The sequence below is a fragment of the Gracilibacillus orientalis genome (genome assembly GCF_900114645.1).
In the GTDB taxonomy this organism is placed as follows: Bacteria; Bacillota; Bacilli; order Bacillales; family Amphibacillaceae; genus Gracilibacillus; species Gracilibacillus orientalis.
In genome coordinates, this window is sequence record NZ_FOTR01000007.1 from 1 (window position 1) to 57671 (window position 57671).

At 36.9% G+C, this 57671-nt stretch carries 60 protein-coding genes, 1 riboswitch and 2 other annotated features (1 of these 63 running past the window's edge); of the genes, 9 read left to right on the forward strand and 51 right to left on the reverse strand.

The genetic code is table 11. The features are described 5' to 3' along the window. Window positions 1-618: 618 nt before the first annotated feature. On the reverse strand, window positions 619-2874 hold the full coding sequence (gene secDF, locus BM121_RS13040) for a protein translocase subunit SecDF (protein ID WP_091484092.1): 2256 nt from the start codon (window positions 2872-2874) through the stop codon (window positions 619-621). Between the two features lie 79 nt (window positions 2875-2953). Then, a complete protein-coding gene (locus BM121_RS13045; protein WP_091484093.1) occupies window positions 2954-3250 on the reverse strand; it encodes a post-transcriptional regulator in 297 nt (98 codons plus the stop codon). A 209-nt stretch (window positions 3251-3459) separates the two neighbouring features. Here BM121_RS13045 and spoVB point away from each other — a divergent pair, with 209 nt between their 5' ends. After that, a complete protein-coding gene (gene spoVB / locus BM121_RS13050; RefSeq protein WP_091484094.1) occupies window positions 3460-4998 on the forward strand; it encodes a stage V sporulation protein B in 1539 nt (512 codons plus the stop codon). A gap of 19 nt (window positions 4999-5017) precedes the next feature. On the opposite strand, the gene BM121_RS13055 is transcribed toward spoVB, so the two are convergent. Both BM121_RS13055 and BM121_RS13060 read right to left on the reverse strand, forming a co-directional pair. Beyond that, the gene (locus BM121_RS13055; RefSeq protein WP_091484335.1) at window positions 5018-5686 is read right to left on the reverse strand and encodes a DUF421 domain-containing protein; all 669 of its coding nucleotides are present in this window, start codon (window positions 5684-5686) and stop codon (window positions 5018-5020) included. 66 nt (window positions 5687-5752) lie between these two features. Further along, a complete protein-coding gene (locus BM121_RS13060; protein ID WP_091484095.1) occupies window positions 5753-7054 on the reverse strand; it encodes an ArsB/NhaD family transporter in 1302 nt (433 codons plus the stop codon). 154 nt (window positions 7055-7208) lie between these two features. Here BM121_RS13060 and BM121_RS13065 point away from each other — a divergent pair, with 154 nt between their 5' ends. After that, window positions 7209-7586: a TIGR04086 family membrane protein gene (locus BM121_RS13065; RefSeq protein ID WP_091484096.1), complete on the forward strand. Its 378-nt coding sequence runs from the start codon at window positions 7209-7211 to the stop codon at window positions 7584-7586. Between the two features lie 75 nt (window positions 7587-7661). Here the strand turns inward: BM121_RS13065 and yajC are convergent, their stop codons facing one another. From yajC to ruvA, 6 genes are read right to left on the reverse strand one after another with little or no spacing between them, the layout of a single operon-like run. Then, on the reverse strand, window positions 7662-7925 hold the full coding sequence (gene yajC, locus BM121_RS13070; RefSeq protein ID WP_091484097.1) for a preprotein translocase subunit YajC: 264 nt from the start codon (window positions 7923-7925) through the stop codon (window positions 7662-7664). A 17-nt stretch (window positions 7926-7942) separates the two neighbouring features. Beyond that, window positions 7943-9082 (reverse strand): tRNA guanosine(34) transglycosylase Tgt, encoded by a 1140-nt coding sequence (gene tgt / locus BM121_RS13075; RefSeq protein ID WP_091484098.1) that lies wholly within the window; start codon window positions 9080-9082, stop codon window positions 7943-7945. Window positions 9083-9097: 15 nt separating this feature from the next. Then, a complete protein-coding gene (gene queA, locus BM121_RS13080) occupies window positions 9098-10126 on the reverse strand; it encodes a tRNA preQ1(34) S-adenosylmethionine ribosyltransferase-isomerase QueA (RefSeq protein WP_091484099.1) in 1029 nt (342 codons plus the stop codon). Window positions 10127-10139: 13 nt separating this feature from the next. Next, window positions 10140-10340: a DUF2905 family protein gene (locus tag BM121_RS13085; RefSeq protein ID WP_091484100.1), complete on the reverse strand. Its 201-nt coding sequence runs from the start codon at window positions 10338-10340 to the stop codon at window positions 10140-10142. Further along, window positions 10337-11338, reverse strand: coding sequence for a Holliday junction branch migration DNA helicase RuvB (ruvB, locus tag BM121_RS13090; RefSeq protein WP_091484101.1), 1002 nt, complete (start codon window positions 11336-11338; stop codon window positions 10337-10339). The genes BM121_RS13085 and ruvB overlap by 4 nt, the downstream gene beginning before the upstream one ends. 18 nt (window positions 11339-11356) lie before the next feature. Next, window positions 11357-11956: a Holliday junction branch migration protein RuvA gene (gene ruvA / locus BM121_RS13095; protein WP_091484102.1), complete on the reverse strand. Its 600-nt coding sequence runs from the start codon at window positions 11954-11956 to the stop codon at window positions 11357-11359. Window positions 11957-12128: 172 nt separating this feature from the next. On the opposite strand from ruvA, the gene BM121_RS13100 reads away from it, so the two are divergent. Then, a complete protein-coding gene (locus tag BM121_RS13100) occupies window positions 12129-13277 on the forward strand; it encodes an MFS transporter (protein WP_091484103.1) in 1149 nt (382 codons plus the stop codon). Between the two features lie 55 nt (window positions 13278-13332). On the opposite strand, the gene BM121_RS13105 is transcribed toward BM121_RS13100, so the two are convergent. From BM121_RS13105 to nadB, 6 genes are all read right to left on the reverse strand, one after another. Continuing rightward, window positions 13333-13881, reverse strand: a complete 549-nt coding sequence (locus BM121_RS13105; RefSeq protein ID WP_091484104.1) for a BofC C-terminal domain-containing protein — start codon at window positions 13879-13881, stop codon at window positions 13333-13335. Window positions 13882-14350: 469 nt separating this feature from the next. Beyond that, on the reverse strand, window positions 14351-15100 hold the full coding sequence (locus BM121_RS13110; RefSeq protein ID WP_091484105.1) for a YebC/PmpR family DNA-binding transcriptional regulator: 750 nt from the start codon (window positions 15098-15100) through the stop codon (window positions 14351-14353). 143 nt (window positions 15101-15243) lie between these two features. Continuing rightward, window positions 15244-16371, reverse strand: coding sequence for a SafA/ExsA family spore coat assembly protein (gene safA / locus BM121_RS13115; RefSeq protein WP_091484106.1), 1128 nt, complete (start codon window positions 16369-16371; stop codon window positions 15244-15246). Between the two features lie 174 nt (window positions 16372-16545). Continuing rightward, the gene (gene nadA, locus BM121_RS13120) at window positions 16546-17652 is read right to left on the reverse strand and encodes a quinolinate synthase NadA (protein WP_091484107.1); all 1107 of its coding nucleotides are present in this window, start codon (window positions 17650-17652) and stop codon (window positions 16546-16548) included. Then, entirely contained in the window at window positions 17649-18494 is an 846-nt protein-coding gene (gene nadC / locus BM121_RS13125) for a carboxylating nicotinate-nucleotide diphosphorylase (protein WP_091484108.1), read from the reverse strand. Before nadC ends, nadA begins: the two co-directional genes overlap by 4 nt. Further along, window positions 18491-20029, reverse strand: a complete 1539-nt coding sequence (gene nadB / locus BM121_RS13130; RefSeq protein WP_175495429.1) for an L-aspartate oxidase — start codon at window positions 20027-20029, stop codon at window positions 18491-18493. The genes nadC and nadB overlap by 4 nt, the downstream gene beginning before the upstream one ends. A 92-nt stretch (window positions 20030-20121) precedes the next feature. On the opposite strand from nadB, the gene BM121_RS13135 reads away from it, so the two are divergent. Both BM121_RS13135 and BM121_RS13140 read left to right on the forward strand, forming a co-directional pair. Next, entirely contained in the window at window positions 20122-21291 is a 1170-nt protein-coding gene (locus BM121_RS13135; protein WP_091484110.1) for an IscS subfamily cysteine desulfurase, read from the forward strand. After that, window positions 21269-21802, forward strand: coding sequence for a transcription repressor NadR (locus tag BM121_RS13140; RefSeq protein WP_091484111.1), 534 nt, complete (start codon window positions 21269-21271; stop codon window positions 21800-21802). The genes BM121_RS13135 and BM121_RS13140 overlap by 23 nt, the downstream gene beginning before the upstream one ends. A gap of 126 nt (window positions 21803-21928) precedes the next feature. Here the strand turns inward: BM121_RS13140 and pheA are convergent, their stop codons facing one another. The 27 genes from pheA to BM121_RS21820 all read right to left on the reverse strand — a co-directional run bounded on the left by pheA (window position 21929) and on the right by BM121_RS21820 (window position 46610). Beyond that, window positions 21929-22810: a prephenate dehydratase gene (gene pheA / locus BM121_RS13145; protein ID WP_091484112.1), complete on the reverse strand. Its 882-nt coding sequence runs from the start codon at window positions 22808-22810 to the stop codon at window positions 21929-21931. Window positions 22811-22829: 19 nt separating this feature from the next. Then, the gene (locus tag BM121_RS13150) at window positions 22830-23282 is read right to left on the reverse strand and encodes an ACT domain-containing protein (protein WP_091484113.1); all 453 of its coding nucleotides are present in this window, start codon (window positions 23280-23282) and stop codon (window positions 22830-22832) included. 52 nt (window positions 23283-23334) lie between these two features. Beyond that, window positions 23335-24615 (reverse strand): GTPase ObgE, encoded by a 1281-nt coding sequence (gene obgE / locus BM121_RS13155; RefSeq protein WP_091484114.1) that lies wholly within the window; start codon window positions 24613-24615, stop codon window positions 23335-23337. A gap of 19 nt (window positions 24616-24634) precedes the next feature. Continuing rightward, window positions 24635-25147, reverse strand: a complete 513-nt coding sequence (locus BM121_RS13160; RefSeq protein ID WP_139220268.1) for a Spo0B domain-containing protein — start codon at window positions 25145-25147, stop codon at window positions 24635-24637. A gap of 237 nt (window positions 25148-25384) precedes the next feature. Then, window positions 25385-25663: a 50S ribosomal protein L27 gene (rpmA, locus tag BM121_RS13165; RefSeq protein ID WP_091484115.1), complete on the reverse strand. Its 279-nt coding sequence runs from the start codon at window positions 25661-25663 to the stop codon at window positions 25385-25387. 14 nt (window positions 25664-25677) lie between these two features. Then, window positions 25678-26010 carry a ribosomal-processing cysteine protease Prp gene (locus BM121_RS13170; RefSeq protein ID WP_091484116.1) on the reverse strand — a complete coding sequence of 111 codons (333 nt, stop codon included), beginning with the start codon at window positions 26008-26010 and terminating at the stop codon, window positions 25678-25680. Between the two features lie 12 nt (window positions 26011-26022). Then, on the reverse strand, window positions 26023-26331 hold the full coding sequence (rplU, locus tag BM121_RS13175; protein ID WP_091484117.1) for a 50S ribosomal protein L21: 309 nt from the start codon (window positions 26329-26331) through the stop codon (window positions 26023-26025). A gap of 14 nt (window positions 26332-26345) precedes the next feature. Further along, window positions 26346-26419: a sequence feature (ribosomal protein L21 leader region), on the reverse strand. Between the two features lie 36 nt (window positions 26420-26455). Then, the gene (locus BM121_RS13180; RefSeq protein ID WP_091484118.1) at window positions 26456-27904 is read right to left on the reverse strand and encodes a ribonuclease E/G; all 1449 of its coding nucleotides are present in this window, start codon (window positions 27902-27904) and stop codon (window positions 26456-26458) included. Between the two features lie 13 nt (window positions 27905-27917). Beyond that, entirely contained in the window at window positions 27918-28772 is an 855-nt protein-coding gene (locus BM121_RS13185; protein ID WP_091484119.1) for a site-2 protease family protein, read from the reverse strand. Then, the gene (locus BM121_RS13190) at window positions 28759-29535 is read right to left on the reverse strand and encodes a M23 family metallopeptidase (RefSeq protein WP_091484120.1); all 777 of its coding nucleotides are present in this window, start codon (window positions 29533-29535) and stop codon (window positions 28759-28761) included. The genes BM121_RS13185 and BM121_RS13190 overlap by 14 nt, the downstream gene beginning before the upstream one ends. Window positions 29536-29850: 315 nt before the next feature. Then, window positions 29851-30648, reverse strand: coding sequence for a septum site-determining protein MinD (gene minD / locus BM121_RS13195; protein ID WP_091484121.1), 798 nt, complete (start codon window positions 30646-30648; stop codon window positions 29851-29853). After that, window positions 30641-31324 carry a septum site-determining protein MinC gene (gene minC, locus BM121_RS13200; RefSeq protein ID WP_091484122.1) on the reverse strand — a complete coding sequence of 228 codons (684 nt, stop codon included), beginning with the start codon at window positions 31322-31324 and terminating at the stop codon, window positions 30641-30643. The genes minD and minC overlap by 8 nt, the downstream gene beginning before the upstream one ends. A gap of 36 nt (window positions 31325-31360) precedes the next feature. Continuing rightward, complete coding sequence (mreD, locus tag BM121_RS13205; protein WP_091484123.1) at window positions 31361-31900, reverse strand: rod shape-determining protein MreD; 540 nt, start codon at window positions 31898-31900, stop codon at window positions 31361-31363. Continuing rightward, window positions 31897-32775 (reverse strand): rod shape-determining protein MreC, encoded by an 879-nt coding sequence (gene mreC / locus BM121_RS13210; protein ID WP_091484124.1) that lies wholly within the window; start codon window positions 32773-32775, stop codon window positions 31897-31899. The genes mreD and mreC overlap by 4 nt, the downstream gene beginning before the upstream one ends. A gap of 12 nt (window positions 32776-32787) precedes the next feature. Next, on the reverse strand, window positions 32788-33828 hold the full coding sequence (locus BM121_RS13215; protein WP_091484125.1) for a rod shape-determining protein: 1041 nt from the start codon (window positions 33826-33828) through the stop codon (window positions 32788-32790). Window positions 33829-34016: 188 nt separating this feature from the next. Further along, a complete protein-coding gene (gene radC / locus BM121_RS13220) occupies window positions 34017-34700 on the reverse strand; it encodes a RadC family protein (RefSeq protein ID WP_091484337.1) in 684 nt (227 codons plus the stop codon). A gap of 168 nt (window positions 34701-34868) precedes the next feature. Continuing rightward, window positions 34869-35780 (reverse strand): SPOR domain-containing protein, encoded by a 912-nt coding sequence (locus BM121_RS13225; RefSeq protein ID WP_139220269.1) that lies wholly within the window; start codon window positions 35778-35780, stop codon window positions 34869-34871. A gap of 604 nt (window positions 35781-36384) precedes the next feature. Beyond that, window positions 36385-36762, reverse strand: coding sequence for an SET domain-containing protein (locus tag BM121_RS13230; protein WP_091484127.1), 378 nt, complete (start codon window positions 36760-36762; stop codon window positions 36385-36387). 358 nt (window positions 36763-37120) lie between these two features. Next, complete coding sequence (locus BM121_RS13235; RefSeq protein WP_091484128.1) at window positions 37121-37336, reverse strand: DUF6366 family protein; 216 nt, start codon at window positions 37334-37336, stop codon at window positions 37121-37123. A 306-nt stretch (window positions 37337-37642) separates the two neighbouring features. Next, the gene (locus BM121_RS13240; RefSeq protein WP_091484129.1) at window positions 37643-38404 is read right to left on the reverse strand and encodes a prepilin peptidase; all 762 of its coding nucleotides are present in this window, start codon (window positions 38402-38404) and stop codon (window positions 37643-37645) included. 124 nt (window positions 38405-38528) lie between these two features. Then, a complete protein-coding gene (locus tag BM121_RS22695) occupies window positions 38529-38615 on the reverse strand; it encodes a prepilin-type N-terminal cleavage/methylation domain-containing protein (RefSeq protein ID WP_091484338.1) in 87 nt (28 codons plus the stop codon). Between the two features lie 102 nt (window positions 38616-38717). Then, on the reverse strand, window positions 38718-39977 hold the full coding sequence (locus BM121_RS13250) for a bifunctional folylpolyglutamate synthase/dihydrofolate synthase (protein ID WP_091484130.1): 1260 nt from the start codon (window positions 39975-39977) through the stop codon (window positions 38718-38720). Between the two features lie 233 nt (window positions 39978-40210). Next, window positions 40211-42859, reverse strand: a complete 2649-nt coding sequence (locus BM121_RS13255; protein WP_091484131.1) for a valine--tRNA ligase — start codon at window positions 42857-42859, stop codon at window positions 40211-40213. 142 nt (window positions 42860-43001) lie between these two features. Further along, window positions 43002-43233 (reverse strand) — a binding site (T-box leader). Between the two features lie 60 nt (window positions 43234-43293). Beyond that, complete coding sequence (locus tag BM121_RS13260) at window positions 43294-44073, reverse strand: ABC transporter permease (protein WP_091484132.1); 780 nt, start codon at window positions 44071-44073, stop codon at window positions 43294-43296. Next, window positions 44070-44708 carry an ABC transporter ATP-binding protein gene (locus tag BM121_RS13265; protein WP_091484133.1) on the reverse strand — a complete coding sequence of 213 codons (639 nt, stop codon included), beginning with the start codon at window positions 44706-44708 and terminating at the stop codon, window positions 44070-44072. The genes BM121_RS13260 and BM121_RS13265 overlap by 4 nt, the downstream gene beginning before the upstream one ends. A 222-nt stretch (window positions 44709-44930) precedes the next feature. After that, a complete protein-coding gene (locus tag BM121_RS13270) occupies window positions 44931-46145 on the reverse strand; it encodes an NAD(P)/FAD-dependent oxidoreductase (protein ID WP_091484134.1) in 1215 nt (404 codons plus the stop codon). Between the two features lie 330 nt (window positions 46146-46475). Beyond that, a complete protein-coding gene (locus BM121_RS21820) occupies window positions 46476-46610 on the reverse strand; it encodes an anti-repressor SinI family protein (RefSeq protein ID WP_139220270.1) in 135 nt (44 codons plus the stop codon). 37 nt (window positions 46611-46647) lie between these two features. Beyond that, window positions 46648-46736: riboswitch (cyclic di-GMP riboswitch) on the reverse strand. A gap of 459 nt (window positions 46737-47195) precedes the next feature. On the opposite strand from BM121_RS21820, the gene BM121_RS13275 reads away from it, so the two are divergent. Next, a complete protein-coding gene (locus BM121_RS13275; RefSeq protein ID WP_091484135.1) occupies window positions 47196-47384 on the forward strand; it encodes a hypothetical protein in 189 nt (62 codons plus the stop codon). A 4-nt stretch (window positions 47385-47388) separates the two neighbouring features. Here the strand turns inward: BM121_RS13275 and BM121_RS13280 are convergent, their stop codons facing one another. Together BM121_RS13280 and spoVID are read right to left on the reverse strand one after the other, a co-directional pair. Further along, the gene (locus BM121_RS13280; RefSeq protein WP_091484136.1) at window positions 47389-48405 is read right to left on the reverse strand and encodes a phosphotransferase; all 1017 of its coding nucleotides are present in this window, start codon (window positions 48403-48405) and stop codon (window positions 47389-47391) included. A gap of 63 nt (window positions 48406-48468) precedes the next feature. After that, window positions 48469-49443 (reverse strand): stage VI sporulation protein D, encoded by a 975-nt coding sequence (gene spoVID / locus BM121_RS13285; RefSeq protein ID WP_091484137.1) that lies wholly within the window; start codon window positions 49441-49443, stop codon window positions 48469-48471. Between the two features lie 288 nt (window positions 49444-49731). On the opposite strand from spoVID, the gene BM121_RS13290 reads away from it, so the two are divergent. Continuing rightward, entirely contained in the window at window positions 49732-50040 is a 309-nt protein-coding gene (locus BM121_RS13290) for a DUF3221 domain-containing protein (protein WP_091484138.1), read from the forward strand. Window positions 50041-50532: 492 nt separating this feature from the next. Here BM121_RS13290 and hemL read toward each other — a convergent pair whose 3' ends face one another. Genes hemL through hemA form a run of 6 tightly spaced genes read right to left on the reverse strand, consistent with a single transcriptional unit; the run spans window position 50533 to window position 56737 of the window. Next, window positions 50533-51819 carry a glutamate-1-semialdehyde 2,1-aminomutase gene (hemL, locus tag BM121_RS13300; RefSeq protein ID WP_091484140.1) on the reverse strand — a complete coding sequence of 429 codons (1287 nt, stop codon included), beginning with the start codon at window positions 51817-51819 and terminating at the stop codon, window positions 50533-50535. A gap of 18 nt (window positions 51820-51837) precedes the next feature. After that, complete coding sequence (gene hemB / locus BM121_RS13305; RefSeq protein WP_091484141.1) at window positions 51838-52815, reverse strand: porphobilinogen synthase; 978 nt, start codon at window positions 52813-52815, stop codon at window positions 51838-51840. After that, entirely contained in the window at window positions 52815-53579 is a 765-nt protein-coding gene (locus BM121_RS13310; protein WP_091484142.1) for a uroporphyrinogen-III synthase, read from the reverse strand. The genes hemB and BM121_RS13310 overlap by 1 nt, the downstream gene beginning before the upstream one ends. After that, window positions 53576-54508: a hydroxymethylbilane synthase gene (gene hemC, locus BM121_RS13315; protein ID WP_091484143.1), complete on the reverse strand. Its 933-nt coding sequence runs from the start codon at window positions 54506-54508 to the stop codon at window positions 53576-53578. Before hemC ends, BM121_RS13310 begins: the two co-directional genes overlap by 4 nt. 24 nt (window positions 54509-54532) lie before the next feature. Then, window positions 54533-55351 carry a cytochrome C assembly family protein gene (locus BM121_RS13320; protein WP_091484144.1) on the reverse strand — a complete coding sequence of 273 codons (819 nt, stop codon included), beginning with the start codon at window positions 55349-55351 and terminating at the stop codon, window positions 54533-54535. An 18-nt stretch (window positions 55352-55369) separates the two neighbouring features. Then, window positions 55370-56737 (reverse strand): glutamyl-tRNA reductase, encoded by a 1368-nt coding sequence (hemA, locus tag BM121_RS13325; RefSeq protein ID WP_091484145.1) that lies wholly within the window; start codon window positions 56735-56737, stop codon window positions 55370-55372. Between the two features lie 227 nt (window positions 56738-56964). On the opposite strand from hemA, the gene BM121_RS13330 reads away from it, so the two are divergent. Beyond that, complete coding sequence (locus tag BM121_RS13330) at window positions 56965-57444, forward strand: LiaI-LiaF-like domain-containing protein (RefSeq protein WP_091484146.1); 480 nt, start codon at window positions 56965-56967, stop codon at window positions 57442-57444. A gap of 72 nt (window positions 57445-57516) precedes the next feature. Further along, on the forward strand, window positions 57517-57671 hold the beginning of the coding sequence (locus BM121_RS13335) for a DMT family transporter (protein WP_091484147.1). Its footprint extends 754 nt past the window's final position; 155 of the gene's 909 nt are visible here — the first part of the coding sequence; the start codon lies at window positions 57517-57519; its stop codon lies off the right edge, out of view.

Here is a 57671-nt window from a genome sequence, read left to right on the forward strand (position 1 = left end):
TCGGCTCGCGCTGTTCCCGTAGGAGTCTGCGTATTCTGCCTCCGCTTTGCGTAGTGTTCTGTTTATCGAAAGAAGAGAACTTATGGAATGATATTCTATGAATTTCTTCCTGCATGATAAGAAATACATACTAAGCTGCGGAAAAACACTCGCTTTCACCCAAGGGAACAAGTGCAACATCTACTCAAGCAAAGATCGCTCACTGCGGGATCTTCATCGCGTAAGTTCCCACAGGAGTGTCGCATTTTTCCGCAGCTTCGTATGGTTTTCTGAACAAGTGAGCAGAAGTCCGAGAAGGTATATTCTAAGGGGATCAGCCTTCCATCAGCTGAAAATCACTACTAGCGGAGGCAACATACGTAGACTCCTGCGGGAACAGTGGCCAAAGTGAGACCCCACAGCGAACGGTCTTGGTGAGTGAGGAGGCTCACGGGTCACCCGCGGAAAGCGAAGTATGTTGCCGCAGCGTATACTTAACATTCATTTCTAAGAAGAGGGAAAGAAGCAAATCTAAGCGAAAGTTTTACTGCGCAGTTTATGTTTTATCTGCACTATTATATATATTCTTTATTTTCACATAAAAAGCTGAGCATCATGATTTAGATGCTCAGCTTTATCTTATACTTGTGGGCCGTCGTTATGTTTTTTCTCTGTGTATGTGATAGGTTTATCGTTAATTGATTTACCACGCCATACCAACCATATCTGTGCTGCGATGAATAAAGATGAGTAGGTACCTGCAATTAAGCCTACAACTAATGCGAAAGAGAAGTTAGTAATGGCATTGGCACCGAAAATGAGTAACATCAAAGCAGCGAAGATAACCGTTAAAACGGTGTTGATACTTCTTGCTAATGTCTGCATCAAACTGTGATTAACAATTTTAGCAAGCTCGGCAATAGATTTGATTTTTTTCTTTTTCTTCAGATTCTCTCTAATCCTGTCAAAGGTTACGATCGTATCATTAATTGAATAACCAACAATGGTTAAAATCGCAGCAATGATGGTAATATCAAACTCCAACCTTGTAATACTAAACAATGCGACAATAAAGAATGCATCGTGCAATAACGCAAGTATTGCCGTTAAAGCTGAAAAGAATTCAAATCGGATCGTTACGTAAATGATGATTCCGATCGAAGCATATAAAACAGCAAGCACCGCATTCTTGGCTAATTCTTTCCCAACAACATTCGAAACAGTGTTAACTGTCGGTTGACTTCCGTACTTTTCTTCAAAATGACTTCTTACTTCGGAAACTTTATCTTGCGATAGTTCGTCTGAGAAACGTGCTACGGCAATATTTTGATTATCACCTGATAACACAATTGGTGCACTTACTTCCAAGTCAAGTGCTTCAAAGCCTTCTTCAATTTCTTCAGCAGTAAGTGTCTGGTCCGCTAATACTTCCACTCGGGAACCGGCTGTAAAATCGATACCGAGATTTAATCGGAATAATGCCAAGCAAGCAATACCAATTACAATTAAGCCAATAGAAATACGGAAAAATTTCTTACGGTGTTTAACAAAATCAAATTGTTTACCGAAGAAAGTTGGTTTCACCTCTTCACTACTGTTAATATCAAGAATTTGGTTTTGTTTTACTCCAAACCAGCCAGGACGTTTGTTTAATATGTTGCTGTATACCCAGAAACCAAGGAATAATCTCGAACCAAATACTGCTGTAATAAAGCTTAATACAATGCTGATAATTAACAATGTCGCGAACCCTTTTACAGAACTTGTACCGAATATAAATAGTACTGATGCTGCAATCAGCGTTGTAATGTTGGCATCAAATATGGTCGACAGTGAATGTTGATTACCTGCTTTAAAAGCTGCTTTGATTGATTTTCCTTCTTTGATTTCTTCCTTAATCCGTTCGTACGTGATGATGTTGGCGTCAACTGCCATCCCAACCCCTAGTACCAGAGCAGCAATACCCGGTAACGTTAGAACACCATTCATTAATTGGAAGACCAGTAATACTAAATATACATATATACTAAGTGTAATAGCTGCAATCACACCAGGGAAACGGTAATAGAAAATCATATAAATAAAAACTAAGAGAACACCTAATATACTGGCGAAAACAGTTTTATCCAATGCTTGCTGACCAAACTGTGCACCTACTGAATTGGAATACTCCTCTTCTAAATCAACAGGTAAAGAACCTGCATTTAATAAATCTGCAAGTCGATCTGCAGATTCTATCGTGAAATCACCTCTAATCATAATATCTGTCGTTCTTAATACTTGTTCAAAGGTCGGAGCAGAAATTACTTTCGAGTCTTCTTTCAGATTTTCTTCTTCGTATGTATCTCCTTCTTCATAGTCCATCCAGATAACCACTTGATCTGTAAGCTCTGGATTTTCCCTGATTTCTTTTGTGGTATCACCAAAACGATCTGGATCTTTAAATTGAACCGTTACGATTGGTTGATTAGTTTCTGGATCAAAATCCTGTTCGGCACTACCTTCTTTTATATCTGAACCATCTAAATATTTTTTATCGTTAACATCACGGAATGATAATTCTGCTGTTGTAGCTAACATTTCTCGTGCTTCATCTTGATCTTCTACGCCAGCTAGTTGGACACGAATGCGGTTTGGTTCTTCGATATTAAAGCTCGGTTCGCTGATACCAATCGCATTTACACGTCTTTCAAGAGTAGAAACGGTAGATTCTAACACACTTCTAGTTACTTCTTCGTCACCAATAGGCTCCACATCATACAAGACTTCAAAACCACCTTGTAAGTCCAGCCCTAATTTAATTTTATTTGCTATATCAGAATATGTTGTTCCAATCGTTGCTCCTAATACTAAAACAATTAGGAAAAATGCAACGAGTCTTCCTCTTTTCACCATATGTAAAGCCTCCCTAAGTTTTCACAACAATACCATATTACTATAAAAACCAATCATGAGACAAGCAACAATAGGAATGCTAGTCTGTTTTTTTATTTCCTAATAGTGCATCAAGTGATTCCTGTAAATTATTATCTTTCAATGATTGCTGTGTTAAAAATGTCATAAATAAGTTCGGATTCAAATGAAAAATATCCTGTACCACTTCATGCAACGATTTTTCCGGATCACCCTTCCACACCTTTTCTAATAAACAGTTCCAAATATCCTCTGCTGTTGCTTTCGAATAATCCAGCAGTTTAAATTCATTGACCTTACTATCGAGCACATCCTCTAATTCATGCTTCCAAATCGAGACTTGCTTTTTTACTGTCATGAATTTTCCTCCATCCGTCATCAGAAAAACTTGGCATCTCACCGATTCTATCTAGCGATGGCCTTAGTTTCCCTTATACTATAATTCATCATCATTTCATACATTTATAGTACAAAAAATCTATCCGAAATAGTCATGCTTGTCCTCACTTCATGCATATACTTCATTGTATATGAAAATTTTCCATTTGAGAAGGTAGGTCGAGCAAAGTGACCAAACAAAATTTTTTACAAGGGACCATTATTTTAATCATAGCTGGAATGATTACACGATTTATGGGATTTATTAATAGAATTCTGGTCGCAAGATTAATGGGCGAGGAAGGCATCGGTTTATACAATATGGCGTTGCCCACCCTATTCTTAATGTATACTATCTCGCAAATTGGACTACCTATTGCAATCGCAAAGCGGGTGGCCGAAGCAGATGCCAAAAAGGATCATGCCAAAATCAAGCAGATCTTAATCATCTCCTTATCAATTACTATTTCACTAAGTATGCTATCATCTGTTTTGATGTTCTTGCTGATTCCTTATATTTCGAATTATCTATTAACGGATGAACGTGTTTTTTACCCAATGATGGCAATTATTCCAATTATTCCAATTAGTGCTGTAGGTTCGGTGATTCGTGGTTATTTTCAGGGACGCCAGAACATGAAACCGCAGAGTTACGCCCAAGTACTGGAGCAAATAGTCCGGATTGGTTTTGTACTAGTCCTGGTAAGCTGGTTGGTTCCATACGGAGTTGAATTCGCTGCATCTGGTGCCATGATAGCTGTTATTATTGGAGAAGCTGTTTCCTTACTATTTATGCTAAAAATGTTCCAGATAAAGAAACGGATTAAATTACGTAGAAATATCTATAAATACATGAAAGCAGGAAAAGAAACGCTACAGCAATTGTTTTCGATAGCGATACCAAGCACAGCAAGCAGGTTGGTTAATTCGATTGCTAACTTTCTGGAACCTATATTAGTTGCGCAAAGTTTAGCCTTAGCAGGTTTTCAAGCAACTGTAGCAACCAAGCAATATGGAGCACTTACTGGTTATGCCCTGCCACTGCTATTTCTACCTACCTTTATCACACACTCACTTGCAGTCGCACTAGTACCAAACATTAGTGAAGCGGAAGCTAATCATCACACAAAACTAATTCATTACAGAATACACCAGTCCATTCGGCTTTCATTCGCATCAGGAGCTATCGCCACCGTCTTATTAACACTTTTTGCCGATGCAATTTTGCAATATATGTATGGTTCAAATAATGCCAGCCTCTTTCTGAAGATTATGGCACCCTGTTTTTTATTTATGTATATACAATTCCCGTTAAATGCTTCTTTACAAGCTTTAGACTTAGCTAAACAAGCGATGTGGAATAATATCGCAGCAACGGTGATAAAATTTATTATTTTAATCAGCCTAGCAACTAATCCACAAATTGGTATATACGGGGCAGCCATTGCAATGTGTGTTGGTGTAATGATTGGTACGATATTTCATTTGATTACATTATTCCGAGCCATTCGCTTTTATATACCTGTTAAAATGATAGTGAAAATGATCGCTTTAATTAGTTTAACCTTTTGGATGGGAGAGTTATTAATTAGTATTTTTTCCTTTCAACCATCAGATATGTATAGCTTTTTAATTATATTATTCCTATTACTAGTTAGCTATCTAATCTTTCTATTCAGCTTACAATTTATTAGTAAAGATGAGTTGCAACAATTACGAAAAAAATAACACATCACCAATCGATGTGTTATTTTTTTTCGTTTTTTTTATCGATATACCATTCATCATTCACATCAATTGAACAGAAAGAAACTTGTTTAATGTCGTTAAACTCTCTTTTTTCTAGTTGTTTATGTAGCCAGTTCTCACTCTCACCCAATTGTTCCAAGGCTTTCTCTTGTATTCTACCATCTACGACTAATGGTAAAACAAGTCCATTTATCTTGTTCCGTACATTAGCGAAATCTTGTTTTTCAATAATCGAGAGCTTACCCGACGGCTCCAGAATAGCATATGATACATCCTTAATACTTTCAGTGCCATTCTCCCGAAGTTGTTGCAGGAGATCATCAAAATTGAAGCGATTTTTCTTCATGGCATACTCATCAATTTTTCCTTTTGAAATAATAATAGTTGGTTTACCTTCAAACCATTTCCGAAATAGTGGGCTTTTTAAAGAGATCCATGCTGTTAAACGCTGTATAATTAGTAAAAGAACCATCGGAATTAACCCATAGCCAAAAAATAATTCCAGATCTTCTATCGTCAGAACGGCGATTTCAGCAATCATAATAAAGACAACAATATCTAAAAGACTCAATTCTCCTACTTCTCGCTTCCCCATCAAACGAAAGATGAGAATTATACTTAAATAGTATAATAACGTACGAAAAATTAGTGTATAAATTTCCTCCATTGACAAACTAGCCACACCCTTTACAAGCGATATAACTAGTTTTTCCCACTACACTTTGTAATATACTTATAACGGCTGTTGAAAGGGTAACAAATAGCGAAAATAAATATATATCGTCGCAATAATTAACGAAAAGATTACAACCGGAATCCCGTATAACATGAATTTGACAAATGCAATAGGCTTATTCTGCGCATCAGCAAGTCCAGCAACCACGACATTGGCGGATGCACCAATTAATGTACCATTGCCACCGAGACATGCCCCAAGTGCTAATGACCACCATAATGGATCTAGATTTGCCATTCCATATGTTTCAAACTCTTTAATTACCGGAATCATTGCAGCAACGAAAGGAATATTATCAACAATCCCCGAAAAAATTCCCGAAATCCATAAAAGTAACAATGCTGTATAAGTCATATCACCCTCTGTTAACCACATTATCGATCTTGCTAATTCATCAATGATCCCCACTTCTTCCAATCCTCCTACAAGCATAAACAGACCAATAAAGAAAAAAAGTGTGACCCACTCGACTTGTTGAAATACGGTTTCAGCCTCCACCTCTTTTTCACTGATTATTAACAAAAGAATGGCACCACATAGTGCAATGATCGTTAAATCAATATGAAAAACAGGATGTAACATAAAACCTGTAATAGTCAGAGTTAACACTGATAATGACTGATATAGTAATGGTGATTTAACTAAATAACTCGATTCTTTCATTTTCATTAGTTCTTGAATTCTAGTGTCATCTATTTGTTTCAATTGTTTTCGAAATAGAAAACTGAGCAAGATCATGACTAAAATAAATAACAAGGCAGCAATAGGTGCAGTGTGCTGAATAAAGGATATAAAAGTTAAATGAGGAACTGCCTGACCAATCATAATGTTTGGCGGATCACCGATTAACGTAGCTGTCCCGCCAATATTTGCAGTTAATATAATCGTGATTAAATAAGGTAATGCCGGTAACTGCAGTAAATTTGTCAGGGTTAATATTACAGGTACAAATAATAACACAGTTGTCACATTATCGAGTAATGCCGAACCTAAAGCAGTTAAAAATCCTATTCCTACTAACAAAGGAACAGGCTTGCCTTTCACTACTTTCGCCAACCAGATTGCAATGTAACTAAATACACCTGTTTTTTTCGTTATCGCTACTAATACCATCATTGCAAAAAGTAATGCTACAGTGTGCCAATCTATATAAGACGTAACAGCATCTTCCCAACCATAAACACCGGTTAATAATAACAGCACACCACCAGCCAACGCGACTAACGCTCGATTTATTTTTTCAGACATTATAAATATATAGCTAATAATAAATACGGCAACTGCGATGATTACTGACATGGAATGTCTCCTCTCTAATCTTCATAGTAAGACAAGTTATATTACCATCTATATTCTTATTTTGTGAAACTATTCAAAAAAGGAGGTCTTCTATTTTCAAAGGACATGCATACATAATTAGAGAGGACTTTTTATACAATTGGGGGGGTTATGGATGAAAACAGCTGTCAGTGTGTTGTATGGTTGGATGGGGATTTTTGTGGTGATGCTTGTTGCCAGTATTATTCTCACACTTTTGTTGCGTTTTACTTCTTTAGGGGAGTCTACGCTTGAGATGGCTACGTTGTTTATCAGTTTTATTGCGCTGTTTACTGGAGGACTAATTGCAGGATTAAAAGCAAAGCATAAGGGGATTCTTGTCGGAGCAATTACTAGTTTATTATTTACGTTTGTAGTCTTTTGCTATCGTTTCCTTGGATTACATTTAAGTTTTTCGGTAGTCGAACTGGTCAACCATGGTGCGTATATACTTTTAGCAATGTTCGGGGCGATTATTGGCGTGAATTTATCATCCGGAGAGGAGTCTGCTTGAGAATTAATAAAGAGAGATTAAATATTAAATACCATGACAGCAAATGCTGTCATGGTATTTTTTGTGCATTATAAATTAACTTTGTTCTACTACTTCTCGTACTGACGAACGATCGTATGTAATTTTCGTTCCATCTCCAACTAGAAGTACGATCTGGTCTTCATCCAATGCATGTACACTTGCGTGCATTCCGCCAATAGTAATGATTTTGTCTCCCTTTTTCAGTTCCTGTTGCATTTGACGGACTTGCTTTTGTTTTTTCTGCTGTGGTCTGATTAATAAGAAGTAAAAAATCACAACCATCAAAATCAGTGGTCCAAAAGTTGCTAAAATCTCCACTCATTTCGCCCCCTTTCTTAGAAGTTCTTTGCATTCGGTTTGTTAAAACCATATTGTTCAAAGAATTCCTCTTTAAAATCACCAAGTCGGTCTTGCTTAATCGCATCACGAACTTGCTCCATTAATTTTAACAGAAAATATAGATTATGATAAGTAGTAAGTCTAAAACCGAATGTTTCACTCGATTTGACAAGGTGTCGGATGTATGCCCTAGTGTAATTTTTGCATACATGACAATCACAATTTGGATCTAATGGCGAAAAGTCTCGAGCAAATTTTGCATTTCGAACGACCAACCGTCCTTCAGATGTCATACATGTCCCATTACGCGCAATTCTCGTCGGCAACACACAATCAAACATATCCACACCGCGAATGGCACCATCAATTAACGAATCCGGAGAACCTACCCCCATTAAATAACGAGGCTTGTCCGATGGTAAAAGTGGTGTTGTGAATTCAAGCACACGATTCATCACATCTTTGGGCTCACCTACCGATAAACCACCGATCGCATATCCTGGGAAATCTAATGATGTTAAATCCTGAGCACTTAGTCGACGTAAATCTTCATATTCACCACCCTGGACAATACCGAATAACCCTTGGACATCCTTTCTTTCATGTGCTTCGAGACAACGCTCTGCCCAACGGCTAGTTCGTTCTACAGACTTTTTCATATAGTCATGCTCTGCTGGATATGGCGGACATTCATCAAAAGCCATCATAATATCCGAACCTAAGTCATTTTGAATTCTCATTGCTTTTTCCGGGGATAAGAACAGTTTATCACCGCTTATATGATTTCTGAAATGAACCCCTTCTTCTTCAATATTACGTAAATCACTCAAACTGAAGACTTGAAAACCGCCAGAATCAGTTAGAATTGCACCATCCCAGTTCATAAATTGATGCAAACCACCCGCTTCTTTGACAATATCTTCTCCAGGTCGTAACCATAAATGATAGGTGTTGGAAAGTATCATATTGGCACCCATCTCTTTTAGTTCCTCTGGACTCATCGTTTTAACAGTCGCCAATGTTCCGACAGGCATAAAGGCAGGCGTATCAAATGAGCCATGTGGTGTATGAACTTTCCCAAGTCTTGCACCTGTTTGTTTACATGTTTTAATATGTTCATATCTTATAGCAGTCATAGTCGATTCCTTTCCTTACATAATTAACATGGCGTCACCAAAACTGAAGAAACGATAACGTTCGGTTACTGCTTTGTTGTAAGCTTCTAAAATAAAATCTCGATCAGCTAAAGCACTAACTAACATAATCAAAGTTGATTTTGGTAAATGGAAGTTCGTGATTAAACCATCAATCGCTTTAAACTGGTATGGAGGATATATAAAAATATCTGTCCAACCGTTTCTCTCTTCAAACTTACCACCTGTATCTCGTGCTATCGTTTCTACCGTTCTTGTTGAGGTAGTTCCAACAGAGATAATCCGATCTCCTCTTATTTTTACCTGGTTTAATTGATCAGCAGTCTCTTTCGTCATTTGGTAAAATTCGGCATGCATTTCGTGTTCCGCGATATTATCCACACTTACCGGTCGAAATGTTCCTAAACCGACATGTAAGGTAATAAATGCTATTTCAACACCCTTTTCCCTGATTTGTTGCAATAATGCTTCAGTAAAATGGAGCCCTGCCGTTGGAGCAGCTGCAGACCCCTTTTCTTTAGCATACACGGTCTGGTAACGATTACGCTCATCCAATTGCTCTTTAATATATGGTGGGAGTGGCATTTCCCCTAATTGATCCAATACTTCATAAAAGATACCATCATAGTGAAAACGAAGCACCCGACCGCCGTGTTCTTTAGTATCAACACATGTTGCCGTAAGCTTTCCTTCGCCAAAGCTGATTTTAGTACCTTCTGTTATTTTTTTCGCTGGCTTGACCAGCACTTCCCAATCATCATCTTCCAGCTGGGTTAGTAATAAGACTTCTACTTTTGCACCCGTTTCTTCTTTTACACCATATAGTCTTGCTGGTAACACTTCGGTATTATTTAGTACTAGGCAATCTCCCGACTTTAAAAAATCCAATATATCATAAAAATGATGATGGGTAATCGAGCGATTCTCTCGGTTTAATACCATCAATCGGGAGCTTGCTCTCTCCTCTAATGGCGTCTGTGCAATTAATTCTTCTGGTAGATCAAAATCAAAATCTTCAATTTCCATCTTTCTTCTCCTTTTATTTGAAACGTCCGATGATAGCAAAAATCAATGTCAAAATAATACTTATCACAATCGAGGTCACAATCGGGAAATGGAAGGAAAAGTTTCCTTTTTTAAAACTGATATCTCCTGGTAATTTTCCAATAAAACCCCATAACAGACCAACGATAATAAAGACAACCCCTATTACAATAAAGATTTTGCCAAACTCCGTCAAGCTTCAGGCACCTCCCGCTCAAAATGAGCATATGCTTTAGGTGTAACCAACCTTCCCCTTGGTGTACGCTGAATAAAGCCTTGTTGTAATAAGTATGGTTCATAGACGTCCTCAATTGTTTGTGACTCTTCACCAATGGATGCTGCGATCGTATCTAATCCAACCGGTCCTCCTTTAAAACCATCCATCATTGCTAACAGTAGCTTATGATCAATGTGGTCAAGACCCTCTTGATCGACCTGTAACATTTGCAGTGCTTTTTGCGTTGTCTCAATTGATATACTAGTTTCCCCTTTCACCTGAGAAATATCGCGAACTCTTTTTAATAAACGATTAGCAATACGTGGTGTACCACGCGACCTTCTAGCCATTTCCAATGCTGCTGCTTTATCAATTTCTACTTGAAAAATTTCAGCAGTTCGTTCCACAATAGCACAAAGATCTACGACTTCATAAAATTCAAGACGTGATAAAACACCAAATCGGTCACGTAATGGTGCTGATAATAATCCGGCGCGAGTTGTTGCCCCTATTAATGTGAAAGGTGGTAAATCTAATTGCACAGAACGAGCACTCGGACCCTGTCCAATCACTATATCTAAACAAAAATCTTCCATTCCTGGATATAATATTTCTTCCACTGCTCTTGGTAAGCGATGAATTTCATCAATAAAAAGAACATCCCCTACTTCCAGTGAAGATAAAATTGCCGCTAAATCCCCTGAACGTTCAATGGCTGGTCCTGATGTCTGTTTAAATTGGACACCCATTTCATTCGCGATGATCTGAGCCATTGTTGTTTTACCAAGTCCAGGCGGCCCATATAATAAGACATGATCCAAGGCTTCATTACGCATTTTAGCTGCTTCGATAAATATCGATAAGTTTTCTTTTGCATTATGTTGTCCAATATATTGCTTTAATAATTGTGGACGGAGACTGAGCTCTTCCGCTACATCATCTTCTTGTATTTCACCTGAAATGATTCGGTCTTCCATGTTGAAGCTCCTTTCTCCTTATTTCATTAATAACGCTAACCCTTTACGTATATATGTATCCGCCGTATCACTTTTTTCTTTCGTTAATACCGGTTTTATGTGATTAATTTCTTTTTCGGAATAACCAAGGGCTTTTAATGCTTCAATCGCTTCTGTTAAAGCCTGATTACTTCCCGGTATGCCTTCTTCTTGTTGCACTATGTTTTCAGCTTGATATTCAAAAGGCAGCTTCCCTTTTAGATCGAGTATCATCTGCCTAGCTGTTTTCTTACCGACCCCTGGAAAGCTTGTTAAAAACTTTTCATCCTCTTGTTCGATTGCAACAACAAAATCTTGTACGGTGGTTGTAGCAAGAACGGCTAGCGCTCCTTTAGGTCCAATACCAGAAACATTAAGAATTTGTGCAAACAGTGCTTTTTCATCCTGATTTTGAAAGCCATATAAAATTTGTGCATCTTCTCTTACATGATGATACGTATAGATTTTTTGTTTGTTTCCCACTTGTGCTTGGAAGCGATAAGGATTCGGACAAATCACTTCATATCCAAGACCATTCGTTTCCAAAATAATAGCTTGTTCTGTTATTTCTGCTACTTCCCCATTTATATATGCAATCATATCATGAACTCCTCTTTGATCCAATTTCTATTTATTATTCACAATCATACGTTCGTATTTATCTTAGCTTATCATAGATTGTTTATCAAGGTAAGCGAGAGCAAAATAAATGAAAGCGGTTATTTATTTATGATAAGGTAATAGAATGACTTTATCATAAAGGATGACTTCTATGTCAAACAAACGTCAAATGCGATTTTTGAAAGCGTTAACTTTATTAAACGCCAGTCACAAAGGACTTATATTACCTTTTTTACCATTATTTTTGAGTTTTAGAGGTTTTTCTTCAGTTGAGATTGGAACTATCTTGGGGATTGCCCCAATGGTGAGTATTGTGGCACAACCTTTTTTCGGGTATATAAGTGATAAATATAAAACAATTAAAGGATTACTTTTATTCTTATATTTTGCCGTCATTGCTGTTAGTTTCAGTATCTTTTTCAACACTTCATTTTTTATTGTTTTTATTTCTTTTATCGCCTTTCACTTTGTTATGTCACCTGCAGGCCCGTTACTTGATAGTATGGCCATAAAGAGCCTAGGAGCGAAGAAACGCGATCAGTACGGTAAAATTCGACTGTGGGGTTCTGTCGGGTTTGCGCTCACTGCAGTAGTTTCTGGTCCTATTCTAGGATGGATCGGGATTCATAACATTTATATTTTATTTTGGATTCTGATTCTGCTTTTAGTATCTTTAACATTATTTTTAAAAGATAATAATCATTCGGCAGATCCAGTCTCCTTACAAGGAGTGAAAGAAGTATTAACAAATAAAGGGTTTATGCTATTTCTCTTTTTGTGTTTTCTCGTTATGATTCCGCACCGGATGAATGATACGATGCTTGTTCTTCACTTAGAAGATTTAGGAGCTACTACTTTTTTAGTCGGGGCTGCCTGGGCTCTTGCGGCTTTTAGTGAAGTACCTGTCTTTTATTTCTTAACACAAAAGATTCTAAAATTTCATCATTTATTTTTACTTGGTATTGTTGCCATGTTTTTTACGATTCGTTGGTTATTGTACGGTTTTATTGAATCCGCTGAATGGATTGTTTTTTTCCAAATTTCTCAAGGACTCACGTTTGGTTTGTTCTGGCTCGTTGCATTACAAACTGCCGTTAGCTTTGTACCAAACCATTTACGCAGTACAGGACAAGCGTTGTTAATGTCGACATGTTTTGGGTTAGGTGGAGCAGTTGGAGGTACAACCGGCGGGGCTATCCTGGATAATTTTGGTTCCCAAACGATGTATCAATTGATGGCAGCGATGACATTTTTGGCAATGATCGGAATTTTCACTACGTATAAATTAAGAAAAACGTAAAGGGGGATTATTAGCACCATGATAAAAAAGTTGAACGATGAGTGGTCATCATCGTTCAACTATTAACTGCTTCTACATCTTGATAGGATCGATACGTTTCTATAACTTTTAAGTAGTCTTGCTTCGAATCAATTTTTATACCCTCTTTTAATTGTTTATGCAAGTGCGATTCTAATTCCTCGGTATCAATTTGATAAAAAGATTGTACAGCTGCTTCATGAACGGGGACACCTTCAAAGATTGTCAGTTGCCCTTCTTTAATACCAAAGTATCCATTTGCTTTCAAGTATGGTGAAATATCATCCACTTCTTTTCGGAAACGAATAAAACCTTCCTTTTGCTCCATCACTTGCCATTCTTGATATTCTGACCAGAAATCCTCCATGGAAGCAATCGTTTCTTCAACATACTCTGTCTCGATATTACCATCTATATATTGTTTCTCTAGAGATAGTTCAATTGTTAGTGGGTCTTGCGACATGACCATTACTTCTTCTTGTTGCTCTCTTTCTTTTGTCTCATCTTGTTGAAAGAATGATTGAAAACTAATTACCCCAATAATTAAGACGACAACACAATTTAATAGTAACCATATCTTGCCCATAATGACCCTCCAATCGAGCTTTGTTACTATTAGGGTGCCCAATTCTAGAAAATATAACCACAAATATATGAGAAAAGGACAGAGTGCTTATACTATTGCCATCGTCTTATATAAAGTCCTATTAGATGAAATTGGAATTTTACATATTTTTAGTTACCACGCATAATAAAGGATTTATAAAGTTGATATACAACAAACCTTTTTAACACGATTAAAGTTTTGATGTAAAAATGAAAGTAATTGACAAATCTTCCTTGCTCGAGTGGCGTTTTGTCTTATATATCAAGATAATTAACAAATCTCTCTTGCTCAAACAGAGTTTTGTCTCATAAATTGAGATAACTGACAACTCTCTCTTGCTCGAGCGGTGTTTTGTCTTATAAATTTCAAAAAAAGCACCCTATAGGTAGACTTTTTTAAGTGTCTACTCTATAGGGTGCTTTTTAGCAGGGCAACCTTTTCGTTTCATTTATAATTGTTCCATAATTTCTTCGTTTGCGTCCATGTTGTGATGAACTTCTTGGATATCTTCCATGTCCTCGAGCATTTGGACCAGCTTGACCATTTTATTTCCTGCACTTTCATCCACTTCTGAAAGTGTTTGGGGTATCATGGTAATTTCCGCTGCTTCAAATGCAAATCCGCTTTTTTCCATAGTTGATTTTACATCTTGGAAATCCTCTGGATCTGTGTAGATTTCATAAGCACCTTCCACTGTTTCCATTTCTTCTGCACCAGCTTCGATTGCTTCTAACATTACACTATCTTCATCTACATCCGTTTGACTTTGATCAATTACCAGGTAACCTTTACGATCAAACATGAAAGCTACACAGCCGTTCTCACCAAGGTTTCCACCATTTTTGTTAAACGCATGCCTTACTTCAGAAGCTGTCCGGTTTTTATTATCAGTTAATACCTCAACCATTACAGCAGTTCCACCAGGACCGTATCCTTCATATGTTAGCTCTTCAAAATTTGCTCCGTCTAAGTCACCTGTTGCTTTTTTAATAGCCCGATCTATGTTTTCATTCGGCATGTTGTCAGACTTTGCTTTTTCTACAGTAAGACGTAATCCCGCATTCATTTCCGGGTCACCGCCACCTTGTTTAGCTGCAATATAAATATCCTTAGCGTGTTTCATAAAAATTTTACCACGTTTTGCATCTTGTGCATTTTTTCTTTTTTGGATATTCTTCCACTTAGAATGTCCTGCCATGCTTTCTCACCCCTCATAATCATCTCAGTCTCCAATACTTACTTTATCACAACTATCGGAAATTGAAAATATAGACGCTAAACAGAGTGTTCTAGTCAAACAGAAAAAGACGATTCTATTTTCGAATCGCCTTTTTTCTATTATTATTCTCGGTTTCCACCGCAACCGCAGTCATTTTTATTGGCTTGACCGTAAGGCACTCCTTGTTGACCATATGGCTGATATGGCATTTGTTGCGGACTCTGCATTCCATATGGCATTGGCATTAATGGATAATTTGGTGCACCTGGTTGTGGGATCATTGGTTCCCCAGGCATCGGTGCTGGCATATTTGGTTGATGATGCATCGGCATTTGTTGTGGCATCATTTGTTGCATTGGTTGTTGTTGATTTGGCATCATTTGATTTTGTGGCATTTGTGGTGGTCCCCATGGCATTTGCTGTCCTTGATGTTCATTCACAGGTGGCATTTGTGCTTGATACCATCCTTGATGTGGCTCGGTAGATGGACCTGTTTGTTGTGGTTCCGATTGTTCACCCATAACCTGTGGTTGAAAACCTTCTGGAAACGGATATTGAGGCATATGTCCTGGATTTCCTGGATGACCCGGATGTCCTTGATATCCTTGATGCCCCGGATGTCCTGGATGACCTGGATGACCTGGATGACCTGGATGACCCATTTGGCCATATCCATAAGGTATACCATCTTGTGAACAACATGGTGCTTGCATTGGTAATGGTTGTGGATGATGGTGATGTGGTGCCATTGGTTTGTGTTCTGGTTTCATGTGATCCTCTACTCCAGCAACATGGTCGTCATCTTGCGTCGGATGAATATGTGTTTCGAAATTATTGGTCAGCTGTGTCCATTTTAAGTCTTGTGATGATTGAGATGGTGCTGGTTGTACAGGTTGTGGTGGTTGCTTATTAAAATGAATTGGTAAAGACGGCATTTCTTTTTTTAATGGCTCCCACTTTTTACCTTCATCTTCTTCAATGGAAGGTAAAATTTGATTGGGTGCTTGTGGTGTTACCTCCTGTTTGTCTTTTTTATCCGTTGTTCCAGGTTGAACTTGTTGTTTTTTGTTAGATGGTGCTGGTTGTTGTTTATTGTCAGACATAGCTGGAATCTTTATCTTCATTCCTGGCATAATCATCTCAGGATTTGAAATTTGTGGGTTCGCTGCAATCACGTCATCTAGGTTAACACCATATTTTTGCGCAATTTTCCAAAGTGTTTCGTCTTTTTGCACAACATGAATTTTCAAAGCAATTTCTCCTTTCTTCATGATAAGTATGGAAGGGCATTTGTCTCGGTCTAATCCATCTTCTTTATCAACATATGCAAAATGCCTAAAATGTTGAATAAAAAAAGAAGGATATCTTTTTTATTCTAGATATCCTTTACACAAATCAAATATATGATGGTACGTTTTTTGTCCTTATATCATTCCATGAAGCATGCGGTTGAGAGCCTGGTTAGCATTTTGGGTTATTTCATTAGGAACGGTTATCTGGTTGGTGTTTTTTCCTTCGCTCACTTCTTCTAATGCCCATGTTAAATGAGGTAAATCGATACGATTCATCGTTAAGCACGGACACATAAATGGGTTTAGTGAAATGATTGTCTTATCTTGATGGTTGTTAATTAAGCGATTGACTAAGTTCATTTCCGTGCCGATTGCCCACTTACTTCCGGCTGGTGCTTGCTCTATTTTTTCGATGATATATTTGGTAGATCCAGCAAGATCCGCTTGTTGAACAACTTCATACCTACATTCCGGATGGACAATAATAGTCATATCAGAATGATCTTTACGAACTTGCTCGATATTTTTGGTAGTGAAATTCTCATGTACAGAACAATGCCCCTTCCATAAAATAACACGTATTTGTTCTTCCGAATCACCTTCAAATTCTAATTTTCTCGCAATTGGGTCCCAAACAGCCATTTCCTCTAATGGAACACCTAATTCTACAGCCGTATTCCGACCTAAATGTTGATCAGGTAAAAATAACAGCCGTTGTTTTTGCTTGAATGCCCATTGCACCATTTGTTTAGCATTAGATGAGGTAACCGTGGCTCCACCATGCTGTCCTACGAATGCTTTGATTGCAGCGGTAGAATTGACGTATGTTAAAGGCAGAATAGTTTCCCCGAACAAGTCAGTTAGTTCCTCCCATGCCTCTTCGGTCTGCTTATCATTTGCCATATCTGCCATCGAACAGCCTGCACGCATATCAGGTAAGATCACCTTTTGATCATCATTCGTTAAAATATCAGCTGTTTCGGCCATAAAGTGAACACCACAAAACACAATATATTTCGCTTTTTGTTTTGCAGAAACTTGAGCGAGTTGTAAAGAATCTCCACTAGCATCGGCGAATTGGATGACTTCATCCTTTTGATAATGATGTCCTGGTATAAATAAGTCATCCCCCATCTGTCCTTTAATAGTTCTTATTCGTGCTATCATCTCTTCATTGCCCATTTGTTGATACTTTTCCGGTAATTGGTGATGCGTGGTAAATAGTGTTGCTAAATTCATTTTGTTCCCCCCTTAATGTTAAAACTGATATCTAATGCCTGCGCTGAATGGGTAATAAACCCAAGTGAAATCATGTTCACCTTGGTATCCTTGTATAAGTGAATATTATCAACTGTAATATTACCGGAAGCTTCCGTCATAATATGGTTTGGCACTAGGTTGATCAGCTCTCTTATTTCTTCCGGTGACATGTTATCAAACATAATGACATCCACACCTGCTGCAATCGCTTCCTGTAATTGTTGTTTGCTTTCGATTTCTACTTCGACTTTTATCATATGCCCTGTCGAAGCTCGTACTTTTTTGACCGCTTCCGTGATCGAGCCCACCGCTGCAATGTGATTGTCCTTTAACATCACCGCATCATCAAGTCCGAAACGGTGATTCACTCCACCACCACAGCGAACGGCATATTTTTCTAACATACGTAATCCTGGTGTCGTTTTACGAGTATCGGTAATTTCTATTTGATCATTAGCTAAGTTATGGACTGCTTGAGACGTAATGGAAGCAATACCGCTTAGTCGTTGCAAAAGGTTTAAAATAACCCGCTCTGTGGTTAACAACAACGGATATGGGCCAGTTACTTGTGCAATGACATCTCCTGTTTTTACTTGTTGACCATCTGTTTTGAATAGTTCCAGTTTTATCTTTCCAGCAAAAAGCGGATATGCTTCTCCTAATATAACTTCACCAGCAAAAACACCATCCACTTTTGCCATAAATTCACCTGTTCCTTCGGTATATGGTTGGTCGAAAATACAATCACTTGTGATATCTCCACTTCCGATATCTTCCTGAAAAAAATGGCTTAATTGTTTTTTTAGCTGTAATTGATTCATACTTTTACTCCTTGTTTGATTAATTGAAAGGTAATACTTTTATTTTTCCATTGTTCGCTTTGATTCGGATAGTCCACTCGGTAGTGAGCACCTTTACTCTCTGTTCGTTTCCTCGCAGCTTTCGTGACGAGCAGTGCAACAAGTAAATGATGCTGTATTTGAATTTGCTCCCGTGATAAAGCATAGGACAGTAAATCATTTTCATGGATTATCGTAAATTCGTTTAACCATTCCAACATTTTTTTCAAACCAGTTTCATGTCGATTAATGCCCACATAAGCTGTCATTCGTTTCCGTAATTGTTCAAAATCAGGTTGCTGTCTTGATAACTGTTTTGGTTGATTTTCTGATATGTTGTCAAAGGACAAGCTTGGTTGCATTTGTAAGTACTCTGCTAATCTCGTGGCAAACACTATTCCCTCTAACAATGAATTACTTGCCAGACGATTTGCACCGTGTACATGAGTACAAGCTACCTCGCCAATCGCATATAATCTTGGGATATTAGTCCTGCCAAGCAAGTCGGTTTCTACTCCGCCCATTGTAAAATGAGCACCTGGTTTTACCGGAATCAATCCTTGCTGCAAATCTATGTTATTCTTTTCACATACTGAATTAATAAAAGGAAATTTAGTTTGAAAGTTTTTGATTTTCCGAATATCTAAAAATATTTGATTACCTTTTGTTATTTCCGTCATAATCGCCCGGGCTACAATGTCCCGAGGTGCAAGATTTTCCAGTGGGTGAATATCTATCATAATCTCTCGCTGGTCCTGATCCACCAGAATTGCTCCTTCTCCTCGAACCGCTTCTGAAATCAAGTCATTGTATCGAGCTTGTGTTGCCAGCATAGTCGGGTGAAATTGGACAAATTCCAAATCAGATACTATTGCACCAGCACGATAAGCTATCGCTATCCCGTCACCCGTAATACTGGGATCATTGGATGTTGTATCATATAGTGCACCAAAGCCTCCTGTAGCCAATACAATATGATCTGCAGAATAAGTATGATATTGATTCTGTTGATCAATAGTAATGATTCCTTTACACTCTCCCGCTTTGGTAACACAATCTACGGCAAGTTGACCTTCGATCATCGTTATTCTTCCTTGCAATAACTTCTGATAAAAGTTAATCAGATATTTGCCGGTTTGATCTCCACCTGCATGAATAATTCTTCGCTGACTATGCGCCCCTTCACGTCCAAATAAAAGTTCACCTTGTTGATTACGATCAGCTAAAAATCCTTTTCTTAGCAGTCTTTTTACTACCTGCTGACCCTCTTTCACCAATGTTTCTACAGCAACTCGATGATTGTGGAATAAACCTGCTTTTAAGGTGTCTTCTACATGTAATTGCCATTGATCCTTTACGGAAATAGCAGCAGCTATCCCTCCCTGAGCACGGATAGAGTTACTATTTTGGATTGCATTTTTCGTGAGAATAGTGACATCCGCATGCTGCCATAATTTACTTGCCAATACATATGCGGCAAGACCTGAGCCAACAATAACAATTTTTTGTCTTTGCAAAATAACACACCTAACTTTACAGTTGTCTTTACAGTTATCTTTACATATAATGAATGATATGACAAGTATTTTTTATAGGAAAGGAAGATTGGATGATCTATTCTGATTATGCCGCTACATCTCCCATGTCAGAAATTGCATTAGATGTATATCAGGAAGTGGCTCGAGATTATTTCGGAAATGCCAGCAGCTTGCATGATGCAGGTGGGAAAGCAAAAGATATATTAGAGCGTTCAAGAAGTATGATTGCGAAACTTTTATATACAGAAGCAAGACAAATCGTATTTACGAGCGGAGGTACGGAAAGTAATCTGCTGGCTGTCGATACATTATTAAGAGCTAGCAGGTTAAAAGGAAGAAAGCACGTCATTACAACGGAGGTAGAACATAACTCACTATATTACTTCATGAAAGATTTAGCACACCAATCTAATATAGAGGTAACTTTTTTACCAGTAGATCAAAATGGACAAATTCACCTTTCCGATCTTGAAAAAGCCATTCAGACTAACACATGTCTTGTCTCTATTCAACATGTTAATGGTGAAACGGGTGTGATTCAGCCAATAAAGGATATAGGAGAATTCTTACAAGATCGGGATATACCTTTTCATAGCGATATGGTTCAATCATTTGGTAAAATAAAGGTAGCAGACTTGATACCTCTTGTTGACAGTATGACGATATCAAGTCATAAAATTTTTGGACCTAAAGGGGTCGGTGCGATATATTTTTCTAAGAAGCTATCGTTAACATCTCACCCTGTTTCAACTAATCATGAGCATGGTTTAAGACCAGGAACAGTTAATGTGCCTGGTATAGCTGCATTTGCTGCAGCAGCCTCGGAAACCCTAGCTGATCTTGCTGTGAACCAAGTTCACTTACAAAATATACGAAATCTATTTATTCGGAAAGTGAAATCTGCGGGGATTCCGCTACAGCCTATCATAACCGAAAATCAGTGTCCGAGTATTATTGGTTGTGTTAGTGATTTTGTACAAGGTGATTATGTCATGCTAGAATATAATCGGCACGGCATTGCTATTTCGACAGGTAGTGCATGTAGTATTGGAGCAACTGAATTGCCAAAATCAATTCAACCGTTTATCACTAATCTCGAAGAAGGAAAACGGTTTGTACGATTTTCTTTTAGCCATCATACAACGGAAAAAGACATTCAAGATATCATTGAAACATCAGATACAATATTCAAACGAATAATGGAGGAGAGACAAGGCTATGACAAAAAAGTTAACGGGTAAAACTCGACGCGATAGTCTTCTGACCTGGTTACAGAATAGTAAAACACCGCTCACAGGAACAGAGCTGGCTGACAAAGCTAATGTAAGCAGACAAGCGATTGTGCAGGATATTTCCTTACTAAAAGCTCACAATCATCCTATTATCGCTACAAGTAATGGTTATTTATATATGAGAGCAGAAAACGAAAAGACTGATTTCCGCCGTGTCATTGCTTGTAATCATGAAAGTAAAGACACGAAGGAAGAGTTGTATACGATAGTAGACTTTGGTGCGACTGTAGAAGATGTCATCATCGAACACCCTATTTATGGTGATTTAAAAGCCTCTTTGATGATAAGTAGTCGTGCTGATGTTGATCAATTTGTTCGTAAAATCAAAGAAAAAAATGCTCCATATTTATTGGAGCTAACGGATGGTATTCATAATCATACAATGGTTGCTAATGAAGAATGGAAATTGGATCAAGCATATAAAGCGTTAAAAGATAAAGGATTTATTGTGGAACAATAGGAGTAAGCATTGGAGATTTTGCGGGCCGTTCGCGTAAGCTTTCAGCTTGGATTGTTTTTTCTTTTTATCGAAGGATCCATTAGATTTTTTGCCTGTTCCAATAAAATCATAGCAAAACGCTTGCGATTATACCGCAAGCGTTACGCCATTTCCACTGTGTAGATAGTACGGGTAGCTTCCTAATATCGATATTTTACAGCCTAACGTTTCCATTTCTGTTATAGCATTTGGAATCAGAACATCATCCATTTTTTGTTCAATGTCGATTAAGAAGTAATAATTTCCGAGACCTGTTTTCATCGGACGTGATTCAATTTTTGATAAGTTCAAGTTACGCCATGCAAAAGCCGATAATACTTGATGTAATGAACCAGGTTGATCAGATGGTAATGTAACTGTTACCGTTGTTTTGCATCCCTTTTCCTCCATTTTATTGGAAGTTAACTCTATCTGGTCCTTATGCAAGACAACGAATCTCGTATGATTATTATCAAAATCATGGATGTCCTTTTTTACAATCGATAAACCATATTCTTTCGCTGCTAGGTGGTTGGCAATTGCAGCAATATTTTGATCAGGATGTTGACTGACAAATTCTGCAGCTGCTCCTGTTGAAGTCATCGAATGGGTCGGTACCTTTACTAACTCCTTGTGTAAATAGCTGTGACATTGTGCAATCGCATGAGCATGAGAATAAATTGCATCGCTTTCTGACCATTTATCAACATTATCCGGGTGGACCATCAAGTGCTGACGAATCGGTATAATTACTTCACTTACAATTTTCACTTGTTGCACTTGAATTAAATAATCCAATGTTATATTAACCGTACCTTCAATCGCATTTTCCAATGGCAAAACAGCATAGGTTACTTCATTGTTAACAACAGCATCAATACATTCCGGAATCGTACTATATCCTTTTTTTACTTCACCATTAAACATCGAATCTACTGCTATTTTAGTGAAAGTTCCTTTTGGACCTAAATAGCCTATTGTTTCCTTCATATAGCTTGCTCCCCCTATGTTATGAAACACCTGAACTTAATATTTCTACCTGATTGACATAATCAATCTGTTTTAAATTTTTTAAAAGCTGATCGATTTCGACAGTCATTCCATTTGTATTTAGTGATAACGTGACATTTGCTTTTCCTTGAATAGGAATCGTTTGGTGAATCGTTAAAATATTGCATCCCGCCTGTGCGACAACTGATAAAAGAAAAGATAATACCCCTGTTTGATCGTCCAAATGAAAAAACAGCGTAATCATTTGCTCTTTTGCCATATGTTGAAATGGAAAGACAGCATCACGATATTTATAAAAGACACTACGCGACAAACCGACCTGGCGCGTAGCCTCATGAATCGAATCCACTTTGTGACTTTCCAATAATTTTTTCGCTTCCAGCGTTTTTTTCATACCATCCGGTAAGAAATCCTCACTTACCAGATAAAACTTTTCATTTTTCGCAGACATCCTCATTCCCCTTTTTATCAACGGATGGTCTTGCTACTAAGCATCATATCTATTATTCCATAAATTCAAATTCATAATCAAGCAGTCGAACCGTATCACCGTCTTTTGCTCCACGTTCTCTTAATGCATCATCTACACCCATTCCGCGCAGTTGTCTGGAGAAGCGTTGAACGGATTCATCACGACTGAATTCAGTCATCTTAAATAACTTCTCAATTTTTTCTCCATATAATACATAGGCACCATCAGGGTCACGAGTAATCGAGAAGGCCTTTTCTTCTTTTTCAAATCGATAAACGACTCGATCCTCAACATCTTCAACTGGTTTATAATTTTTCGGAATTTCATCTAGTTTATTCGCTACAGCAAATAATACATCCCGAATTCCATCTTTGGTAACCGTTGAGATCGGGTAGATTGGATAGTCTTCTTCTAACTGTTCTTTAAAAAAGGCAAGCTGTTCTTCTGCTTCCGGTAAATCCATTTTATTAGCGACGATGATCATCGGGCGCTCTAACAATGTTGGATCGTATTGTTCTAGTTCTTTGTTAATAGTAACGAAATCTTCATAGGGATCCCGGCCTTCGGTTGCTGCCATATCTAACACATGTAAGATGACACGTGTACGTTCAACATGTCGTAAAAATTGATGACCAAGCCCGACACCTTCATGTGCCCCTTCAATTAACCCAGGTAGGTCTGCCAGAACAAAACTGCGTTGATCGGCAGTATCGACTACACCTAAATTAGGTTGTAAGGTCGTGAAATGATAATCGGCTGTCTTTGGTCTTGCAGCACTTACCGTTGATAATAGGGTAGATTTACCAACGCTTGGGAAACCTACTAAACCGACATCGGCAATTAATTTTAATTCAATTTGGATATCACGTTCCACACCAGGTTCACCATTTTCTGAAATTTCTGGAGCAGGATTTCTTGGTGATGCGAAGCGAATATTTCCTCGCCCACCTCGTCCACCTTTTGCAATGACTCCCTGTTGTTTATGTTCAATCAAATCGGCGAGTACTTCCCCTGTGTTGACATCTCTAACAGTGGTACCCGGCGGTACTGACAAAACTAATGGTTCTGAATTCTTACCATGCATCCCTTTACCCATTCCGTTCTCGCCACGTTTAGCTTTAAAGTGTTTTTGGTAGCGGAAGTCCATTAGCGTGTTCAAACCTTCATCAACTTCAAAGACAATATCACCACCATTACCACCGTCGCCACCAGCAGGACCTCCCATTGGGACATATATTTCACGTCTGAAAGCAACAATACCGTTACCTCCGTCACCTGCTTTTACATATACTTTGACCTGATCGACAAACATGCTGTCACACCTTCTTTCGTTATTCTTGCCACTCTATCCCTAGTTTTCCTTCTGTTGTTACATCTTGAATAAAGGATAAAGATTCTAATTTCTGTTTCAATACATCTATATCGGTCCAATTAAGATCAAACGTTAAGTGAATATGTATAGTATGGTTCACTTTTTTAAAAATAAGCGTACCGATATATTCTTCATATTCCTTTTGATAGGAAGGTAATATTTGAAATATCTTTTGTACTTTAGCTAGTAATGCTTCATCGTCTATGATAGCCGGTTGTTCCTCGACTAATGATTGAAAATGCAACTGAAACGTTTCAGAACGCCAATTCAATTGATACAGCCAGACCATAGTTTTCGGTATATTTAATCGGTCCAAACCTCGTTCCTTGTTCGACCTTTCTATCACGTCTGTTATTTTACTTTGTATTTTATCTAATTTCCCCATTTGAGCATAGCCCAAAATTAATTGCAAATCATTAAGCCAGTCGTGACGATAATGACGCAACATTTCGACTACATCTTGTTCTTTCAACGTCTTCACCCCTCACACAATAAGCAAATTATAGCATAGAAAGACGTAAGATTCATCTATATGTATAGAATTACAATAGTAGTATCTAATAATTCCTGCTTTATAGATACTCGGTTTCACTCAGGAGCTTCGCACTTCCCGCAACTGATAAATTCAGAACGTCTTGTACACCAACAAATATATACATCCAAAATAAAAGGCTCTAACCTTGATAGATTAGAGCCTTTTTTTATTCCCTTATGCAGGATATACACTAACTTTTTTGCGATCGCGTCCTAGGCGTTCGAATCTAACCACACCTTCTGCTTTAGCATATAGTGTGTCATCTCCACCACGGCCTACGTTTACACCTGGGTAAACTTTTGTACCGCGTTGACGATAAAGGATTGAACCACCTGAAACGGCTTGACCGTCTGCACGTTTACAACCTAAACGTTTAGACTCAGAGTCACGACCGTTTTTCGTACTACTTACACCTTTTTTTGATGCGAAAAACTGTAAATCTAGACGTAGCATGTCGTTGCACCTCCTTATTTTTCAGAAATAGATATATATTGACCATAATCCCGCTCAACGGTTTGTAAAGAAACCACCATAGCTTCAAAGAGTAACGATACTTTTTCTAAAAGTAAATCATCCAATAAAGCAGGAATAGTGACCTTCATATAACCACCTTCATCACCGGCTTGGTCGATATCCAAGTCAATCTCACATAGCGAAAACACTGCGTTGACAGAACCAAAAGAGATCGCAGATACAGCTGCACAAACTAAGTCGTGCCCCTCTGGTCCACTTCCAGCATGCCCTGTCAGTGTAAATGATTTTATATACGTTTGCTCACGCTCAATTGTCACGTTAATCATACAAACAAAACCTTATGCATTGATTTTCTCAACTGTAACTTTTGTGTATGGCTGACGGTGACCTTGTTTACGTGAATAGTTTTTCTTTGGCTTGTACTTAAATACAGTGATTTTCTTTTGACGGCCTTGTTTTTCTACTTTAGCCGTTACAGAAGCTCCATCAACGTATGGAGTACCAAATTTTGAATTGTCTCCACCTACTGCAAGTACTTTGTCAAATGTTACTGATTCACCAGCCTCAGCAACTAGTTTCTCTACAAAAATCTCTTGGCCTTCTTCTACTTTTACTTGTTTTCCACCAGTTTCAATAATAGCGTACATTCTCTGCACCTCCTCATATGACTCAGACTCGCCATACAGGTAGCTTATCAAAGCTTTAAAGACCTGTTCTGCGCGGTTGTTAGCAACGGGTGCTACTTAAACAACATGACGATCTTACCATATATTAAAGCAACTTGTCAATGACTATTTCCTGATTGTCTGCCATATACAGATTTATTAGTTCCTTACTGCCGGAACGGATAACCTGATAATGTTGAACGTATTCATCTGTGTAATAATACAGTTCTATTTGAATGTTAGATAAGACATCATTAGTCAGTTTTTCTTTCAAAACGCTATACAAGTCTGGGTGAAGTGCAAGCAATAAACACTCCGTATTTCGATTCCACTCTAACAGTTCGCGCTCCAATTGATAACCGACCGTATCCACTGATAATACAGGTTCCTTACTTGAAGCACTATTGGTAAGAATTTCTAAGAGCCCTGTTCTTTCTCTTTTTCTTGTCATTTCCAATAAACCTAGCTGTGTAAAGCCGAATACTTCTGTTCGCAACGGATCTTCTCGTAGAGCCTTTTTCATTTCTTTTACGATGATATTTTCTTCTTTTTTTCCCATTTTCAGAAAGTCAATCATGATGATTCCTGAGATATTACGCTTGCGAATTTCCTCTACGCAATATCTAACAGAACGTTGATTAATGCGATAGATAGTTTCTTGTTTATTTTGGCGACTCGTAAATCTGCTGCTGTCAATATCTATCACTGTTAATGCCTCTGTTTGTTCCACTGTTAATGTTATACCGTCCTGTTTATGAACGACAGGATGAATCGCTTCTGTCAACCATTGATTCACATCATAGCCTGCTATCTGATTAGCTTCTTTCCTAATCCTCATCTTATCTGCTAAATCAGGAAAAATTGTCTTCATTTTTTGAAGAGCACGACGCTCATCGAAAGTAATATCATGAAAAGCTTCGTTTTGGTATTGATTTAACATTTGATCAGGTACCATTGGATATTGAAAAAGGAAGTACGGGGCTTTATGTTGTGTTGCATCCCGTTCCATTTGCTGCCACCGTTGTCTGCTTGTGGCTAATTCACTTAATACCTGGTCTGTTTTAGCATTCGCAATTTCTGTTCGTAATATAGCTCCTTCATTAGAAGATAGTTGTTCAGTTAGAAAACTTTTCCATTGGTCCGTTAATGATTGCGATAATTTTTTAGAACTGGCAACGTAACTTCCTTTTGGTAAATAAACAATCCGCTGCCCAGTAAGCGTTATATTAGCAGTAAGTCTTGGACCTTTATCCTGATACGCTTCTTTTATAACCTGAACTATAATACTTGCTCCATCTGTTAAATCAGAAGAGAGTCGGTCATTTACCCCTAAAAAAGGCACTTCACTTTTTGGCAGAAAACCAACTTTCTTCTCTCCAATATCGATAAAAGCTGCTTCCATACTTTCATCAACATTTCGTATTTTCCCTTTATAAATCGAGCCCAAACGAGCGTCTGTTGACTGTCGGTCTATAAAAATATCGGTACATTGCTTTTCTTCAAATAACAGTCCGATTTTTTCCGAGCAGCTTGTATAAAAGTGTATTTTCTTCATTTTAATCCTCTTTCTATCCTGTAAGTAATTGGCCTACACTCGCATGAATATTTTTCTGATCGAAATAAGTGCGCAGACAATCTCGTTCTGTTAACCAATAAACCTTCCCGTGTTGATCATATACTTTGATACAATGAAAGGTATCTCTTTTAAATAAACGAAACAATTGCAATAAACTAATCGATGCAGGGACTTCAATTTCCCTTTGTTTCCGGTATTTAGTGGTCTCACTATATCGACTCCATAAAAAGCGCCACCATTTAAAATATCTTCTTTTCCATTCTAATCGATTTTCCCAAATTAAAAAAATCATAAGTAAAGTAAAACTTAGTGAGAGCCACGCCTGACTATATACATAAACACTTACACATACAATCGTAACAACGGATATCATAATCATCCATCTATGAGAAACTGGAAAGGAAAAAAAATAATCCAAACTAAGCTGGACAAGCTTTCCACCATCAAGTGGCCATATAGGTAATAAATTTCCTATTAATATAAATGAATTATATTGATAGGCAATCATTAATGTTGATTCTGGTAAGAAGCCACTGATATCTAACATATAGATAACGGCATAGATAGCAATATGTTGTAATGGCCCTGCAATCGTAACTAGAAATTCTTCACGTAATGGTCTTGTCCCATACTCATCTGTTTCCATCACTCCACCAAAAACCCACAAAAAAATGCGCCGAATTCGCCACTTGAAAACGCGCGCGCAAGTATAATGCCCTAATTCATGAATAAAAACAATCAAAAAAATAATGAGAAATTCCACAAACATACCGGTAAGTATAGCGACAAATAAGAAAAAAAATAAAACCGGGTGAATATGAATAGGTGGTAATTTAAGATTGTTCATCAACATGCATCACCCGAATCGGATCTAAAAATTCACGATTTTTTTCAATTGCAAAATACATTGCTGCTTTTGTCTCAGAAGGTTCATAGTTACCTATTTTCTGATTTGCTTTAATCGATTGATAGGAATGAACATCTATATTAGTTAAATTTCCATAAATCGATTTACTGCGATCTTCATGTTGGACAATCACCGTTTTTCCTGTTTCACGATCATTACCAGCGAATAGAACAGTTCCTCCATCAACAGCAATTACTTCTGTTTCTTCAGTTGATGAGATTAATATACCTTCTCCATTTTCTTGAAACGTCTGATTAACCTGACCTGAAACTGGTAAAGCAGTAGGTTCTGCAGTTTCTGCACTGTCAAGATCTGCTTCTATTGCAAATGGAGCACCAAACCTTGCTTGATACCATGCATTCACACTTGCAAAGGGAAATTCCTCAGTCATCGTATAATTTACCCAGTTCCGTGGTTGTTCAAGCCATTGCTGATTGGAAGCCGTTGAGAATACTGTAACAAAAAATATGATGGCAGCAACAATGCTTTTTACAAGAAACGATTTTAAATATGGTTGATCATGATTGTTGTGATAGCCTCCAAGACTCGGAGAGTACCCATGTCTTTCTTCGTCTTCCATGTAAGACTGGTTTACATAACTGTGATGCTTTACGCTTGATACTCGTGGTGATGTGATTTTCTTTTTGGACTGTTTTCTTTTCGTAATATTTTGGCGTATTTGTGATAGGTTATCTTTTTTCATCAGCATCCATTCCTTTTTTCCAACGTTTGTACAATATATGTGGACAACCATAAGAATATGAAAAAGAGCTAAAAAAACTTAGAAAAGCATTATTCATAAGATTAAGTTGAGTACCTCAAGCCTAGGAACTGGGACAACATCCGCTACTTATCTATTATTTCTTCTAACCGGTCCTCTTTTAAAAGATTGTTGCAGAAAGTAAATTCACAATAAGTTTACATCATAGTTTGGGTTAACAATTTTAGTTAATCAGTAACAAAGAATATGTAATTCATAAAAAAAGAGTTTGCTTGATAGTAAGCAAACTCTTTCATCTTATTTTTTTATTCCGAATGCTTTTTTTACTTTGTCTAAGAAGGTTACTTTTTCCTCCAACGAGAGAAGTGGTACGGATTCGCCTAGTATTCGCCTTGCAATATTACGATAAGCAATAGATGCTCTTGTATTTGGTTGAAAAGCAACGGGCTCACCATGATTAGATGCTTTAATAACATCATCATCGTCTGCAACTATTCCTAATAAATCTATCGACAATACTTGTATTATTTCATCTACATCCATCATATCGCCACTTTTCACCATATGGTTACGAATACGATTTATAATTAGATGAGGAGGTTCCATATCTTCTTGTTCCAATAAACCAATAATTCGATCAGCATCCCTTACACTTGATTTCTCAGGAGTTGTCACGACAATCGATTTATCAGCCCCTGCCACTGCATTGCGATAACCTTGCTCAATACCTGCCGGGCAATCAATTAATATATAATCATAATCTGGCTTCAATTCTTCAATGATGTGCACCATACCCTCAGGAGTTAATGCCGATTTATCACTTGTTTGTGCTGCAGGTAATAAATATAAACAATCAAAGCGTTTATCTTTAATTAATGCCTGAGAAATTTTACATCTTTTTTCCAGCACATCCACAATATCATAAATGATACGATTTTCCAGACCTATAATAACATCTAAATTTCGCAGTCCGATATCCGTATCTATTAAACATACTTTTTTCTCTAGTAATGCTAATGAAGTTCCTAGATTTGCCGTAGTAGTCGTTTTACCGACACCACCTTTACCAGAAGTAATAACTATAGCTTCACCCATTCATAACTCTCCTTTCAAAAGCATTTAAATCTGGACGCGATCTTGCAACTGTACTAATACGGTCCATAACAATTTGTTCACCCTTTGAGTCAATAAAGCCACATTCCATAGGAGCACCTTCTGAGTCAGCATCTGGCGACCTGCTAATTACTTCTGCTATACGTAATTGGCTAGGTGCCATATGTGCAGCGGCTACTACAGCACCTTTATTACCTTCTGCACCAGCATGTGCAATCCCTCTCAAATTACCCATCACAAATATATTACCAGATGCTACTACTTTACCACCGGGGTTCACATCACCAACCAATAATAAATCACCATTAATCTCTAATACTTGTCCAGAACGAATAATCTTATTATGTAAATTGACATCTGTTTCTTCTTTCCATTTTAACGCTTCTTCTTTTAAAATAACATTCGAAGCTATTTTGTCTACAACTAACTTATTATGCTTGCGAATGACTTCTCTTAATGTTTGTTCCTGTTGATTAGTAATATAACGGTACCCTAATTCAACTTTCACCGTAATCAATGGCTCATCCACTGCCATGTGTTTCGTGGAAAGAATTTCTCCCAATTCCTCCAGCAGCTCATTCCAAGCACATTGATCATTCATGAAAAGGGTTAGACCATCTCTTGTCCCTTTTATTGTAATCCATTTATTTGATGTCACTTCTATTCAACCCCTTAAAACATTCACTAACCACTATCAATCTGATCGTTCAAACTTAATATACGACCATTTTGTTAATTTTTTTGCAAATATAAGATAAATTAGCAAGCCAAATAAAATATTCCATATACTTGTTGGAATTAACCGATTCTGCCAATATAAATACCAACTGTTCTCATGTACTTGAATAATATTATAAAGGAAAAAGATCAAAATGTCTGTAGCTACTACCCCTACAGTCGTCATCAATATAGCAATCAAAAAGTTCGACTGCAATACTTTCATTAATCCTCTTGCTGCATATAATACTGCTGTATAAGCAAATATGTAAACCCCTATAACATCAGTATAAACTATATCTATAATAAAGCTGAACAGAATCGACAATAAAATAGCATAATACGTAGATTCTTTTTCAAAAAAGATCGTGACATATAACAGAAACATAAAAAGAAAATGCGATACAAATACCCATTCATCTTGCAAAAATGGAAGGTTTATCGTTGCCAATGTACCTTCCAGTATCACCAATATAAAGCAGATGAGTGCAATAAGAAAAGGGATCATGCTTTTCATGACTCATCCTCCTCTGTTTCCTCATCCACAGTGGTCGTTGATCGATCCATAACGATTACATGATTTAAATCATGTAAATCAGCTGATGGTCGTACATGTGCAATACTCGTTAATTCATAACGATCAGCTTCTACATCGACAACTTCACCAACTTCAAGCCCTTTAGGAAAAATTCCGCCGAGTCCTGAAGAAAATACATATTGGCCTTTTTCTAGCTCACCATCATTATCGTTCATTTCCATCAAAAGCAACTCTGACTCTTCATCATAGCCGACGATGAATCCTGAACTATCCGTTTCCGTATCTTCTTCATAAACATTTACTGAAATTCGATTGGTGCGGTCAAATCCGTTAAGCAATAACACGGTTGATGTAAACGGTGAACTAGATTGGACTTTTCCAATCATCCCTTTTCCGGTTACCACTGACATATTGGGCTGTACACCATGCTCTGTTCCTTTATTAATAGTGATTAGCTTAAACCATTGATCCTTGCTTCTTGCAATAACTGATGCCTGGATCGCATCAAAATTCTGCAAGAAATCTGATTCTGATTTATTCAATAGCTCTTTTAATTCATCCATTTCTTTCGTTAGTTCTTGATTTTCATATTCTAGCTGCCTTATCTCGTCTAAGCTTGATTTTAATTTTTGATTTTCACGATAAACATGGCGAATTTCTTTTATATTATTGGCAATTCCGGTCGTGAACGTAATCGGCTTATTAATCACTTCCTGCGACCAACCAACGCTATCATGAATAAAGTCTTCAATGATGGTCAGATCTGTTCGTTCACGTAACGAAAAACCAATCAAACCTACGATGATGATTAACGAAATCATTAAAATAAACAGTCGCCTTTTCTTATAAAACATCATAACACCTTCTTAATCTGATAAATGCCGCACCCCTACATTTGGGTGTGACCGAAAATGCTCAATATATTCTAGAGATTTCCCTGTGCCAATTGCGACACTATCTAACGGTTCATCCGCAACAAATACCGGCATTTTTGTATCATCACTAATTACTTTATCTAAATCTTTTAACAGTGCTCCCCCGCCGGATAACACAATACCTCTGTCCATAATATCTGCTGCAAGCTCAGGTGGAGTACGTTCAAGCGTGTTTTTCACTGCTTCTACAATGGAATCCACAGTATCTTTTAATGCGGATGCAATTTCCGACGCACTGACACTAATTGTTTTCGGTAATCCTGTTAATAAATCACGTCCACGTATATCCATTAGTTCCTTCTCGGATGAAGTTATAGCAGAACCTATATCCACCTTTAATGATTCAGAAGTGCGCTCTCCAATCATAAGGTTATATGTTCTTTTTACATATTGAATGATCGATTCATCCATATCATCACCAGCGGTACGAATGGACCTACTTGTAACAATACCACCAAGAGAAATAACCGCTACTTCAGTTGTTCCTCCACCGATATCTACAATCATACTACCAGTTGGCTCCCATACAGGTAAACCAGCACCAATAGCAGCAGCGAATGGCTCTGCAATTGGAAATGCATCTTTTGCACCTGCATGTTTGGCTGCATCAATTACAGCTCGTTCTTCTACCATTGTTATTCCAGATGGCACACATACCATTACGTTTGGTTTTTTTGCAAAGCTGGATCTGTTTCTCTGCGCTAATTTGATATAATATTTCATCATGGAAGCAGTGGTATCATAATCTGCAATAACTCCATCTTTCATCGGTCGAATAACTTGAATATTTCCTGGAGTACGACCAATCATATTCCTGGCATTACTACCAACTGCCTCAATATCACCTGTTGTCTTATTTATTGCTACTACGGAAGGTTCACGCACAACAATACCTTTACCTTTGATGAATACTAATGTGTTTGCTGTACCTAAATCAATCCCCAAATCTTGTGATAAACTAAATAGTCCCAATCTTTTTCTTCCTCTCAACCATTATTATACTAAACATTCACTTAAATATTTTATGCTTTTATTGGCTTTCAATCAAGAATTTATATTCTTTTCATAATAATAAGCGCCTTTATACAAGCATTCTTGTATAAGGCGCTATAAAAGCTTGTTAATTCTATTATACTTAACTTCAGCAAAAATAGATAGTGCTATAAGTACCCTTTTTCTTTTAATGATATAAACTTATGATCTCCTATAATCAAATGATCCAAAAGTTCGATACCTATCATTTTTCCGCTTTCTAATAATCGCTTGGTAACATGAATGTCTTCTTGTGAAGGTGAAGGATCTCCTGAAGGATGGTTGTGTGCACAAATGATGGAAGCTGCCGATCTTTTGATTGCTTCCCGGTAAACTTCGCGAGGATGAACAATAGAGGCGTTTAAACTGCCTATAAAAATTGTTTGCTGATGAATGACTTGATTCTTCGTGTTGAGAAAGATGGTTACAAAATGTTCCTGTTTCAGGCTGCTCATTTCTTCCATTACATAATTTGCACCATCTTCCGGACTTTTTATAACAAATTTCTCCTTTTCTTTAAATCGTTGAATTCTTTTACCAAATTCCACGGCGGCAAGGATATTAACACCTTTTACTTGGCCAATACCTTTAATTTCGGTTAATTCCTCAATAGTAACGTCTTTCAGCATTCTTAAACCTTCGAAATGTTGTAACACTTTTTCCGCTAATTGGTGTACATTTTCCTTCTGTGTCCCTGAACCTAATAAAATCGCCAATAACTCCTGGTTGGATAAATGATTGGGTCCATACTCCAATAGGCGCTCTCTGGGCCGGTCTTCTTTCGGCACTTCTTTCATTTTGATGGTTGTCATCTCCAATGTATATTCCCCCTTTAGCAATATCTATTATTTTAACGGAGAAGGAATAACATCAGCAAATGGCTATTTCAGTATTTTCTAGTACCCGAAATAATAAGTTTTGCTATTTCCGTTATAAGAAATAAGCAAAACTTGTTAGCTCAAAAGTATGAAAAAAATATTTTACTCATTTGCTACATTTTCATATTGATTTAGTAATCTTAATAGTATCACTTGGCTTGATTGTTCATATTCTGCTGTTTTTATGGACTCTATTTCCGCACTTAAAGCTTGAATCTCTTCAGAGGTATTAGATGGCTCATTAGCTAGCCATTGATCAACCGCTGTTTCATCAATATTATCCTCTATCATTTGATCCAATATGCCTTCGAGATCTGTCAGCCAAGCCTTTTCTTCGTCAGAAATTGAGAATGTTGCAGAGATAGTCTGCCATTCCTTACCAGGATACATTTCGTAACTACTTGGAAAAGTATTGGTTGTATATTGTTTTGATGCATCATGAGTTGTCTTTACACTAACAAAAACATGATATTTATCATCACGCGACCAAACCATGCTCTCTATTTGATCTCCTTTTAACTCTTGAACTAATTGGTTAGCTGCATCTTCATTTTTAAACACTCCTGCCTGAGTAACAAAGAAATTAAATGCTTTACTTTGAAAATCTTCTTGTTCCTGTGCATTGGCAGTAGCACTATCTTCCTCGTCTGACTGATCACTTGTTGTGGTAACTGCCTGGCCATTGGAAGTATTTTGATCAAACGCCACTTCTTCCGGATCTAAGTCCACAAATATTTTCAGCATCATAAACCCTAGAAATGATCCAATTAAAACAGCTGTAATAGCAGAAATAAGAAACGTTTTATATTTTGACCAAAAGGATGTTTTTCTTGACCGATTAAATCCATTAGTATCTGGTGTATATTTGCGTTGAAATACTTGATGATCATCCATGACCGGGTGATGATTTTCTCTGATGTAGTCTTCTAAAGTAGCTTGATTAGTAGACTTATGTTCAGATGAATTAGATTTACTCTGATTGATTTGGACTGAAATTTGCTTTTTATTATCCACGGTAATCCCTCGTTTCAAATCCTTTTCTATCACCCTATCATATCTATTTTGAGATGTAAGGCGACTTTTGTCAGTTCTATCAAAAAAGCGTTCATCAAAAAATGACAGATAGTAAGACAAACTGAGGAACATTCCTTTTAAAATTAGAAATAAACTGCAACATGGTAGAAATGGAAACTTGCTTTCTTCTCGTCCGATTGATGATGAGTATATGTATATCAAAAGTTTCCAGCATACATTCATTTTCGTTTAGGCGTGTAACAAATTGCTGAAAAGACTCATATACTGATGGTATTTTCTCTACCTGGATCCTATTTTCTAAAGGTAACCTCAACCCATCGGTCAATTTTAAACGTCGATAATCAGAACACTTACCAAATAAAAAAATACGATAACTAAAAAGAATCCATTTTTAAGACAGATTGAGTCAAATGGATTCTTCTCTAATAGATTTCTGTTTATTTTTAATAAAAAAGCTTGATCATTTCTGTTAACCTTAGTAAAACCACTAAAAGAGATACATTCTTAATATATCTAAAGGACGCGTTTAAGGATTGTAAATTAGATAGATATGACAAAGTTCTAATGTGCTTTTTGGTCCTTTCTAGTCCTGATTAAACCACAATGGCTCTTTGTCATCTACATCGCCATTATAATTGATTAGAATCTCATCCCCTGCTTGTATATCTGTATAAGCATAGAAGTCAAATGTGTGATTTCTAAAATTAATCTCATAAGTTGCATTAGGTTCATAAGAATGATTAAACAACATCCCATAACCAAGAAGGAACGCAGAATGATTTATCCCATACTCAAAAGCGTAATCAGCAATTATGGTTTGCTCAATGTATTGATGCTGGTCGTTCGGATAAGAAATAACAGGTGCTTCATGTAAAAGCTCTTCTTTTTTGATATCACATGTAGCAAATACCCCTCTATTGAATTCTCCATCACTAAGTAATGATTTTTTTATCTCAATCATGTTGTCCACCTACTAACTTTTAAAATACTTCTTCTAACTGTAACATTAATTTTAACATTGTGCTCTTTTTATTTAGAAAAGTGACTCTCTAACAAGTCATAGACGATCTTCTTTTTAAAATTAGGCTTCCGTTAACACAATAGACATTATCTCCTTCACAATTAGGCTTTTCTTGGTGGACTTGTTGTTACATATGTTTGTGCAATATAAAAATCCATATAAATAGTGTAACGGGTTCATTATGAAGTGGAAAATTACGAATTAACCAGTAAAATAACACTATAATCAGTAAAAGGAACGCTCAGAGATGAAAATCACTGAGCGTTCCTTTTTATTGTCTTATTCAATTAAAGCACTGTTAGCGAAAAAAGACGGAATATATTATAAACCCTACTATTATTACAAGAATAAGTATTCCTGTTCCTTTCCACCCCAAACCACCTACTAAATCAACCAGGCTTCCATTACTTGCTCTATAAGTAGCGTCGTTCAAATTTCCAGTAGGATTTCCTCTTAATTCCTCTTGTCTTAATCTTTCTCTTCGTTGTTCAGGAGTTTCTTGATTTTCACTCATTAACCTGCCCCCCTTGTATAGATCTCTATGCAACAACTGTATCGTTATGGAATAAAGATGATTATTTTTGAATTCTTAACTCTTGAACCTCTTCTTCAAATCTGCCTTTTTCTGAAACTCTTTCCTCGGCTCTGAAGTTCTTCGACTAATATAGAAAAAAAGCCAATAATTGCAACAATAAATAACAACATTACATCTTACATACGAAATTAAACAATAAAAGTTTCATTTCTACTTCCGCTAACCTCCATATAGCACAACGTCTTCTCTCATCTATTTTAATTCTAAGTCATGAAAAAAAGACGATTATTTGAGGATCATCAAATTCGTATAAGCGTTGATAATTTCATCACCGAACAGAAGGGCTATGATAGCGCCCAACACAATCGTTGGGCCAAACGGGACTTCTTGTTTTGCCTTAAATCCTCTTTTAATAAGGACCAGGCCGCTCGACAATAAACCGATTAATATAGCTATAAAAAAGGCTAATAGAATGTATGAAAAACCTAGTAATACTCCTAGTAATCCTAATAATTTCATATCCCCAGCGCCCATACCGCCTCTGCTGACAATTATAATTAGTGCAATAATACCGTAACCAGCTACAGAACCAGTAATGCTCGACCACCATGGTTCAAGGGGGTGGAATACTCGAAGCAGAATAAAAATAGGCAAAAAGAATAGCAGAATTTTATTGGGGATGATCATAAAACGAAGGTCTGTTACTAATAAAATCGAGAATAAGCTGATTAAACTGAACGTAATCCATAAGTCTAGTGATATTCCCAGATACAAATAACTTAATTGAAAACCAATACCTGTGATTAATTCAACAGTTGGATAAAGATAAGAGATTGATTGTTGACAATATCGACATTTTCCTTTTTGTATTAAAAAAGAAAGGACTGGTATTAACTCATACCATTTTAATGTGTGGTTACATGTCGGACATGCAGATCGTGATGAGGATAAAAATGTCCGTTGTGGAATTCTAAGACCAACTACATTATAAAAAGAGCCTAACACTAAACCCAAAACAAAGAATAGTCCACTATATAATATATCCATCATTTGTAACTCCTTTTTTGAAAAAGGGTGTGTAATACGTAACTGAAATAGCTAAATTTAACGCTTGCATACTATCCATCATATGTTGAATTAATATTGCACTTTGGAGCATACGTAAACAGGGCTAAAAAACAAAGCAGATTATTGTGAGGATCATAACCGAAGCAAGAATTTCGATTAATGTAAAGCCAATTTTACTTTTGGTGAATATCTATATCTCTCCCCCTTCTTCACTTGTCCTATTATAAAACTCATTATACTTTTTTACCTAATAAAGAACAATACTTTATTTATAACGAACTGGTGGGTTTTTTCATTTTTGAACTAATCTCTTTATGAATTCGACAAAGTGAAGTGAACCTGTGATCAATATCAAGTCATTTGGATTGCTGTTGTTACATAATAGATTATCCAGTGCTTGTTGAGCGTCTTCTAAATACATGACATGATCAGGTATTTCTTTATCAGTTAATGCTCTTGGATGATCAAATGTAGTCACCATAATCTCGTCAGTGAGTGTTGACAATTCCTTAATCATCCTGTTTATGTCTTTATCACGAAATGCACTAAATAAGACTTTGACGCTTCCCTCGATATCTTCTTCCTTAATTGTTTCTACTAGCTTGCTAACACTTTGGACATTATGTGCACCATCAGCGATAATTCTAGGTTTTTCATTAATAATTTCCATACGATTGGCTAGCTTTGCTCTAAACAATCCTTTTTTTATCGCTATGTCTTCTATATTAAATCCATTTTCATTCAATAAATCTAATGCTTGTATGGCTAATGATGCATTCATAATTTGGTGAAGACCTTTCATGGACAGATCAATAGGATAACGCTTTGAACCATTATTCCAGAGAAAATGATTCACACCTACTATTTCTTCTGTCCAAAACTCCTGTCCATACAGATACAGAGGTGCACTTTGTTTAGTTCCTTCTTCTATTACTACTTCTATAGCTTCATCTTCTAATTCACCTGCTATAACTGGGACTTTTTCTTTGATAATTCCTGCTTTATGGGCTGCAATGGCTTTTATCGTATCACCTAAAAAGCTAGTATGGTCAAATGCAACAGTAGTAATAATCGTTAGGAGCGGCTCCACTCGATTGGTTACGTCCTCCCGGCCCCCCATACAGGTTTCGATCACAGCGATATCAATATTATCTTTGAGAAATAATAACGTTATAATCATTAATATTTCATATTCCGAAGGGGCTTGATCATGTTGGTCCATTTCTTCAATAATTGGCAAAAGGTGATTAAGTATATCGACAAATTCCTGCAAAGTAATAGATTGATTGTTAATCGCTATATGATCCAAAATAGTGGGAAGTCCTGGTGACTGAAAAGTCCCTACACTGTATCCACTCTCTATTAATACTTCATTTAAATAGGTTAAAGTGGAGCCTTTACCATTTGTACCGGCAATATGAATAGTTGGTATCGATTTTTGTGGATGATTGACTTTTTCTAATAAATAATCTAACCGTTCTAAACCAGGTTTTATTCCTAGCTTTCTTCTTGATCCAAAAAAACGTTCCAAATCATGAATAGAATCAATCATAAAAACACATCCTTCTTCTTATTTAACAAAGTAGATACAAACAGCAAACTAATGAAAATTTGTCTTGGTATAACTTTCCACCCATTCTGATTAATGGTCAATGCTTGGATGAAAGGGAATGTTTTTACTCATCTCCAACAAAATGGGAGGATGAAACACAAAAGTTACTTCGTAGTTTATATTTTACGCTTGTTATTGTAAAAAAGAGACTGCCAGTGACAGCCTCCCTTTCTTTATTTCTGTAGCTCTTGAATACGCGCCTGTACCTTTTCGCGTTTTTCAATGTAATCTTTTTGCTTTTCTTTTTCAGCCTCTACTAGATGTGCAGGAGCTTTACTGACAAATCCTTCATTTGCTAATTTTTTGTCAACACGTTCTACTTCCTTAGTTAATTTGTCCAATTCCCCTTGAAGACGTGCTAACTCTTTGTCAATATCAATTAGTCCTTCTAAAGGCAAGAAGATCTCTGCACCGGTCACAACAGCAGACATCGATTTGTCAGGAACAGTAACTTTGGTATCAATCGTAAGTTCGCTCGGTTTACAGAAACGATCTAAATAAATGCGATTTGCTTCTAATTGTTTCTGTACCGCTTCATTATTTGCCTGAACTAAGATAGGAATTTCCTTAGACATCGGTGTATCCACTTCTGCACGGATATTACGAACAGAGCGAATAATTGCTACAAGTTGTTTCATAACATCAGATGCTTCTTGATCCGATAACGTATCATCTACAGTTGGCCATGCTGCACGTACAATGGATTCACCTTCGTGTGGCAACTGCTGCCAGATTTCTTCTGTAACAAATGGCATAAACGGATGAAGCATGCGCATCGTATGATCTAACACATATGCCAAGATTGAGCGAGTTGTTAATTTTGCTTGCTCATCTTCCCCATAAAGCGGTAATTTCGCCATTTCAATATACCAGTCACAGAAGTCATCCCAAATAAAGTTATACAGGTAACGTCCTGCTTCACCAAAATCATATTTATCAACTTGTCGCGTCACTTGTTCAATCGTTTCGTTTAGTCTTGTCAAAATCCATTTATCTGCCACAGATTTTTTGCCAGATAAGTCCATTTCATCATATGTTAATCCATCCATGTTCATAAGAGCAAAACGGGATGCATTCCATATTTTATTGACAAAATTCCATGTCGATTCTACTTTTTCCCACTGGAAGCGTAAATCCTGACCAGGACTTGACCCCGTTGCCAAGAAATAACGTAACGAGTCTGCACCATACTTATCGATCACTTCCATTGGATCAACACCATTGCCAAGTGATTTACTCATTTTACGGCCTTCTGCATCACGCACTAATCCATGAATTAAAACATCATTAAATGGACGCTCATCGTTAAATTCGACGGATTGGAAAATCATTCGTGATACCCAGAAAAAGATAATATCATAGCCTGTTACCAATACATTAGTCGGGAAGAAATGCTTAAACTCTTCGTCCTCTGTATTTGGCCAGTTGAGTGTAGAGAATGGCCATAATGCTGATGAAAACCAAGTGTCCAATACATCTTGATCTTGTTCCCAGTTTTCAATATCTGCTGGTTCCTCTTTACCAACATACATTTCACCTGTTTCTTTATGGTACCAGGCAGGAATACGGTGTCCCCACCATAGTTGTCGGGAAATACACCAGTCACGGATATTTTCCATCCATCTAAGGTAAGTTTTTTCGAAACGCTCCGGTTCAAAATGCACTTTTTCATCAGTTGCTTTTTGAATTTCAATAGCAGCATCCGCCAATGGCTGCATGTTTACAAACCATTGTGTGGATAAATATGGTTCTACAACGGCATTGCTTCGTTCAGAGTGACCTACTGAATGCATATGCTCTTCAATTTTGAAAAGGACACCTTGGTCTTGAAGGTCTTTCACAATTACTTTTCGGCATTCAAAGCGGTCCATCCCACGATATTTATCTGCATTCTCATTCATTGTACCGTCTTCGTTCATGACAAGTACACGTTCGAGGTTATGACGATTACCAATTTCAAAGTCGTTTGGATCATGCGCAGGCGTTATTTTAACAGCTCCTGAACCAAATTCCATGTCAACATAATCATCTGCCACGATGTCAATTTCACGGCCGACAATGGGGAGTTTCACTTTCTTACCAATCAAATTTTTATATCTCTCATCATCCGGGTGTACGGCTACCGCTGTATCCCCAAGCATTGTTTCTGGTCTTGTTGTTGCAACTTCAATATGACCTGATCCGTCGGCTAATGGATATTTCATATGATAAAAATGACCTTGAACGTCTTTATAAATTACTTCGATGTCTGATAGGGCTGTTTTAGTTGCAGGGTCCCAGTTAATAATATACTCGCCACGATAAATAAGTCCCTTATTATACAATGTTACAAACACTTCTTTTACGGCATCTGATAAACCTTCATCTAAAGTAAATCGTTCACGAGAATAGTCAAGACCAAGTCCTAATTTTGCCCATTGTTCACGAATGAAGCCTGCGTATTCTTCTTTCCAATCCCATGCTTTTTCGAGAAACTTCTCTCTGCCTAAATCATACCGTGACAGGTTTTCTTCACGTAATTTTGCTTCCACTTTCGCTTGGGTTGCAATACCTGCATGGTCCATCCCTGGTAAGTAGAGAACATCATAGCCTTGCATTCGTTTGATTCTAGTAATGATGTCCTGAAGCGTTGTGTCCCATGCGTGGCCAATATGCAATTTACCAGTTACGTTCGGTGGTGGGATCACGATCGTAAAGGCTTCTTTGTCGTTGTTTCGTTCTGCTTCAAAGTATTTTCCTTCTACCCATTTGTTGTAACGACCTTTTTCAACAGCAGTAGGGTCATACTTTGGCGGTAAATTTACTTCGTGTTGTTCTGTCATTATTTTTCCTCCTTATATTTAATTTGCTATACTTTAAGAAAAATTGCTAAGAAGAAGGAAATCCACGAGAAGTTACTTCGCGGCTTTTTTGTGCACAAAGTCAAACTCCTTCTATACAAAAAATCCTTTCCGGCCTTGTGTAATAAAGGACGAAAAGGATTGGGTTTCCGCGGTGCCACCTTAATTTATAAGTAATGCTACTTATACGCTTAGCAGAAGATAACGGATTTCACCGGCTTTTACCTACTTGTTATGTTCAGTAAAGCTGCATCAGAGGCTACCTTCCTTCACCTTCTTTCGAGAAAACCTTTCAGCCTAGGGGTTTTCCTCTCTAGCGAACAGTGTGAAGTACTCCTCCTCATCATCGCATCTGACTAGTTTATGATTCATTATATGCTATTTTATCCAAAAAGAATCAAAGAAGTCAAGTTTAATTATAATTTGAGTTGTGCATGATTATTAAAAAACGTTTTATAGCCAAAATACAAGAATAAGATAACAGATATCGAAACACTGCCAGTAATTCCAAGCATAATCGCAATTTGATATTTAATTGCATCCATTGGTCCTGCTCCAGATAAAATAACACCAGTCATCATACCCGGTAAGAAGACTATCCCCATTCCTACCATACTGTTGATTGTTGGTAAGATTGCTGAATCAAAGGCATGATTAACAATACCTTGTGATGCTTTTTTCGGTGGCGCCCCTAACATCAATGCTGCCTCCACTTCTTTCTTTCGTGAAGTGAAGCCTTCAATTAAAGAACTAACTCCAAGTGTAATACCAGTCATCGAGTTTCCAATTAACATGCCGGCAATCGGTATAAAATAGCGAGGATCATACCAAGGTGAAAATCGAACAACAATAAAATCAAAGTAGAGAAAAGCAAATAATGTTCCTGACACCATCGAAAACGCAATAATTTTCTTTAAATCTCTACTTAATGATTGCTTTGTACGTTTATAAATATTATAGACCGCAAATATCTCCATAATAATGATGACGATAACCGAATAAATCATTTTTTCATTTTCAAAAATAAACATAAGGACATATCCGACTAAAACGAGTTGTATCGTCATCCTTAGTGTGGCAATAATTATCTCTTTCTCTCGCGGAATTTTGCGCCAGCGAACGATCGCTAATAAAATGACAATAAAAATATAAGCGGTAACGAGTTGCCATAAAGTCATTTCAAGCATCTCATTCATGAAAGAGTCCCCTCTTTCATTAGAATGTCGGTCATATAAATAATTTCATCACTATATTTTTCCGCAATTCCTTTTGAATGTGTAACCATTATGGCCGTTTTACCCGCGTTACGGACTTTCTTTGTAAATAAGTCCATAATTACTGTTTCAGTATTCTCATCGAGAGCTGAAGTAGGTTCGTCCATTAAATATACTTCAGCATCCATCAGCAGCACACGTCCAAACGCTAACCTTTGTTGCTCACCACCAGATAATTTATCAGCCTCTTCATCTAAATCTTTTGCTAAATGTAACTCTTTTAATAACTCTGTCAGCACCTGATTTGCTACAACTTCTTTAGCTGCAAATTGCAACCCTATTAAAAGATTATCACGAACCGTCCCCTCAAAAACAATGGGATCCTGTCCAAGCATTACCACTTCTCTTCTTAATTGAATAGGGTCTAAGTCTGCAATGGATTCATCTTTATATGTGATTTTCCCTTGGTCTGGTGTAAGCATACTGTTAAACATTTTTAATAATGTAGACTTACCGCTCCCGCTTTCACCAAATAAGCAGTATATTTTACCTGATTCTATTTCTAATTTTCTCACGTTTATTATATCTTTAAAAACCAATTGATTGATCGAAAACATCGTGTTCCCTCCAAATATTTGGCTGTTATTTGTTATGTCTACAAATAACAATTAGTATAAAAAGAGCAGACACAACGTTGTATCTGCCCTCCTTCTTTAGCGAAAGTCTCGCTTATCTTCCATTTTCCTAGAAACACATACATAAGCAATGGTCGCAACTACTGTTAATAATGTGTAAAATAATGTATTCTTCATACGACTTCCTCCTCTTTTATAGTTCTATTAAAATGGACGGAATTTACCCTTTTTCAATACGAGTGTTGGTCCACCTAATAAGAACAGATAGCGGTCATCAATCACATTTTTCATCACCTTTGCCTGCATACCATACAATTTACTTCCATCAAATACAGTACCCATTGCATCACTTCCACCTAACGATGCTACTGTTCCTTTATCATCGAACTTAAACTCCTGTAATGTACCACCATAAATCATCGTTTTAATATTATGTGCACAAACATCCGCTTCCTGAATGGCAATTTGTGCAGTCGGTGGGTATGGTTTACCCGTTTCGTTATTCATCACCCATGCACAATCACCTAAAATAAAGACCTCATCATGATCCGGAGCTGACAATGTTGCATCCACATTGACTTTACCCTTTGTTAATTCAAAACCAGATTCTCCAACAATGCGATTAGCTTGTACACCACCAGTCCAAACAATGGTACTTGCCTTAATTTCTTCTTCCTCTTCACCAACTATAACAGAATCTGCTTTCACTTCTTTAATCATGGTACCAAGCTTAAATTCAATACCTCGATATTCCAGCGATTCTTTTGCATAGCTTAATAATTCTTCATCAAATCCTGGTAAAATCGATGGCATTGCTTCGACATCAATAATCTTCACGTCTTGACGTGGTATATCATATTTTTTACATAGCAGTGGAATTCGTTCTGCTAATTCACCCAAAAATTCAATACCGGTGAAACCAGCACCACCTACGACAATCGTTAGCATACTTGGATCAGGATTTTTTTCATTACGATAACGAGCAAACTGATATTCAATGTGATCTCGAATCATACGACTCGTATCAACACTTTGAATTGAAAAAGCATGCTCTTCCATACCAGGAATACCGAATGTAGCTTTTTCAAAACCTAAACCAATAACTAAATAATCGTAATTTATTTCTCCACTTTCTAATTGAATTGTTTTGCTTTCTTTATTAATTTTCACAACTGTATCATGCACAAAATTTACCCGGCGAGTATTAATGACATCTGAAATCATGATTCGAGAGCGATTTACATCAATTGTTCCTGCAGCCACTTCATGTAACCATGTTGTTTGATAATGATAATTGTGTTTGTTGACTAAGGTAATGTCGGCTTCTTCTGGCGCAAATTGCTGAGTTAATCGTTTTGCTGTCATCATTCCTGCATAGCCAGCACCAAGCACAACTATTTTAGGTTTGTTTCCTATCATCTAATCCTTCCCTTCTTGTTATAGATCCATAATAAACTACGATAGTTTACACTTTTTCAACGATTTGTATGTATCATATCGATCGCAGTCAGTATATCAAAATTGCATTTTTTCGTCTAATAAACTATACCCCATTCCAAAAAGAATATTACATTTGCATTTAAACTTTCAGAAATAAAATTTGTGAAAGGAACCAAACAAAGCGCAAACTCCCGTATAAATACATAGCTGCAGGAAGTATGCTGTTTTTTTGAATATTGGCTAGTAGCATTTACCTATATATTTTCTACCTTCAAAATAAAAAACCCTATATTTGCTAGGGTTTTATGATTAGTTGAGTTGTACATTGGACTTGTATTTACTCTGATTTAGGAATTCTCGTATTTCTTCTACTGTGTAACCATCCGCTTTTGCTTTTGCCATCAAGTAAATCCATTCACAATCCACGTTTGTTTTTGTTAGCATAAAAACATATTCCCCTCCTAAAATACACTACTGTATTTCAGGTAGCTCAGCCATCCGAAATCCTATGCATTTTACGGATCTGTAACTTTGCGTCCCTACTTCTCAATAGGTTTGCCTTTTTCTGATCATATATATCCCAAAATGGTAATAAATACATTTTTGTGTACTTAGTTATGATAATAATCATGCCTTTACAATCTAAGCATTATAACTGGATTACATACTACTGCTGTATCAACTACCTTCCCTTGATAGATATATTAACCCATTACTTTTTAATTCAATATAATTCTGACAAGTATACTATCATTAAAGGTATCACCCCCTTTTTTTAAAAGTAAATACTTTAGCTAAATCCATAACACCTATTATCTTGTATATATTCGATAAATGTCGATGATATTCCTGCATAATAATTTTAATTTTAAGAAAATAGAACTAGGTAATCCCGCTGATATATTTAATTTTAATAGTTGGAACTTTTCAAACTGCTCAATTAAAATTGTTAAATTGGGTACAATTCCATTTTTGCTGCATAAACTACAATATATAATGATTTATCTTATCATGAATGAGGTGATTTTTTTGTCCCGTTATTATCGCTACCGTCTACCACCTTGGGCACGAGAATGGATATTTGTTTGTGAACGGTGCACGCTTCCAATCGTGATTTTTCAAGGTATACGAACATTATTTATACCAACGACTTTCGATGTATTATTGTTAGGAATCTTAATTGGTATTCTTATTGCTTTTCAATTGGAATGGATATAATTATCTAATATGCGTCTTCAAATTGCTCTGACTTTAAAGTTTTATAAATAAATTCTTGTAACTGAAACCCAAATAATAATCTACGGTATTCCTGTTCAATCTTGATGGAGCTATTTACAGTATTTTTATTTCGTGATGATTGCATACTTGAAGATACTTCTTGTATCCATTTAGATGGTGAAAGCAATTGTAAAGCTAATAATGCTTTTTCATAGTCTGATAAATCAATATAACGACAATAGATTGAAAAAGAATCTATGACTTTTCCAATATCACAGTCATGAAATTGAAATAAATATTGATAATAAGCTGCTAAATCATAGGTTGGAGAAGTCATAAAGGCATCTTCCCAATTTAAAAAATACGTGTTTGTTTGTGTGACCACATAATGGGAAGGTCGTATATTTCCGTGACATAAGGTATATTTCATCTTTTCCGTTTCATCCATTACATCTAAGTAAATTTCTTGCCATCTTTCTAGTTGATTGAATGTGTGTTCTATATCGCGATAATACATGCAAACTTGTAGCTCATATGGGGACATAAAACGCTTTGCTTCAAAATAACGAACGTACTTTAGCATTTGATCCCGATAGGTAGATAATTCTTGCTGAAATTGTTGCTCTATAGTAGTTTTATTTTGTTTCATTGGTGCAATCTGATGATAATCCATAGTGGCAGCATGGAGACGACCGACAGCATGTATGGCTGTTGCATACTCATCAATTGGTTGGTCCGTATAATCTTGTTCCACCCAGGGCATCAGATAATAAATATGTTCTTGGTCCTGTACAAAAAGTTGATTATTTTCAGCATAATAAAGGGGAACAAAACCAAGTATCTGTTTTTGTTGTATAAATTGTTGGATCGCTTGCCACCTTCCTAAATCATCAGGATATAATCTTGATCTTTTTAATGCATATTGTTGAGAGTTTGCTTTTATTTTAAATACTCTTTCTGTCACTTGCTCGATTTCCTCCGGTTGTAATTGATATGCTTCTATTATATTTGACCATTCCATTTGTTTTCCTCCTTTCAAATCTGAAACAAAAAATCCCTTGACCGATACCAAGGGATTAAAACTTTAATCTTCTGAGATTATTGGAATATATATTAATTGACCTGCTGATACATCATCTTCTTCTAAACGATTCGTTCTCATAATTTGTCTAGGAGAAACTTGATATCGCTCAGCAATAGTTTGCATTTGATCATCAGGCTGCACTATATATAATTTTAATCGAGTATAGCTAGCTTCCTCTTCTTCTGCAAAAATATTCAATAAATAGGTTGTATCATTTGCTCGCTCTTCTCTTGCTTGGACATGAAGTTTATCGTCTTCTTCGTCTTCTTCGTCGCCTTCTTCCTCTTCTTCCTCTTCACTTTCCAATACGACATCTTCTTCTGACTCTCTCACTAATTCCTCTTCCTGTTCTTCTTCTATGCTATCATCTTCTTCAGCTATTTCCTGATCACTTCGCATACTGCTAATGGCTACAACTTTTTCCTCATCTGGATGATCATCCAACTCTTCTTCTACTTTCACATGAAATGTATCCTCCGTATCTTCTTCTTGTTGTTCTTCTATTCGATTTTCCTCAAAGGATGGCAAAGTATCTTCTTCTTGAATTTCTGCTTGAACCTCAGGCTCTTCGATACCTTGAATAGCAAGAGTTGCTTCTATAAACATTTCATTAGTTGATTCTAAAGAATAATCGAAATGATCTACTTCAATTGAGACATCGTCTAATGAAGGGATTCTATCCATCGGGATCGATACATCAATAAGGAATTTATGGAAAAATTCGTTCACTTCATCAGATAATGATTCTACTCGTTCCACATAGGTTGCGTTTGTTTGTCGCTCTTCACTTTCCTCAGGAGCATCATTTCTAATATACTCTCCTTTCAGTTCCATTACTCCTCTAACGGAAAGTGTGTTACCTATCTCCTCCATTGAAATTACTGGCTCTAATCCAATGCCCAGCATTTCTTGGATTTGTTGTTCCTTATCAAAAGCTACTGCTTCATGAATATTAAAAGTAAAGGCTTCTTGCAAAGCACTTCCCCCTTTCTTTTGCTTAGCTAAGGCGTACTAGCATCTCAATAAACTATATGTAGGTTAACAGGGAAATATGCTTGATCAGTATTATTCAGCATGCTTATTTTCTGCTATAAAATAATGAACCAAAACACAATTACTTATACTTTTTCAGTACGGTGCAGCTTTATATAAGAATAAAAAATAGAGTAGTTTTTTTGTTGCGATTTTACGCTAACCAGTTTTTTTATCATTTATTATTTATGTTAAAATGACATAAAAATAATTAGTATTTAGGGAGAAAAAATGAGAAAACGTATTTTGTTTGTCTTAATCATATTTATAATTGGTTGTTCAGAAGAAAAGACGTATTCAGATACTCCAGATTTTATTGGAAGTGTTCTTTCTTTTGAGGATAGCAATCTGCGTGTGGATATAAAATCAGGAAATATTACTAACTATGGTTACGTAGACGAAATTATCATTATGATTGAGAACCCTGAATCTATGGAGGGCCTTGAAAAAGGTGATGAAATTAAAGTATGGATAGACGGTCAGTTATTAGATGGCCAACCACCTCAAGCGAAATTAGCAAAATACGAAACCACTGAATAACCTTCAATTAAACTATTAAAAAATGTTCCCTCTTACAACACAGTTACCATAAACTGCGCAGTAACTCTATAAAGAACTTCCTTCCATTCTGCATTTTGATGATTGCTGCAATACGCGCTACGGCAAGATACTTCGCTTTTGTGTAGTGTTCTGATTATCGAAAGAAGAGAACTTATGGAATGATATTCTATGGATTTCTTCTTGCATGATAAGAAATTACACACTAAGCTGCGGAAAAATGCGACACTCCTGTGGGAACAGCGCGAGCTGAAGATCCCGCAGCGAACGTATGTGAGCGAGGAAACTGAAGCCGTGCCCACGGAAAGGGAGTATTTTTCCGCAGCGATGTCTAGCACTCCATTTCCGAAAGAAAGGAGCTTACCAAAGAAAATTTTCACTAGTGCACAGTTTGTATCTACTGCTGTATAAAATATTTATGATATGTAGCAGAAAAAAAGCTTGCAAACCTTTGTTGGTTTGCAAGCTTTTGGATTAGGATAACTTTTCAAATGCTTTTTCTGCTGCTTCAATTGTTTTTTCAATATCTTCATCTGTATGGGCAATTGACAGGAATAGTCCTTCGAATTGAGAAGGTGGAAGGAAGATTCCCTCTTCCGCCATTGTTTGATAATAAGTTGCGAAGGCTTCGGTATCTGAATTCGCTGCTGTTTCATAGTTAACAACTGGTTCTTCCGCGAAAAAGACTCCAACCATAGATCCCGCACGATTAATTTGTAAGGATACATTGTGTTTGTCTGCTGCTAATCTATAACCTTCAACAAGACGATCCACTTTCTTACTAATCTCGTCATAAGCAGCACGATCCATCGCCTTTAATGTTTCTAAACCAGCCGTCATCGCAAGCGGGTTACCAGATAAAGTTCCAGCCTGATAAATATCACCTACCGGAGCAATACGCTCCATGATCTCACGTTTGCCACCATACGCACCAACCGGTAAACCGCCACCGATTACTTTCCCTAAACAAGTTAAATCTGGTGTCACCTCAAAATGACCTTGTGCACAGTGATATCCAACTCGAAAACCAGTCATTACTTCATCAAAGATTAGTAAAGATTCTTGCTGATTGGTAATATCACGTAATGATTTTAAGAAATCCTGATTTGGTGGAACAACTCCCATGTTTCCTGATACAGGCTCCACAATAACAGCTGCTATATCATCACCAAATTGTTCAAAAGCATAACGAACACTTTCTATGTCATTATAAGGTACTGTAATCGTATGCTGTGCAACACTTTCTGGCACACCAGGGCTGTCAGGAAGACCTAATGTCGCAACACCTGAACCAGCTTTAATAAGTAATGAGTCACCATGACCATGGTAATTGCCTTCAAACTTCAAAATTTTATTTTTCCCAGTATAACCACGAGCTAGTCTCAAGGCACTCATCGTTGCTTCTGTACCTGAGTTAACCATACGAACCATTTCGATTGAAGGAACACGATCAATTACTAATTGTGCTAATTCATTTTCAAGTAATGTTGGAGCTCCAAAGCTTGTCCCTTTTTCTGTTGTTTCTTTTAATTTTGAAACTACACGGTCATCCGCATGCCCTAATATTAATGGTCCCCAGCTTAATACATAGTCAATGTATTCATTGCCATCAATATCATAAATTTTCGATCCTTTTCCATATTCCATATAAATAGGATTCATTCCAACTGATTTAAACGCTCGAACAGGTGAATTAACCCCGCCCGGCATTAAGTTTACCGATTCTTTATATGCCTCTACCGATTTCTGATTTTCAAGCATAAATGATCGCCTCCTTATTTACTTTTGAAGCCATTTTGCCACATCTTTAGCAAAATAGGTAATAATAATGTCCGCTCCAGCTCGTTTCATTGCTGTCAATTTCTCTAAAACGATTGCCTGCTCATCAATCCATCCCTTAAGACTTGCTGCTTTTACCATGGAATATTCTCCACTTACATTGTAAGCAACTACCGGGACAGGGTGTTGATTCTTTACGTCACGAATGATATCCATATAGGATAAGGCCGGTTTAACAATTAAAAAGTCGGCACCTTCGTCGATATCAGATGCAGCTTCACGCATTGCTTCTAACCGATTTGCAGGGTCCATTTGATACGTTTTTCTGTCACCGAATTGTGGTGTACTTTCTGCTGCATCACGGAATGGACCATAAAAAGCAGAAGCATATTTTACCGCATAGGACATAATGGGGGTTTGTTTAAAACCTGCCTCATCTAGACCTTTGCGAATTTCAGATACGAATCCGTCCATCATATTCGATGGTGCAATGATATCAGCACCTGCTTCAGCTTGCGTAACAGCTGTCTTCACATGTAAAGGTAATGATTTGTCATTATCGACATCCTGATTTTCAATGACACCACAATGACCATGGGATGTATACTCACATAAACAAGTATCCGCGATGATTAGCAACTGATCTGTCTTCTGTTTAATCTGACGAATAGCCAGTTGAACAATACCATTCGGATCAAATGCTCCAGAACCAACTTCGTCTTTCTCTTTAGGCACCCCGAATAAAAGAATGGAAGGAATCCCAAGTGACAATAACTCCTCTACTTCTTCATCCAAGTGATCTAATGATACTTGAAAAACCCCAGGCATTGAACTAACTTCATTTTTTACATTTTCCCCTTCGACAACGAACAATGGGTAAACTAAATCATCTACTTTTATATCTGTTTCACGAACAAATCGTCTCATAACAGTGGAGTTTCTTAAGCGACGATGACGATCAAATTGTGTTTTTGCCATTATGCATCACCTTTTCTTATGTAATCAATATAAACTTCTACCATATTCTCTATTGTAAACGTCTCCGGATAAAGAATATGACGGAATGATAGTTCATGTAAAGCATTTGCGGTGGTTTCACCAATTGCAACAGTTACCATATTATTTATCGCCTGTTCAAACAGGTCTGGTGCTAAAAATTGCTGAAAAGTATCCACTGTTGATGGACTGGTAAAAAATATCGCATCAACTTCTGATACCATGTTATTAAGTAATGACTTAGAATGCTCATTTGTTATTGTACGATAAATCACGATTTTTTCAAAAGATACCCCAGCATCCTCAAGTAATTCAGGTATTTCTCTTCTGGCATTTTCACCACAAATAAGCGCAATCTGTTTAGTACCATTTCTATGTAAAAACTCTTCAACCATTGTCTTACCACTATAAGTAGAAGGTTGAAAATCAACGGTGTAACCATATTCATTTAACGACCGTGCCGTTTTTTCTCCAACAGCTGCGATCTTATTATTCACCTGAACACCAAGTGAAGTAATATATTCATGAAAAAAACGAACAGCATTCACACTGGTAAAAAAGAGCCACTCGCTTGGAACAATGTTGGTTAATTGCCTGCGATTGACATCATTGTACATTGCTTCAAAACGAAGGAGTGGTACACGTTCACAACTTGCACCATATCCTTCAAGTAAACGGATTAAGGGGAGCGCTTGTACTGCTTCCCTTGTCACCATTATTTTCCTACCTTTTAAAGGTTGGTTCATTCCTGGTTCTCCTCGATAGCTTTGTCCACCAATTCCTGAGCACCTTGGGCTTGGAGTTTTACTGCTACTTCTTTTCCAACTTGTTGTGGATCAGTTCCTTTTACCGTTTCTTTTAATATCGTGTTGCCATCAATGCTTGCTACTAGTGCAGTTAACACAACTTCATCACCATCGAGGTATGCATAACCGCCAATTGGTACCTGGCAACCCCCATTTAATAAATGTAAGAAAGTACGTTCTGCTGTTACCGTTCTTTCCGTGTATGCATCATTAATCTTTTCTAATAATTCTAGTAGTTCACGGTCATCTTCTCTACATTCAATCGCTAAAGCGCCTTGTCCAACAGCAGGTACACAAACATCTGGTTCTAAATATTCCGTAACAATATCTTCGCTCCAGTTCATTCGCTTCAAGCCTGCCGCAGCTAGAATGATAGCATCGAAATTCTCTTCTTTTAACTTACGCATTCTTGTTTCAATATTTCCGCGAATCCATTGAATTTTTAGATCTGGTCGTGCTGATAGAATTTGTGAACCTCTACGCAAGCTGCTCGTTCCTACAACCGCTTCAGTCGGTAAATCTTCTAATTTAATATGATCATTGGAAATAAAAGCATCCCGATGATCTTCCCGTACAGGAATAGATCCGATTATCAAACCATCTGGCATTACTCCAGGCATATCTTTCATACTATGTACAGCAAAGTCAATCTCTTTGTCATACATCGCTTTTTCGATCTCTTTTACAAAAAGACCTTTTCCTCCAACTTTTGAAAGGGTGACATTGAGAATTTGATCCCCTTTGGTTACGATTTTTTTAATTTCAAAATCATATTTATCACCTGTATGTTTCTTTAACTGCTCGATGACCCATTCTGACTGAGTCATTGCTAAATTACTTCTTCTTGAACCTACGACAATTTTACGCAAGCTAGATGCCTCCTTTGTGTTATGTTACATATGAAAATTCGATAAACTGTTAAACAGAAAAAAGTTGATTAATAAAATCAAAAATGCGAATATATTCCAGCTTAAAATAGCTTTACCTTTATAGCCTTGTTGAATTCGCATGTATAAATAGCCAGCATAAATGATAAACACAATGATTGAACCAAGTGTTTTACTATCACCCCAGTAAAATTCCGTTCCAGTCATATATGCCCAGACTACACCTATAATAATTGATAACAATAGTAGCGGTTCACCTAAAACAATCGACTGAAATGCTCTTTTTTCCAACCCTTCTAAGTCTTGGAATCTTCGTAACCATTTATACCCTTTTTTCATTTTAAGAAATTTATATTGCATATAGTAGAGACAAGCTAAGATAAACGAAATGGTAAAAAGACCATAGGATACGAGCGCAAGTACAATATGCGCAAAAAGCATTTCATCTAATACCAATGGAATCTGGGTAGAGTCCGTGATCTGCATCGATCGCAATGTATGAATAACCATGATAAAAAAACCAAATACACTGATAAAGAACATAAAAAATTCGAGACGGAACATTCGATGAACAATAAGAGAAAACGTAATAATAATCCAAGTATACGTATATAATCCATCGTTTAACGTCTGTATCGGTATACTTGATGTCTGCCAAATTTCTGTTAATAAAAAAATGGTTTGAAAAAGCCAAACCATTGCAAGCAACCAGAAAGCGATTCTATTCGCTTTCCGGTTATGGTACAAAAAATCTATAAAGTAAATAATTACGGTAAAGCCATAAAGTAATAACATACTCTCTTGTAAAAATCTATCTGCGAACATATTGGGAAAACCACCCGATTAATGTGTGGACACATTTTGTAGTTTCTGTAAAATGCTTTCCTTATTTTTTTCAAAGGTAACTACTTTATCATTTTCTGTTTTTTTCACTTCTTCTTTTACTCGATCTTCTATATCAAATATTTGCATAAGTAATGCTAATGATTGATCCGCATTTTTCTGACCGGCAAATTCTTTTGCCTGCAAAATGGGCTGTTTTAATATTTGATTGACAATACTTTTGGTGTGTTTATTCAACACTTTACGTTCACGTTCTGTTAGATCAGGCATTTTGCGTTCTATACTTTTCATTGTTTCTTGCTGAATGGATAATGCTTGTTCACGTAATGCAGTAATAACCGGTACAACACCAAGAGTTTGCAACCATTCATTGAATGCAACGATCTCTTCTTCAATCCACAGTTCAATGACTTCGGCAGCTTCTTTTCGAGCCTCAAGATTAGCATCCACAACATTTTGCAAATCATCGATATCATATAAGAAAACATTATCGACAGCTTCCAGAGCCGGGTCTAAATCTCTTGGCACGGCAATATCAACAAGGAATAAAGGACGTCCTTTACGCTGTTTTTCTACCCGTTGATAAAGATCTTTCGTAATCATATAATCATTCGCACCAGTAGAACTGATGACAATATCAGCTTCCACTAAAGTTTCTTCTAGATGAGCAGTTGATTTAGCAACACCATTAAATTGGCTCGCCAGTTGTTCTGCTTTCTCCATGGTACGATTAACAACCGTTACTTGCTCTGCACCAGAACCATAGATGTTTTTGGCAGCCAATTCGCCCATTTTTCCAGCACCAATAATGACAATATGTTTTTCTTGCAAATCTGTGAAGATCTTTTTCGCTAATTCTACCGCAGCGTAACTAACAGATACGGCATTCTCATTGATTGATGTTTCACGCTGGCTTTTTTTACCGATCGTTATTGCTTGCTTGAAAAGCTCATTAAAAATAGTACCAGTCAATTTTCGTTTTTGCGCATCTAAAAAGATTTGCTTTACTTGACCTAAAATCTGCGTTTCACCCATCACCATTGATTCCATTCCACAGCTTAAACGGAACAGGTGTTCCACCGCTGCTTCGTTTTCATACATAATAAGGTGTGGCGCAAATACGTCCTTTTCAATATCAAACCAATCGGCCAAAAATTGTTTGATAAAATATCTTCCTGTATGAAGTTGATCAACTACCGCATAAATTTCCGTGCGATTACAGGTTGAAATGATGACATTCTCTAAAATGCTTTTTCTGCTGTTTAACTCTGTCATCGCATCTGTAATCGTATCTTCATGGAATGCGAGCATTTCTCTTACTTCAACAGGAGCTGTTTTATAATTTATACTCGCTGCTAAAATATGCACTCTATATACCCCCAAAAAAGCAAAAGCCTAACACATAAGTATTATTATTATAACACGTTTTCTTTTCAAAATCGTGATGATTTTATGAACTGTTTATGAACCATCTATGATAAAATGAAAGTTGTTATTTGTAATTTTGAATTCAATAGTACTTTATCATATTCAATATGTTTTATCAAGAAAATGAATCTAACTTAATAATAATTTTAATCTAGGAGTGTTTGTTTTTGAAAAATAATGGTCTTGTAGCTTATTTATTAATAGGGATTGGTCTTTACTTCCTACTGCGAGAACTACGTCTCCCTATTCTAACCGATTTTTACTCATGGCCGACATTATTAATTTTAATTGGAGCAGCTTTTCTTATACATGCTTTCTCATCTGGAGATTTTAAGAATATTTTCCCCGGCACCCTGTTACTTGGTTTAGGAATCCATTTCCACGCCCTCACCCATTATGGATTTTGGATTGATCATTGGGGAATGTATACGCTGATTATTGCTATTGCTTTTTTAACACGGGCAATTAAAACAAGAAAAGGATTTATTCCCGGTATTATTTTACTAGTGATATCGCTTTTTGCCATCTTTGTTAATAATCAGCCAGGATGGTTTGACTGGATACACCAGTTTATGAATTGGATTGAACACTTTTGGCCGGTTGTATTAATAGGGTTTGGTGTTTATCTCCTCTTGAAAAAAAGATAATTTGTGCTATGATGACAATGCCTTTTGAATACAGAAACCTTTGAAAATAGAGAGAGAAAAGAAGGTGAAAGTATGAGAAACTATTTTGCTTATCTCGTAACAATTATTGGTGCAAGCTTTTGGGGCCTGACAGGCTTATTTGTGGACGGTTTATATAAAGAAGGTTTTACCGCATGGGAGATTGTCGCCATCCGTTTAACTATTTCTACGATAATATTAATGTCGTT

Coding starts and splice junctions, on each gene's coding strand:
- ruvB (WP_091484101.1), bottom strand. CDS start 11,338: ATGGAAGACCGAATCATTTCAGGTGAAATACAAGAAGATGATGTAGCG.
- mreD (WP_091484123.1), bottom strand. CDS start 31,900: ATGAAAAGCATGATCCCTTTTCTTATTGCACTCATCTGCTTTATATTG.
- BM121_RS13100 (WP_091484103.1), top strand. CDS start 12,129: ATGTCAAACAAACGTCAAATGCGATTTTTGAAAGCGTTAACTTTATTA.
- BM121_RS13065 (WP_091484096.1), top strand. CDS start 7,209: ATGAAAACAGCTGTCAGTGTGTTGTATGGTTGGATGGGGATTTTTGTG.
- BM121_RS13290 (WP_091484138.1), top strand. CDS start 49,732: ATGAGAAAACGTATTTTGTTTGTCTTAATCATATTTATAATTGGTTGT.
- tgt (WP_091484098.1), bottom strand. CDS start 9,082: ATGACTGCTATAAGATATGAACATATTAAAACATGTAAACAAACAGGT.
- BM121_RS13135 (WP_091484110.1), top strand. CDS start 20,122: ATGATCTATTCTGATTATGCCGCTACATCTCCCATGTCAGAAATTGCA.
- BM121_RS13280 (WP_091484136.1), bottom strand. CDS start 48,405: ATGGAATGGTCAAATATAATAGAAGCATATCAATTACAACCGGAGGAA.
- radC (WP_091484337.1), bottom strand. CDS start 34,700: ATGACAACCATCAAAATGAAAGAAGTGCCGAAAGAAGACCGGCCCAGA.
- secDF (WP_091484092.1), bottom strand. CDS start 2,874: ATGGTGAAAAGAGGAAGACTCGTTGCATTTTTCCTAATTGTTTTAGTA.
- rpmA (WP_091484115.1), bottom strand. CDS start 25,663: ATGCTACGTCTAGATTTACAGTTTTTCGCATCAAAAAAAGGTGTAAGT.
- BM121_RS13230 (WP_091484127.1), bottom strand. CDS start 36,762: ATGATTGAGATAAAAAAATCATTACTTAGTGATGGAGAATTCAATAGA.
- BM121_RS13235 (WP_091484128.1), bottom strand. CDS start 37,336: ATGAGTGAAAATCAAGAAACTCCTGAACAACGAAGAGAAAGATTAAGA.
- BM121_RS13170 (WP_091484116.1), bottom strand. CDS start 26,010: ATGATTAACGTGACAATTGAGCGTGAGCAAACGTATATAAAATCATTT.
- mreC (WP_091484124.1), bottom strand. CDS start 32,775: ATGTTTTATAAGAAAAGGCGACTGTTTATTTTAATGATTTCGTTAATC.
- BM121_RS13105 (WP_091484104.1), bottom strand. CDS start 13,881: ATGGGCAAGATATGGTTACTATTAAATTGTGTTGTCGTCTTAATTATT.
- hemL (WP_091484140.1), bottom strand. CDS start 51,819: ATGCTTGAAAATCAGAAATCGGTAGAGGCATATAAAGAATCGGTAAAC.
- BM121_RS13110 (WP_091484105.1), bottom strand. CDS start 15,100: ATGGCAGGACATTCTAAGTGGAAGAATATCCAAAAAAGAAAAAATGCA.
- BM121_RS13185 (WP_091484119.1), bottom strand. CDS start 28,772: ATGAACAATCTTAAATTACCACCTATTCATATTCACCCGGTTTTATTT.
- ruvA (WP_091484102.1), bottom strand. CDS start 11,956: ATGATTGCATATATAAATGGGGAAGTAGCAGAAATAACAGAACAAGCT.
- minD (WP_091484121.1), bottom strand. CDS start 30,648: ATGGGTGAAGCTATAGTTATTACTTCTGGTAAAGGTGGTGTCGGTAAA.
- pheA (WP_091484112.1), bottom strand. CDS start 22,810: ATGAAGGAAACAATAGGCTATTTAGGTCCAAAAGGAACTTTCACTAAA.
- nadC (WP_091484108.1), bottom strand. CDS start 18,494: ATGAATCAATTACAGCTAAAAAAACAATTAAGCCATTTTTTTCAGGAA.
- BM121_RS13140 (WP_091484111.1), top strand. CDS start 21,269: ATGACAAAAAAGTTAACGGGTAAAACTCGACGCGATAGTCTTCTGACC.
- BM121_RS13060 (WP_091484095.1), bottom strand. CDS start 7,054: ATGTCAGTAATCATCGCAGTTGCCGTATTTATTATTAGCTATATATTT.
- BM121_RS13055 (WP_091484335.1), bottom strand. CDS start 5,686: ATGGAGGAAATTTATACACTAATTTTTCGTACGTTATTATACTATTTA.
- BM121_RS13260 (WP_091484132.1), bottom strand. CDS start 44,073: ATGAATGAGATGCTTGAAATGACTTTATGGCAACTCGTTACCGCTTAT.
- BM121_RS13250 (WP_091484130.1), bottom strand. CDS start 39,977: ATGATTGATTCTATTCATGATTTGGAACGTTTTTTTGGATCAAGAAGA.
- BM121_RS13240 (WP_091484129.1), bottom strand. CDS start 38,404: ATGGATATATTATATAGTGGACTATTCTTTGTTTTGGGTTTAGTGTTA.
- BM121_RS13180 (WP_091484118.1), bottom strand. CDS start 27,904: ATGAAGAAAATACACTTTTATACAAGCTGCTCGGAAAAAATCGGACTG.
- BM121_RS13190 (WP_091484120.1), bottom strand. CDS start 29,535: ATGAAAAAAGATAACCTATCACAAATACGCCAAAATATTACGAAAAGA.
- BM121_RS13255 (WP_091484131.1), bottom strand. CDS start 42,859: ATGACAGAACAACACGAAGTAAATTTACCGCCAAAGTATGACCCTACT.
- BM121_RS13320 (WP_091484144.1), bottom strand. CDS start 55,351: ATGTTCGCAGATAGATTTTTACAAGAGAGTATGTTATTACTTTATGGC.
- obgE (WP_091484114.1), bottom strand. CDS start 24,615: ATGTTTGTCGATCAGGTCAAAGTATATGTAAAAGCAGGTGACGGAGGT.
- BM121_RS13045 (WP_091484093.1), bottom strand. CDS start 3,250: ATGACAGTAAAAAAGCAAGTCTCGATTTGGAAGCATGAATTAGAGGAT.
- nadA (WP_091484107.1), bottom strand. CDS start 17,652: ATGAATTTAGCAACACTATTTACCACGCATCACCAATTACCGGAAAAG.
- BM121_RS13150 (WP_091484113.1), bottom strand. CDS start 23,282: ATGTCTGCGAAAAATGAAAAGTTTTATCTGGTAAGTGAGGATTTCTTA.
- hemB (WP_091484141.1), bottom strand. CDS start 52,815: ATGGCAAAAACACAATTTGATCGTCATCGTCGCTTAAGAAACTCCACT.
- BM121_RS21820 (WP_139220270.1), bottom strand. CDS start 46,610: ATGCTAACAAAAACAAACGTGGATTGTGAATGGATTTACTTGATGGCA.
- rplU (WP_091484117.1), bottom strand. CDS start 26,331: ATGTACGCTATTATTGAAACTGGTGGAAAACAAGTAAAAGTAGAAGAA.
- BM121_RS13270 (WP_091484134.1), bottom strand. CDS start 46,145: ATGATAGGAAACAAACCTAAAATAGTTGTGCTTGGTGCTGGCTATGCA.
- BM121_RS13265 (WP_091484133.1), bottom strand. CDS start 44,708: ATGTTTTCGATCAATCAATTGGTTTTTAAAGATATAATAAACGTGAGA.
- BM121_RS13310 (WP_091484142.1), bottom strand. CDS start 53,579: ATGAACCAACCTTTAAAAGGTAGGAAAATAATGGTGACAAGGGAAGCA.
- queA (WP_091484099.1), bottom strand. CDS start 10,126: ATGGAAATTGAAGATTTTGATTTTGATCTACCAGAAGAATTAATTGCA.